The organism is Luteibacter sp. UNCMF366Tsu5.1, assembly GCF_900119235.1.
GTDB lineage: Bacteria > Pseudomonadota > Gammaproteobacteria > Xanthomonadales > Rhodanobacteraceae > Luteibacter > Luteibacter flocculans.
Genome location: NZ_FPIS01000001.1, coordinates 57,672 through 115,342, shown reverse-complemented (window position 1 = coordinate 115,342; position 57,671 = coordinate 57,672). Strand labels below are relative to the sequence as shown.

Genomic DNA, 57,671 nt, shown 5'->3' with positions numbered 1-57,671 from the left:
GTCGGGGCCCGGCGTCAGCGTATTGTTCGGGCCTTTGCGGAAGGCCTTGCCGATCGGGTGGATCGGCGGGAAGTACAGGACGTCGAAACCCATGTCCCGAATCGCCGGCAAACGCGCGATCGTGTTGCGGAACGTGCCGTGATGGTGCGGGTCGTCGGTCATGGAACGCGGGAACAACTCGTACCAGCTGGCGAAGACCGCCTCGCGACGATCCACTTCGACGAGGTAGCTGTCGGTCGTGGTCGCGCGGTCGCGCGGATCGGTCGCCGTCATGAGGGCGAGCGTGGCGTCGTCGAGCAGTATCTCCACACGCGCCTCGCCGTCGACCTTGCCCACGGCAGTGGCGAGTTGGCGCAAGGCTTTTGCGCGGGGGCCGGCGGCGGCAGCGGCGCGTTTCTCCACCAACAGGCGCCCCTCCTCCAGCTCCAGCGCGATCGGCACGTTCGCTTCGTGCTTCAGTTCGAGTTCGTGCCGGTAGGTGGCGAAAGGATCGCGCCACGCTTCCACCTGGAATTCGTACCGCCCGATACGGGTAGGCGTGAAGCTGGCGGTGTGGATGTCGTTGTTCACCAGTTCCATCGGTGTTTCGCGCCAACCCTTCTCGTCCACGGCGCGATAGCGCAGGCGTGCGGCAAGCACATCGTGGCCGTCCATGAAGATGTCGGCGGTGACGACGATAGCCTCGCCGACGACGCGCTTGGCGGGAAACTGGCCGCCATCGACGATCGGCTGCACCGCTTCGATCACCACACGCGGCGCACGTGAGGCCGCCTGCAACATCTCCTTCTGCACCGACGCGCCCTGCTTGCGCTTGACTGGCACAGACGGGGTTCCGGTCAGCGTCAGCACCTCGCCGGGTGCCAGGCAGATACCCTCGCCCTGGTCGAATACCTTTCTGCCGTCCGGCGTCGTCCACGGCGAGAAGTGCCCTGCCGCGCCCATCAAGGCGTACGCGGCTGCGAACGGCGCATCGCGATCCAATGAAGCGTTCACCAACGTCAACCTCGCCAGCGGCGCGGTGCGCGGATCGTTACCTTCCACGGTGAGAAACACTGCCACGCCCTGCTGGATCGACAGATGCGGGGGCGCCAGCACGCGATTCGGCACAACGGCATTTGCCTTTTTCACCGCCTCGGTGAGGTCCAGCAGCGCACCCTTGCCCAGTTCTGCGGGGGAAAGCGGATGGCCGCGGCGAGGGTCGAGCGCGTCGTGAAGCGCATATTCGAACCCCACCGGCATCATCCATCCCGCCGGCGCGGTAGCACTGAAGGCGATCGCGCGACGGTATGCGTGATCGCGCTGATTCTCCTCCCCGAGCGCATCGCCCAGCCGGGCCCCGAAGGGTTCTTCGGTACAAGCCAGCGAGGGGGCGATCGCCGCCAGCCGCTCGACTTCCTCGGCGTACCAGGGAGCCCGGAAGTCCCACCAGTTGGCCGACGAGACCACAGCGTCGAACCGTGCGCCGCGCAGCGCGACCAGTTCGTCGGGTGTGGTGCCGGGCGTCCAGGCGAGGAACGCCACCGAGGCGTCCTCGCGGACGGCGTCGATCAAGGGGTTCCATACCGACGCGCGCAGCCGCTGCGGATGGATCACGCGGTAACCCGAGACTCCTGCCTTCGTCCAGGCGCGCAACCGATCGATCCACCAGTCCGTGGCCTCGTCGACCACGTCGGGATCGTTGAGTCGCCACCGAGCACTGTCGCTCTCGCTCGGCGTCCAGCGCGGATCGGGCGTGCCATGTTGCTGATCGGCGACTGCACGGAACCACGCCGGATGCTCATGGCGAACCGGCGCATCGGCGGCCAGTTCGTCGAGCGGAAGGTCCAGCCAGAGTTCCAGGTCGTGCGCGCGGCACGCCTTGGCAATCTGGGCCAGCCGTATCGTGGCATCGCCGTCGCCGACGATAGCCGGATTCATGCGATCGAAGTCGCGAGTGACGAAAACGTCGCCACAGGGCGATGTGTCGAAGGGTGGCGCCACCAGCAGTTGGCGGAAGCCCAGGCTTGCAGCGTGTTCGATCCACGCGGTCCAGGCCGTCAATGGCCCCGCAAGCAGCGGATGCAGGTAATAGATTCGGAAAGGCGCACTCGGGCTGGCCGGCATGTGACTCGCGTTCCTGGCAGAAGGACACAAGCATGCCGGGCCGGATGTGTGCATCGCGCCAATGACCCGGGCACGCGAAGGTCATGACAGTGACGCATCCGGGCGTTGCGGCAATGTGAATGCCGCAACGCGTGTTTTCTTACGCAGGCAGCGCGGGCGCGCGCTTATTGGCCGAACTTGATTTCCTCGGCCTCGTGGCCGCGGTCCCATCCGCGTAATTCGTCGCGAATGTGCGCGATGCGCTGGCGTCCGAGGGCATTGCGCTCCTCATCGAGTACCAGGCCGTCGAGCAGCTCAGCCAGACGCTGCGCGGTGGGCAGCATCGCATCCCACGCATCGAGCGCAGGCACCGGGCCAGGCAAGGCCATGAAGAAGGACAGGCCCGGCGTCTGCAGCGTAGCGATGCGCGCCATGTCGAAATTGCCGGGCTTGACGAGGTTCGCCACGCTGAAGATCGGCCCCTGCTCCGGATGACCATCGACCAGGCGGTGGTAGATGCCCATGTCTCCGAATTCGAGACCGGCCTTCTCGGCGGCGACGACCAGGTCGGCGCCCTGGAACTTGATGCCTTCGCGCGCCACGACGTAAAGGCTGACGATGCGCTCCACCGGCGCGTGCGGCGGCCGGCGGCCGAGATCGGAGCGCGGCGGCGCCTTCGGCGGCGCGGGGGGCGGAACGGGTGCGGGGGCCGGAGCCGGCACCGGAGCGGCAACAGGGCTCACCGGCTCGTCGATATCGAACGGCAGATCCAGCCGAGGGTCCACGCGAGGCGGGCGAGGCGCGGCCTCTTCGGGCAGGACCGGTGCGGCTGACGCGGTACGTTCGCCAGCCAGCGACGCCCCCAGGCGCTCCAGTTCGGCGCGCAGGTCCACGTCGAGCTCGCCCTGCGCGGGCCGTGGGGTGAACAAGGGGTCGTCGGCGTCGTCGCGAGCGGCAAAGGACGCCTCGGCCGCCACATCCTCGTCGGCTTCGTCGCCGAACACCGGCTCGCGCCGCTCGCGTGCGCGCTCCGGCTGTTCCACCGGCTTGCGCCGGCCCTGCTCCTTGCGCGGCTGCCCGAACAGCCAGAGCAGAACGAGCACGACGATGCCAACGAAGAGCATCGGAATGCCGACGGCAGGGTTCCAGGCGAGGCCGATGGCGGGATTCATGAATTCGATTCCTTGCAGAAAAACGCTCTGATGCTTAGGCGACGCCGGCCAGCTTGGACGCCTCGGCCAGATCGACCTGGACGAGACGCGACACGCCCGGCTCGCGCATGGTAACGCCGCAGAGCTGATGCGCGGCCTCCATCGTGGCTTTGTTGTGGCTCACGAAGATGAATTGCACCTTCTCGCTCATCTCGCGAACCATGGCGGAGAAGCGCCCGACGTTGGCTTCGTCGAGCGGCGCGTCCACCTCGTCGAGCAGGCAGAACGGCGCCGGGTTCAGCCCGAAGATCGCGAACACGAGCGACACGGCCGTGAGCGCTTTCTCACCACCGGACAACAGCGTGATGTTGGAGACCCGCTTGCCCGGCGGGCGCGCCATGATGGCAACGCCAGTGTCGAGGAGGTCCTCGCCGGTGAGTTCCAGGTACGCATGGCCACCACCGAACAGGCGCGGGAACAGTTCCTGCACGCCAGCGTTCACGCGGTCGAAGGTCTCCTTGAAGCGCTGCCGCGTCTCACGGTCGATCTTCTTGATCGCGCCTTCGAGGGTTTCGAGGGCGCTGCCGAGGTCGGCCAACTGCGCGTCGAGGTATTCCTTGCGCTGCGACTGCTCGGCGTGCTCCTGAATCGCCGCCAGGTTCACCGGCTCGAGGCGCGCGATCTTCTGCGAGAGGTCGGCGAGCTGCCGCTGCCAGTGCTCCGGCTCGGCATCTTCGGCCAGTTCCGTGAGCAACGCGTCGAGCTCCAGGCCGGAGGCAACGATGGCCTGGGCCAGTTGTTCGGCACGAAGCTGCAAGGCCTGGGCTGCGAGTCGCTTCTCCGAGACGCTTTCGCGAACCTGGTTGAGCACATGCTCGATGCGCTGACGTTCCTGCTCCAGACGACGGAACTCTGCGTCGCAGTCTTCCAGCGCACGGCGGGCGTCCACCAGCTGGCGATCCACCAGCAGGCGTTGATCGAGATAGGTCTGCCGCTCGGCTTCCAGCTCCGCGATGGGGTCGGAGCCCGCGGCAAGCTGCTGGTCGATCTCGTCGCGGCGCGCCACGACCTGGCGCATCTGCGCATCCAGGCGACCCAGCGCCTGTTCGAGCGAGGCAAGTGCGGCGCGCTTGGATTCCATGCTCAAAGCAAGCTGATGCGCCTGGTCGGCGGCTTCGCGTGCATTGATGCGCGCCTCTTCGCGCGCTTCGAGCAGTTCGCGTCGCTCGTTTTCCAGGCCGCGGCGTTCGTCTTCGCGGTCGCCCATGTGGCCGACGGCCTCATCGAGACGTGCGCGGGCTTCGCGGGTCTGGCCTTCCAGTTCGTCGAGCTGGTCGATGATGGCGGAAATTTCGCCACCGACCTTTTCAGCACGCGCGCGTGCCGTTTCCATCTTGCCGCGCTGGCTCTGCAACTGCCCCGCCAGCTCCGAAAGACGGCGATGGGCGGCATACAGGTCGCGTTGCGCGTCGTCGCGCTGACGCTCGGTTTCGACCTTGCGCGCGCGCAGGTCTTCGAGTTGTTCGGTGCGCTCCTCGATGGAGGCCTCAAGCGTTTCGATCTGCTCGGCGAGCTGACGGATGTCGCGTTCGCGCGCGAGCACACCCACCTGATTGCCCTGCGCACGCAGCACACGCGCCCAGCCCGGCCCCATCCAGGCGCCGTCGCGGGTGATCACCGATTGATGCGCGGCCAGTGTCGGCACGCGCGCCGCCGCATCTTCCACGGAATCGGCGACCCACACCTGGCTCAGCAGGTTCACTGCGGCCAACGGACCACGCACGTGCGCCGCGAGCGTACCGGCCGTGCCGGGACCACCGGCAGCCTTTGCGAACAGAGCCACATCGGCCTGACCCAGGGCCGAGAACTCGGAGGTCAAGGCTTCCGGAGCATCGACGAGCACGCCGTCGAGCACGCCGGCGAGCACCGTTTCCACGGCGGATTCATAGCCCGCATCGACCTGGAGGGATTCGCCGAGACGCCGCGAACGATCCAGGCCGAGCTTTGCCAGCCAGCCGCTGGCGGCCGATTCTTCCTGACCCAGTGCCGCGCTCTGCAATGCTTCGAGCGACGCCTGCCGGCCGCGCGCCGTCTGCAACTGCTGGCGGGCATCGTTGAGCGCCGACTGCACCTGGCGTTCTTCGTCCAGCACCCGCTCGTAGGAGACCTTGTGCTGGTCGAGCACGCCACCGAGCTGTTCCACTCGCTCGCGCTGCGTGTCGTGTTCCGTTTCCAGTTGTTCCGCCGCGGCATCGAGCGCGGCGACGTCGGTGGCGCGCTGCTCGGCTTCGAGCGCTTCGCGGCGCTTGGACAGATCGACCGCCTGGCGGTCGAGATAGGCCAGCTTCGTGCGCTCCACTTCCGCCGCGCGGCTGGATTCGGAGGCGCCGCGCGTATGCGCGTCCCAGCGTTGCTGCCAGTCGGCCAGCCGGGCTTCAGTGGCGCGTTGGACCTCGCCGGTTTCGTCCTGGATCTGTTGCAGCGCCTCCAGCTTCGGTTCGCCCTCGGCCAGCGCCATGCGCAGGGTTTCCACCTGCTCGCGATCGGTCTCGATGTGACCGCGGAGTTCTTCGTATTCGCGCTCGGCGTCGGCACGCGAACGGGTCAACCGCTCGTTGAGGTCACGGTTGTGCCGGACCTGCTGCTCCACGCGGGCGATCTCGGCGCCGACCTTGTACACCTCGGCCTGCACTTGATTAAGGTGCTCGCTGGCGCCCTGATGGCGCTCGCGCACGCTTTCCAGCTGCGCCTCGACCTGGCGCTGCCCGGCGAGATGCTTCTCGATTTCGAGTTCCGCCTCGCGCAGGCCGGAGCCCTCACCCTCGTGCTGGCGATGCAGCGTGCGGTATTCCAGTGCGCGAAGCTCGGCCTCGCGGCGGGTATGTTCTTCCTTGAAGGCCTTCCAGCGTTCGGCCGCGCGAGCCTGGCGATTGAGGTGGTCGAGCTGTTTTTCCACCTCGTCGCGCACGTCGCGTACGCGATCGAGGTTCTCGCGGGTGGACTTGATGCGGCTCTCGGTTTCCTTGCGCCGCTCCTTGTACTTCGAGATGCCGGCGGCTTCCTCGAGGTGGGTGCGGAGTTCTTCCGGCGCCGCTTCGATGATCTGGCTGATCATGCCCTGCTCGATGATCGAGTAGGAACGCGGTCCCAGGCCGGTGCCGAGGAACAGGTCGGTGATGTCACGGCGGCGACAGCGCGCGCCATTGAGGAAATAGGCGGATTGACCGTCGCGACTCACGACGCGCTTGACCGAGATCTCGGCAAAGCTGGCGTATTCGCCCTGGATCGTGGCGTCGCTGTTGTCGAAGATGAGTTCCACGGCCGCCTGGCCGACGGGCTTGCGTGCGCTGGAACCGGAGAAGATGACGTCTGTGAGCGAATCGCCACGCAAGCGGCTGGCGGCCGACTCGCCCATGACCCAGCGGATGGCGTCGATGATGTTCGACTTGCCGCAGCCATTGGGGCCGACGACGCCGGTCATATTGGTGGGCAGGTGCAGCGTGGTGGGGTCGACGAAGGACTTGAATCCCGCCAGCTTGATCGTGGTCAGACGCATTATGGTTTCCGTTGGGACGCGGCCGTGGACTCCGTTCGGGAGCCTCCCCCTGGCTGGTCGACCACTTTGCCAAAGGGGGACGGGGTGCGCAATACGCGAGATTACCCGAAGAAACGTTGGCAACCTGTTGTTCTACTTGGCGTCAGTTACCCGCTCGCCCGTAGGAGCCGCTGCAGCGACGAGGGAAATCTTGCGAGAGCGCGGCCAGGTTTTCCTCGCCGCCATGGCGGCTCCTACGCGCCAGGCGATCATTCCCCCGGCGCGCGAGCTTCGATGGATAACGCGTGGATGCCGTCCGGCATCATGTCCCCCAGTGCCTCGTAGACCATGCGGTGACGCTGGATCGGGTTCTTGCCCGCGAAGGCCGGACTGACGATGCGAGCGAAGAAATGCCCCTTGCCTTGCCCCGAATGACCCACGTGCTTGTGGCCCTCGTCGATCACATCCAGCTCGACCGGGGCCAGGGCCTCGGTCAGCAACTGACGGATGCGTTCGACCTTTTCGACGGTCACGGCAGCACGGCCTTGAACGGGCGGACGGTCACCTCACGATAGACGCCGGCTGCCACGTAGGGATCGGCGTCGGCCCAGGCCTTGGCGGTGGGCAGATCGACGAATTCGGCAACGATCATGCTGCCGCTGAAACCCGCCGCGCCCGGGTCCTCCGAGTCGATCGCAGGAAACGGACCGGCCAGCTTCAGCCGCCCTTCGTCCTTGAGCGCATTCAGACGCGCCAGATGCGCCGGCCGCGCAGCCAGTCGGTTTTCCAGCGAATTCGGGTGATCGAGAGCGACGATGGCATACAGCATGGGGATAGCTCCGGGTGCGAGGCTCAGGCCTCGGGACGCATGGTCGGGAACAGCAGCACGTCGCGGATGGACGACGAACCGGTGAGCAGCATGACGAGGCGGTCGATACCGACGCCGAGGCCGCCGGTGGGCGGCAGGCCGACTTCGAGCGCGCGGATGTAATCGGCGTCGAAATGCATGGCCTCGTCGTCACCGGCGTCCTTCGCGTCCACCTGGGCCTGGAAACGCGCCGCCTGGTCTTCGGAATCGTTGAGTTCCGAGAAGCCGTTGGCAATCTCCTTGCCGTTGATGAACAGCTCGAAGCGATCGGTGATGCCCTTGTCGGTGTCGCTCTCGCGCGCCAACGGCGAGACCTCCACCGGGTGATCGGTGATGAAGGTGGGCTGGATCAGCGTGTGCTCCACCGTCGTCTCGAAGATTTCCAGCAGCAGCTTGCCCCAGCCGTATGTCGGCTTCACGTGGATACCGAGGCGCACCGCATGCGCCGCCATGGCCTCGCGATCGCGCAACTCGCCGGGCTTGATCTCCGGGTTGAGTTCCAGCACCGCGTCTTCCATGCGCCAGCGGCGGAACGCGGGACCGAGGTCCACGGTGGCGCCGTCCCATTCGATGGCGGTGTGACCCACCACCTCGACGGCGGCGGAGCGGATCATGCCCTCGGTCAGGTCCATCACCTCGTGGTACGTGGCATAGGCCTGGTACAGCTCGAGCATCGTGAACTCGGGGTTGTGCCGCGTGGACACGCCCTCGTTGCGGAAATTGCGGTTGATCTCGTACACGCGATCGAAACCGCCGACCACCAGGCGCTTGAGGTAAAGCTCCGGCGCCACGCGCAGGAACAAGGGGATATCGAGCGCGTTGTGATGGGTGGTGAACGGCCGTGCCGTGGCCCCGCCGGGGATCACGTGCATCATCGGCGTTTCCACTTCCATAAAGCGACGCGGCTCCGCTTCGAGCCAGCGGCGTACGTGGCTGATGATCTTCGAGCGAAGCGCAAAGGTGCGCCGGGATTCCTCGGTGACGATGAGGTCCACGTAGCGCTGGCGGTAGCGCTGCTCCACGTCGGCCAGGCCGTGGTGCTTGTCCGGCAGGCCGCGCAGCGACTTGGTCAGCAGGCGGATCGCATCGACCTTGATCGACAGCTCGCCCGTCTTGGTGCGCATCACGGTACCGGTGGCGCCGACGATATCGCCCAGGTCCCAGCGCTTGAACGCGTCATAGGCTTCCTCGCCCAGCGTGCCCTGATGGACGAAAAGCTGGATCCGGCCGGTGCCGTCCTGCATCTGCACGAAGCTGACCTTGCCCTGCCCGCGCATGAGGATGATGCGACCGGCCACCGCCACGCGACGCGGCGAAGCTTCGATCGCCTCGGCGGTCCAGGTGTCCTTGTCGGCGAACTCGGCTTGAAGGTCGCCGGCAAAGCTGTCTACCTTGAAGTCGTTCGGATAGGCAATGCCCTGCGCGCGCAGCGCTTTCAGTTTCTCGCGGCGCTCGGCGATGAGGCGGTTCTCGTCGGCAGCGATGGCGGAGGCTTCGGCGTTGGCGTTTTCGGTCATGGCTTGGTTGGCAACTTCTCGGGGTGGGAAGCGGGGCGCGGACGCGCCCCGCGCGGATCAGGCATCGACGCGCTTGGAACCGGCTTCGAGACCGGCCTTGAGGCTGGCTTCGACGAATTCGTCCAGGTCGCCGTCGAGCACCTTCTGCGTGTCGGAGCGTTCGATGCCGGTGCGGAGATCCTTGATGCGCGACTGGTCGAGCACGTAGTTGCGGATCTGGCTGCCCCAGCCGATGTCGGACTTGGTGGCTTCCAGCGCGTCCTTCTCGGCGTTGCGCTTCTGCACTTCCAGCTCGTACAACTTCGCCTTGAGCATCTTCATGGCGCGGTCGCGGTTGGCGTGCTGGCTGCGCTCGGTCTGGCAGGCTACGACGGTGTTCGTCGGGACGTGCGTGATGCGCACCGCCGATTCCGTCTTGTTCACGTGCTGACCGCCTGCGCCGGACGAACGGTAGACGTCGGTCCTCAGGTCGGCCGGATTGATGTCGATCTCGATGTCGTCGTCGACTTCCGGCGAAACGAACACGGAGGTGAAGCTGGTGTGGCGACGGTTGTCCGAGTCGAACGGGCTCTTGCGCACGAGGCGATGCACGCCGATCTCGGTCTTGAGCCAGCCATAGGCGTAGTCGCCTTCCACACGGAACGTGGCGGACTTGATGCCCGCGACTTCTCCGCCGGAGACTTCCATGAGCTCGGCCTTCCAGCCGCGCGACTCTGCCCAGCGCAGGTACATGCGCAGGAGCATTTCCGCCCAGTCCTGCGCCTCGGTGCCACCGGCGCCCGCCTGGATGTCGACGAACGCCGGGGCGGCGTCGAGCTTGCCGGAGAACATGCGCTGGAATTCGAGCTTGCTCACGCGCGCGTCGACCTTGTTCAGGTCATCGACGATGGACTGCACCGTGGCCTCGTCGCCATCGGCGGCGGCCATGTCGAGCAGTTCCTTCGCGTCGTCCAGCGAAGCGGTCATCTCATCGATGCCGGTGACGATGGTATCGAGCTGGGCGCGCTCGCGGCCCAGCTCCTGCGCGCGCTTCGGATCGTCCCAGACGTTGGGGCTCTCCAGCTCGCGATTGACTTCTTCTAGCCGTTCTTTCTTGACGGCGTAGTCAAAGATACCCCCTAAGCGACTCGACGCGGCCCTTGAGGTCCGCAATCTGCGCAAGGATCGGATTGATCTCGATCATGGTGTGGCTGGCCTGGTATGCGGGCGTGGGAGGGCCCGGCTAAAGCGGCCAATCCTAACAAATTCACGCCGTCGCCGCAGCGCAGCAGCCACCGCTCAGCCAGGCAGCGCCTCCCGATGCACGCCACGCACGGCCCGGCCCGACGGGTCGGCGGCGGCAGCGAAGGACGGGTCCCAGGCCAGGGCGGCCGGCGAAGAGCACGCAATCGACTTGCCGCCCGGCACCGTCGCCGCGCAGGCCTCGCCAGGAAAATGCGTTTCAAAGAGGCTGCGGTAGAAATAGGCCTCCTTGGTGGCCGGAGTGTTGAACGGGAAGCGCGCCGCAGCGGCGGCGAACTCGCGGTCCGTCACCATCGCCTCCGCATGCGCCTTCAAGCCGTCGATCCAGCCGTAACCGACGCCATCGCTGAATTGCTCCTTCTGCCGCCACAGAATCGACGGCGGCAAGGCGCCCTCGAAGGCTTCGCGGAGAATGCCCTTCTCGATCCCCTTCCGCGCCACCATCTTGGCCTCGGCATCGAAGGCCATCGCCGTCTGCAGGAACTCGGTGTCGAGGAACGGCACTCGCGCTTCCACGCCCCAGGCAGACATCGATTTGTTCGCACGCAGGCAGTCGTAATAATGCAACGCGTCCAGCTTGCGCACGGTTTCCTCATGGAACGCGCGCGCCGAGGGCGCCTTGTGGAAGTACAGATAGCCGCCGAACACTTCGTCCGAGCCTTCGCCGGAGAGCACCATCTTCACGCCCATGGCCTTGATCCGCCGCGCCAGCAGGAACATCGGCGTCGAGGCGCGAATCGTGGTGACATCGTAGGTCTCGATATGGCGGATGACCTCGGGCAGCGCGTCCAACCCTTCTTCGAACGTGTAGCGGAATCCGTGATGCACCGTACCCAGGGCCTCCGCCGCGACCTCGGCTGCCGCCAGGTCGGGCGATCCTTCGAGACCGATCGCAAAGGAATGCAGGCGCGGCCACCACGCTTCGCCGCGGTCGTCTTCCTCGATACGACGGCGGGCGAAGCCTGCGGCAACGGCGGCAACAAGCGAGGAATCGAGACCGCCGGAGAGAAGCACGCCGTAGGGCACGTCGGTCATCATCTGCCGATGCACGGCCGCTTCGAACGCCGCACGCAAGGCCGCCGGCTCGATCATCTTGCCGCGGGTCGCGTCGTAGTCGCGCCAGGCGGGCGTCCAATACGGCTGCGCCGCGCCCCGCTCGCTGTCGTAGACGTGCCCAGGCGGGAACGGCGCTACGTCGGCGCACACACCCACCAGCGATTTCATCTCCGAGGCCACGCACAGGCGCCCTTCCTTGTCGTGTCCCCAATAGAGCGGACAGACGCCCATCGGATCGCGCGCGATCAACACCCGCCGCCGCCCGGCGTCCCACAAGGCAAAGGCGAAGATGCCGTTGAGCTTGTCCAGAAAATCGCCGCCGTGCTCGCGATACAACGCGTTGATCACTTCGCAATCCGAGCCGGTGGTGAAGGCGTAGTCGCTGGCCGCGCGCAGTTCGCGATGGTTGTAGATCTCGCCGTTCACGGCCAACGCGAGATCACCCTCCGGGGAACGCAGCGGCTGTGCGCCACTGGCCGGATCGACGATCGCCAGCCGCTCGTGCACGAGGATGGCGCCATCGTCCACGTACACGCCGCTCCAATCCGGCCCGCGATGACGCTGCCGCTGCGAAAGCGCCATCGCCTGCGCCCGCAACGCGACCAGATCGTCGCCAGCCGCGAGCCCGAACATCCCGAAGATTGAACACATGGTCTTGCTCTCCTGCTTAGACATTGCACAAAGAAAAAGGCCCGCCTGGTGAGGGCGGGCCTTTCGTGTATTCCGGTGGTTTCACTTGCAACCGCCTACACGCCGACCCTCCCGAGGTTCCGGGCATTATTGGTATTGGCGTTATTGGCGGCGATGCGAAGCATGGGCCGACTAGAACACGATCCGGGGAGCGAGGCAAGTGTCGATTTCGGCGCGGGGTGAGCAAAGGTGGAAATGACGATCTGCGGTCGCTCCGGTCGCGAACGCCACCCTCCGAAGCTGCTCAGGTCAACCAAGCGATCACGCCCCCGCACGCGGATCTGGCACGCACGCGCTAACACGGCCTGCCGCCTCGTCCACGAGGCGCAGCATGTCGGCATCGCTTACGGAGAATGGAGAACTCATGCCGACGGGAGAAATCACTGCAATGTCGAACGTCGGCGCAACGCCACAAGTGCGAGAAAGCACCACAACGATACCGTGGTCGGCCGCATGAGCGAACTCGCGGAGGCCGGCAGCTACACGGTGGACATCGTCCTCAGTTGCCTGATGAAAATCGTCCAGACCTAGACCTTCGAAGGCATTCAACATGCCCGGCATTAACGACGGCATGTTTCGTCGCTCGACGATATTCCAGTCCTTGTCGTAGCGCAGCACAAAGGTGAAGCGATTGGCTTCGCGTTGACCGTCGAACTTCACGACCCATGACCATGCCGCCGGGTGCGCGACAGCCAACGAGAGAACCCGTTCGGCCATGGCGATCCATAGGGCATCCGTGTCGGCCGGGTCTACCACGGGGTGCTCCAGTCCGTGATGGCGCGTGTCCCAGGCTCGCTTGTAGGAGCCGCCACGGCGGCGAGGAATAGTTCGCGATGAGGCCAGGTTTTCTCGCCGCCATGGCGGCTCCTGCAAGCGAAGCACAGTTTGGCATCGAGCCATTGCCCACCCTTCCTCGCCATGTCCTCCGAGGCCAGGACGACACGATGAAACCAGAGCATGTTCCGTACCACAAGGTATATCCCGGGCGCAGCACCCAGGAAGAAGACCCATTCACTCGCTTGCATGCGTCGCCCCTCGTGGCGTCCCCTCCAAGCATTATTCACTGAAGACAACGGGCAAAAGAAAGGTTCTTCACGGAATTCCGGGGTAGGTGCCGGTTTTTTTCTCGCTGTTTCTGTTGATGGCTCGCATCGGCGCCTGTGCCGCTTCGGGAAGCCACCCCCCGTCCCCCTCGCCGCCGACACGCGACCTCAGTCATCGCAGGAGTCTTCGGTGTCTCCCCTCGAGGCGAGTTCCGCACAAGAGAGCGGCCGAAGGCCATTAGGTACATGGGCCGCGCCAGCGGCCGTCCTTTTCGAACGCGGAGGACCTGTCTGAAGCAGCAAGGGGGGACACCGAAGGCTCTAGCCTCGCCGCACGAGCTAGCGGTAGCTCCAGCCGCTGGACCATGCCGTCACGCCGCGGCGAACGAGCCGACGTATCCAGACAACGCCGCGGAATTCCGCGAAGAATCAAAACAGGGCCTCGTTGCAACACCCCACCGTCCATGGCGTTACCATCAGCACATGCACGCTTTGATCGCCTTCGCCCTGCTCTCCTCCGCTCAACCCGCCCCGGCCTGGCTTGCCGGCGATTGGGAGCCCTATAGCAACGCTTTCATGGGGCTGCGCATGCTCAGCGTCGGCAAGGAGACGCTGAGTTGGAAAGGTTGCACGGATGCGCACTTCGAGGTGGTCGATGCAGGCGCGAACACGGTCACACTGCGGCTTGCCAAGGGCAGCACCTGTTCGCTCGACGACGCCCCTGCCACGCGCATGGACACCGTCCGCTTTTCATTGCGCGAGAACGGATGCGATCTCGGTGTTTCGATCTATGCCTCGCCTGAGGCCGCCACGCGTCAGGAACCCGCGGCCGAAGGTCTCTACGGCAAATCGAAGTGTCCGTCGGGGCCGGTCGGTCAGGCAGCGGCCAATCTCTCCACGACGCCGCGGTAGGCTTTCGCAACGGCGTCTTCCGCCGCGTGCGTGAAGTCGCGGACGCGCCATTGACCGCCGACCATCACGTCGCGCACGAGCGGCGTGTTCCCCGCGAAAAGAAAACTGTCGATCACTTCCGCTTCGCCACGCGCTGCGAGCAGCGCCGAGGTGTCATCGAGTACGAGCAGGTCCGCGCGGGCGCCCTTTGCCAGTCGGCCCACGTCCGCGCCCGCAGCCTTTGCGCCACCATTCAACGCACGCTGCCACAGTGCCGTGCCCACGCTTTCCTCGGCCGATCGCGCGGCGACGTTGCGATGCCGCGTCACGAGGCGTTGGCCGTATTCCAGCCAGCGCAGTTCCTCCACCGGCGACACGGAGATATGCGAGTCCGAGCCGATGCCGAACGCGCCGCCTGCATCGATGAACGCCGCGAGCGGAAACAGGCCGTCGCCCAGGTTGGCTTCCGTGGTGGGGCACAGTCCCGCCACGGCGCCACTGATGGCGATGCGATGCGTCTCCTGAGCCGTGAGGTGGGTCGCGTGGATCAGGGTCCAGCGCGGATCGACATCGGCGTGATCCAGCAGCCACTCCACCGGACGCGCGCCGCGCACCGCGAGGCAATCCTGCACCTCGCCGAGCTGTTCTGCGATATGGATGTGGATGGGTAGCGCACGCGCGATGCCGGTCGCCAGCAGCGAGCGCATGGCGTCTTCGGGCACCGCGCGCAACGAATGCAGCGCGATGCCGAGAGTGAACATGTCGTCCTGCAACGGTGCCAGTCGTTCGAGCAGACTGACGAAGCTGCCGACGTCATGGCGAAAGCGTTGCTGACGTTCGGTGAGAGGCCGCCCGTCGAAGCCGCCGGTCATGTACAGCACCGGCAACAGCGTGAGGCCGATGCCCGCTTCCTTCGCCGCCTCGATGAGCGCCAGCGACATCGCCGCGGGATCGGCATAAGGCACGCCGCGCGGGCCGTGGTGCAGATAGTGGAACTCGCAGACCTGCGTGTAACCGGCTTTCAGCATCTCCACGTAGAGCTGCGTGGCGATGGCCTTCATATCGTCCGGATCGATCGCCTCGGCAAACGCATACATGGTTTCGCGCCAGGTCCAGAAGCTGTCCTCGCCCGGACCGCGCCGCTCGGCCAGGCCGGCCATGGCCCGCTGGAAAGCATGCGAATGCAGGTTGGGCATGCCCGGTAGCACGAAGCGCCCGACCCGTTCTGCCGCGCCCGTCCCCGCGCCAAAGCGTCGGCCCGAGATGCCCAGGGCCTCGCCCGCACCCCACGCTCCCGCCTGCCATAGGTAGTCGGCGCTGACGGAAAGGGAAGACATGGCGGCGTCCTGTGAGTGGGGTACGCCATGGTAACCGGGCCCGCCTTTCGCGACGACGTGAGGCCGACGCGCTCGGCGCGCATAATAGACCGATGACCGAGACCCACGCCGCCCATCCCCCGAAGCTGCTGCTTCGCCTGGCGCGTCCCAGCGACGTCCCCGAGCTGGTAGCCCTTACCGCCCGTGTCTACACGCCCGAGTGGGGACATTCCGCGGAAATGCTGCAAGGCCAGCAGACCCACTTTCCCGAAGGCCAGTTCGTGGTCGAGTACGAAGGCCGAATCGTGGGATTTTGCGCCACGTTCCGCATCAACGAGGCCGTCGCGCTCGCCCCTCATACCTGGATGCAGATCACCGGCGGTGGTTTCGCGTCACGGCACGATCCCAACGGCGACTGGCTCTACGGCATGGAAGTGGTGGTGCATCCCGATTACCGCGGCATGCGAATCGGCCAGCGCCTCTACATGGCGCGCAAGCGGCTCTGCACGGACTTGAAGCTGCGCGGCATCGTGTTCGGCGGGCGCATGCCGGGGCTCGCGCGGGCCATCGGCCGGTACGGCAGCGCGGAGGCCTACGTCCAGGCGGTGGTCGATGGCAGTCGGCGCGATCCCACATTGAGCTTCCAGTTGCGCAATGGGTTCGAGGTGATCGGGCTGCTGCGCGAGTACGTGCCGTCGGATCACGAATCGCTTGGCTACGCTGCGCTGCTGGTATGGCGCAATCCGCAGCGCCACGACCAGCCCGACGTGCCGCGGGTATCGCAGAGCCATCGCCTGCCGGACTCCGTGCGCGTGGCATCGGTGCAGTACCAGCAGCGGCGGATCGGCTCCTTCGCCGAGTTCGCCACGCAGGTCGAATACTTCGTGGACATCGCCGCGGACTACGACGCCGACTTCGTCGCATTCCCTGAGCTGCTGACGCTGCAATTGCTCTCCATCGAAAATGCGGAGCTGTCACCGGTGGATTCGATCCGCCGTCTCTCCGAGTACACCGACGAGGTCAAGGCGCTGTTCCAGCGTCTGGCCGTGCACTACAACATCAATATCATTGGCGGCTCGCATCCCACGCGGCAGCCCAACGGCGATATTCACAACGTCTGCTACGTCTGCCTCCGCGACGGCTCCATCCATGAGCGCGAGAAACTGCATCCGACGCCCAGCGAGCGCAACGTCTGGAACATCACCGGTGGCGATTCCGCCGCGACGATCCAGACCGACTGCGGCCCGATCGGCGTGATGATCTGCTACGACTCGGAATTCCCGGAAGTCGCCCGCCATCTCACCGACCAGGGCGCGTTGATTCTTTTCGTACCGTTCTGCACCGACGTGCGCGAAGGATATCTGCGTGTTCGCTACTGCTCGCAAGCGCGCGCCATCGAGAACCAGTGCTACGTCGTGCTTTCCGGCAACGTGGGCAATCTTCCGGGCGTGAACAACTTCGACATCCAGTACGGCCAAAGCTGCATCTTGACTCCCAGTGACTTCCCTTTCGCCCGCGACGGCATCGCGGCAGACTCCACTCCCAACATCGAGACGGTGCTGTTCGCCGACCTCCGCTTGGAGAACCTCGCTCGTGCGCGTAACTCCGGCGCCGTGCAGAACCTCAAGGACCGTCGTTTCGATCTCTATCAGGTGCGCTGGGCGCGCAGCACGGAGGGCAAATGAGCGGCGCGCCGGACGCGGAAGCCGCGTCGACGCAGACATCGCGACTGGAACGCCTGCGCCGCCACGAATGGCTCTCGCCTACGCAGTGGCGGCGACGCATTCTGTTCTGGACGGGCGCTATCCTCGTCGGTCTTTCCGCGGTGTTCTTTGCGAAGGCGGCGGATTTCGCCTTCGAGCTGTTCCACCGCGTGGCGGTACATGGATGGTGGGTACCGCTGATCGTCACGCCCACGATATTCGCCCTGCTCTGCTGGCTGACCCAGGGAGCGATGAAGGCTACGCGGGGCTCAGGCATCCCACAGGCCATCGCAGCGCTGAAAGTGGAGGACGAGGCGTTCCGCAACCGGCTGCTTTCGCTGAAGATCGCCGTGGGCAAGATGGCGCTCACCCTCGCCGCGCTGCTCGGTGGCGCATCGGTCGGTCGCGAAGGTCCTACGGTCCACGTCGGCGCCGGGTTGCTCTATTCACTCGGACGTCGCTTCGGTTTTGACGACCCCACGGCCGCGGGCCGATTCATCCTCGCCGGATCCGCCGCCGGCCTCGCCGCCGCATTCAATACGCCACTGGCCGGCGTGGTGTTCGCCATCGAGGAAATGTCCGGCACGTTCGAGCACCGCATGAGCGGCACGCTGCTCACCGCCGTGATCGTGGCCGGCGTGGTGTCGCTCGGCATCGTCGGCAACTACGCTTATTTCGGTGACGTCAGCGCCACGCTGCCGCTGGGCAAGGCGTGGATCGCGGTGCTGCTGACCGGCATCGTAGGCGGCCTCGCAGGTGGATTGTTCGCGCGGTTGATCCTGCCGTCGGCGAAGGGCTTTCGCGGCTTCGTCGGCCGGCTACGCGCCCGCGGCCCCGTCACGTTCGCGGCGATCTGCGGCCTCGCCCTCGTCCTGCTCAGCCTGCTGAGCGCCAATGGTCTCTACGGCACGGGCTACGCGCAGGCGCGCGACATCCTCCAGGGCCACGGCGACACCGGGCCCCTGTTCGGCGTGCTGAAGTTTCTCGGCAACATCGCGTCGTCGTGGGCAGGCATTCCTGGCGGCATCTTCTCCCCTGCGCTCGCGGTAGGTGCCGGTCTCGGCGACAACATCGCGCATCTGCTGCCCGGCGCGGACGTGTCGGCAGTGGTGCTGCTGGGCATGGCGTCCTATCTTGCGGGCGTGACCCAGGCGCCGCTCACCGCTGCGGTCATTTCGCTCGAACTCACCGCGAATCACCAGATGGCTCTGCCGATCATGGCCGCCTGCCTGCTCGCGCGCGCCGTCTCGGCACTGGTCTGCAGGGTGCCGGTATACAAGGCGCTGGCCGACCACCTCGTCGCCCAATACGACGAAGAACGTGCGCGCCGCGAGGCGCATGCCGGAGCACCGCAGGCATGATCGACGACCCGCGCTGGGACCATCTCATCCTCGACGTCGGACTCGCCACACTGCTCGACAACGGTGCGCCTTATGGCGCCATCGAACAAGGCGCCATCGGTTGGCGCGATGGCCGGATCGCGTTTGCCGGCGCGCAGTCCGCACTGCCCGGAGAGCCGCACGCATTGGCGCGGCATGTGATGTCGCTGCCCGGCACCTGGGTCACGCCAGGCTTCGTCGATTGCCATACGCATCTCGTCTTCGGTGGCGACCGGGCCCGCGAGTTCGAGCAACGCCTGGAGGGCGCCAGCTACGAGGAGATCGCCCGTGCCGGTGGTGGCATCGTGTCCAGCGTACGTGCCACACGAGCCGCCGGCGAAGACGACCTGCTGCATCAGTCCTTGCCGCGGGCCCGAGCCTTGCTCGCAGATGGCGTGACCACGCTGGAGATCAAGTCGGGTTACGGGCTCGAGCCGGATGCCGAGCGACGCATGCTGCGCGTGGCGCGGCGCATCGGCGAAGCGCTCGGGATCGACGTACGCACAACCTTCCTCGGCCTGCACGCCCTTCCCCCCGAATACACCGGCCGACGCGACGACTACGTGGCGCTGGTCTGCGACACGATGCTGCCCTCGCTCGCCGACGAAGGGCTCGTCGATGCGGTGGATGCGTTCTGCGAAGGTATCGGCTTCACCCCCGCCGAGACGCAGCGCCTGTTCGACAAGGCCACGACGCTCGGCCTGCCGGTGAAACTGCATGCAGAGCAATTGTCGGATCTCGGCGGCGCCGCGCTGGTCGCGCGTTACGGCGGTCTGTCCGCGGATCATCTGGAATGGACCAGCGGCGAGGGCGTCCGGGCCATGGCAAAGGCAGGCACGGTGGCCGTACTTCTGCCCGGCGCCTACTACGCGCTGCGCGACACGCGCCCGCCGCCGATCGCCGCGTTCCGCGAGCACGGTGTGGCGATGGCGGTCGCCACCGATCTGAATCCCGGCACCTCCCCCCTGCTGTCGTTGCGCATGGCCATGGGCATGGCGTGCACCCTTTTCCGTCTCACCCCGGAGGAAGCCCTGCGCGGAGCCACGGTGCATGCGGCGCGCGCCCTTGGTCTCGACGACCGCGGCGTACTCGCCGTGGGGCGGCGCGCCGATCTCGCGATGTGGAACGTGGGTCATCCGTCCGAGCTGTGCTACTGGATCGGCGGACACCTGCTACGTGAGAGCTGGGTCGCGGGCGAACGCGTCATCGTCGACCACGGCTGAGCCGCCACTTCGTCCGTTTTTTCCGAAAACTTCCATCGATCTATCCGCCGACGCGACTTACCATCGTCGGCACTTTCGCCTGTGCGGCGTCAGTGAACACGGAGCGTCTAGTCAGGCTTCGCCCGACACGCAAGGGATAATCGTTGAAGGTTTCTTCGTTGCTCCCCCGATGGGGGGAGGCCACCGTCGCACGCCTAGCCGCCTGGTTGGCGCTTGCCTGCGCACTCGCTGCTGCGCGGGGCGTGACGAACAGGACGAACGCGAACGTCGGGCGCGCCAGATGCGCGATGTCGCGCGCATGCTCGATGCCATGGAGGCCAGCCAGTCGAGCGACGCATCGGCGCAGGCGCCACATGTCGCATCCGCTTATCCCAACGCGCGCAGTAGCGCAGCGTCCTTGCCAGATGCCCGCTCCCAACGGCGATCGACAGGGTCGTCGTACGCACGCTGGGGCGCCGTTGCCGCGGGCTTATTGTCGGCACTTGCCCTGTTCACGACGGTGCTGTGGCGGCGGCGCAGGAAGAAGCCGTCCACGTCCGCTGAACCGCCGTCGATCGTCGCATGCTTCGCCCCGCGTGAAGCGCCGCCTTCCATCGAGCGCAATGCCTCGCCCACCTGGGTCTACCGCACGTCGCCGTTCGAGGCGCCACCCTGGCAGATCGTGAACGATCCCGTCGATCTGTCGTTGCCCCCAGCACGAAAGAACACCGCGGCAGCAGCAGTACCCGACGAAACGCATGCCGCGCCATCGCCTTCTTCGCTCGACCGTCTTCGCGCGTTACCCCGTCGCGACGCCGAGCCCTTGTTCGACGACATGGAGCGCGAGACACGAGGCGCGCTAGGCATGCAAAACGGTGGCGAACGCGCGCGCAGCCTTGCACAACTCATTCGGATACGACTGGCGCGAATCGAACGATTGTCCGGCGCCACCCGGCTGTTCGCCATACGCGATCTCGCGACGGAGCACGATGACGACCCGAATCGCGACGCCCCCTCGGTCATCGATAGCCTGATCGACGTGCAACTGGCATGGGCGTCGTGGGTTCGCGGCACCGTAGCCTCGGCACGACTGGATGAAGCCGATCGACTGTGCGACCAACTCATGATCGGCAACGACAATGCGATCGCTCGCGGTCTTCATCGTCGCGGCGAGGTATGGCTGCGCCGCGCGACGTTGCGCAGGTCCTCCGAATCCCTCCCCGAGTTGCAGGAGGCGCAGCGCTGCCTCGACGAGGCGCATACGCGTCGACCGGAACCGGAGACCGCCTTGCTCGTTGCGCAGACGGCGCAGCGACGTGCCGGCCTGTTACCGCCGTACGAAGCGGCCGAGGCTTGCTCGCATGCGCTGGTGCATGCCTTTCTCGCCGAACAACACGCCGAGTGCCGGGTCGAAGCACTCGCGTGTCGGTTGCAGACGCAGATGACGTACGAAGCATTACCTCAGCACGCAGCCAACCACGACATCAGCGCTTCGCTCGGTCGCAGCCTCGCCGCGGCCGGCCTGCTTTCGCCGGGAGCCCGCCTGGCCGTCGCCCGTGCACGTCTGCTCACGCGCGACGCCGAAGGTGCGGCGGCGGCATGCGAAGCCCTCTGGCGCGACGGTGAAGCCGATCGCCTTGCCCTCGATCTGTGGCGCGAGGCCTGCGCGTGTTGGGCCACGCTCGACGCTCACGATGCACAGGCCTTATCCGCATCGCTGCGCCACCTCGCCGTCGCCCGCTCCACTCTTTGATCCCCACCCGAGCATCCCCACGCATGAACGCCTCATCCAACGCTTCCGTCGCTCCTTTCTGGCCCACCCGTTACGGCATCGCCGCCGCCGTCGCTACCGAAGACGCTGTCGCACGATCCCTGCAGCTTTATGGCGAATGGGCGGAACACGAAACGATCCTGCTCAGCGGTCTGCTGGAGGAAGGGCAGACGGTCCTGGAATTCGGCAGCGACTTCGCGGCGCATGCGCTCTGGATGGCCCAGGCCGTAGGCAGGCATGGCGAGGTGCACGTCGCGGAGCCACGGCGCATTCGCTTTCAGCAAGCCTGCGCCAACGTGGCGATCAACCGGCTCGACAACGTCTTCACCCATCCGGTGTGGCTGGGCCGTGGCAAAGGCGCTTCGTCGCTCGGCACGCTGCTTCCGGGTAGCCGCGGTCAAGACGAGAAGGTCCGTATCGCCACGGTCGACAGCCTGCGCCTGCCCGCCTTGCATCTGCTCAAGGTGAACCAGCCGCATGCGCTGGTGGACGTGCTCGCGGGCGCGGGCGATACGCTCCGCGCGCACCGACCGCTCATCTATGCGCGCCTCTCCGGCATGGAGGATGCCCAGGCAGAAGTGGACGCCATCAAGGCCCTCGGCTATCGCGCGTGGTCGCACGTGCCGTATCTCTTCAACAGCGACAACCACGCAGGCGTGGATGCGAACATCTTTCCCGGCATGGTCCAGCAGAACGTGATCGCAGCGCCCGCAGACAGCCGTTTCGAGTTCGCCGAACGCCTGGAACTCTGAATGGCGAATCGTGTGGGAGCCGCCATGGCGGCGAAGGGGATGCCGGTGGGAGGGGGCTTGCGGGTGTGAGAGGGGGCTTGCCGGTATGGGCGGGGGCTTGCCGGTGGGAGCCAGCCTGCTGGTGATGGGAGTTGCCTCACGGCTACACCGCTTCGTTGGCTTCTCGCCGCTATAGCGGCTCCCACAAGATCGCTTCGTTGGCTTTTCGCCACCAGGGTGGCTCCTACCTTTGCTCCGTAGGCATCTCCACACGCGGCCAAAAAAAACGCCCCTCCAAAGAGGGGCGCTTTTCAGGCCGCCGCGGCTTGCTCGACGCAAGCCATCGAGGCGGCGCGTTGTCTCACGTGTCCGAAGACTCAGGCCTTCTTGCGCGGCGCAGCCTTCTTGGCAGCCGGCTTGGCGGCGGCCGGCTTCGCAACGGCAGCGCCGGTCACGACGTCGATATGCGGACGGGCATTGCCATAGCTGGAACGGTAGATCTTGCCGCGACGGGTGCGGCGGTCGCCCTTGCCCATGGGAAACTCCTTGATTCGTAATGATTGAAGGGAACGGCCGGCCATCGTAGCAGCGGTGGCGCAAAGCGCAAGGGTGGCCGGTCAGTGAACGTGGGAACCGCCCTTGCCACATCGTCCGGTTTCATCCGGGCACGGGCCAGGATCGAATTGCACGGTGGCATGGTTCACACCCCAGCGTTCGCTGAGCATCCGCTTGATCGCGTCGAGCACGCGCGCCTGATCGGCGCGTTCGGCGCCGGCAGCCAACTCGGCATGCAGGGTCGCCATGCGCGAGCCCGCCGTGACCTGCCAGATGTGGACATGGTGGATGCTGACGATGCCCTCGTCCGCCCCGTGCAGTTCGCGTTCCACGTCGGCAAGGTGAACACCTTCCGGGGTGCCCTCCAGAAGAATGTGCCCCGAGCGACGCACCAGCGACCACGCACTGCGCAGAATGAGCAGCGACACGAGGATGGATAGCACCGGATCGGCCCAGTTCCACTCCAGCCAGCGCACGGCCAACGCCGCCAGCACGGCCGCGACGGAACCCAGCAGGTCGCCGAGCACGTGCAGGCTCGCACCCGCCACGTTGACGTCGTCCGGGTCGTGCCCGTGCAGCGTGCGCAGCACGACGACGTTGATGACCAGACCGAACACCGCCACGACCAGCATGACGCCCGAAAGGATGGGCTTCGGTTCGAGCAGGCGCTGCACCGCCTCGTAGACGATGAAGGCAACCAGGACGAACTGGGTCAACGCATTCACGAAGCCCGCAAGCACTTCGATGCGCCCGTAACCATAGGTGCGCCGTGCGTCTGCGGGACGCGCCGCGACGGATGCGCCGATGAACGCCAGCAGCAGGGCCAGCGCGTCCACCAGCATATGGCCCGCGTCGGCCAGCAGCGCAAGCGAGCCGGAAACCAGGCCGCCCGCTGCCTCCGCGACCATCATCAGTGTGGTGAGGACGAACGCAAACAACAGTTTGCGCGCACTGCCTCCGGCTACGTGGGCGTGGTCGTGCGCGTGGTCGTGCGAATGGGTGTGTCCGTGGGAAGAGGTGTGATCGTGTGCCATGTCGCGCAGGCTAGGGAAGGATGCGGCGGTTACACAATCACGGGTGTGCGCAGGACGGGCCATGGATATGCCCCGCATGCCCGCTGCGATCGACCCGCAGGTTGACGAAATGCGCGGACGCAACGAACAAGCCACCGCAAGTCACAAGGATGCTGTGGGTGAGCAGCGAGCCGTTGTGCAGGAAGGTCACGCCCAGCACCAGCAGCACGAGCCCTGGCAGAGCCAATACCAGCGGCAACCGCCGACGATGGCGGCGAAAGCCCGACACCAGGGCTGCCGTGGCAAGCATGCAGGCGAAGGCCACGAAGACTTCTTCGAACCGATGGTCGGCGAGGAAACCTAGTCCGATCACCGGCAACAGCGCGATCACGAACGGCAAGGCAGCACAGTGGATGGCGCAAAGAAACGACGCAGTGGCCCCCAGCCTGTCGGCGGCGTGCCACCAGCGGCGAGGCGTCTCGGAATCGGCGGACGAATCGGTCATGTAGGCCATAGCGTGACTATTTACACGGGTCGAGGCAACTGATGATACTTTATAACATTGCGAAACCCAAGACGGAGCGTTACCCGATGCGTAGATCCCTCATCGCCCTGGCCCTCGCCGCGACGGTCGGCGGCTCCTTGCCGGCCCTGGCCGACGACGCCGACCAGGACACGACGCCCCCTACCGTGGGGACCAAGGACAGCGAGGGCAAGGGACGCAAGCAGGCCGCCAAGCTCGATGCCATCGTCGTGAACGCGGTGCCGCTGGGCCAGAGCGCCGACCAGATCGTGGCGCCGGTCGCTGTGTTGGCCGGCTCCGCGCTCGACGATGCCAAGGGTGTGTCGCTGGGTGAGACGGTCTCATCGATCCCGGGCGTACAGAGCACGGCACTGGGCACGGCCGTAGGTCGCCCGGTGATCCGTGGTCTCGACGGCCCACGCGTGGCAGTCCTCGAAAACGGCTTGTCGTCGCAGGACGTGTCGAACGTGAGCCAGGACCACGCGGTCACGCTCGAACCGTTCCTGGCCGACCAGATCGAGGTACTGAAGGGCCCGGCCACCCTGCTCTACGGCTCGGGCGCCATCGGCGGTGTCGTGAACGTGGTGGACGGCCGCGTGCCGGAGAAGGCACCGGACAACGGTTTCGCAGGGCGTGCCGAGTTGCGCCACGACTCGGTCTCCGACGGCCAGACCGGGCTGCTCCGCCTCGACGCCGGCAACGACCGCTTCGCCATCCACGTCGACGGCATGCACCGCGACAACGAGGATTACGACATCCCCGGCGGCACCCTCGCGAACAGCGCGGTCAAGACGACCTCCGGCTCGGTCGGCGCATCGTTGCTGGGCTCGTGGGGTTACCTGGGTCTCTCGGTGTCGCGTTTCATGGATCTCTACGGCAGCCCCGCGGAGCCCGGCGACGCGGCCGAGGGCGAAGACCCGGTCCATATCAAGATGGCGCAGACCAACTACACCCTGAAGGGCGGGCTGGTGAAGCCATTCGAAGGCATCGAGAAGATCGAGTTCAGCCTTGGTCATGGCAACTATCAGCACGTGGAATACGAAGGCGACGTGCCCGGCACCACTTTCTCCACTCGGAGCAACCAGGGTCGCCTCGTCGTCAGTCACGAACCGCTCGCAGGATGGGAAGGCGCGTTCGGCGTGCAAACCCAGCACCGCCAGTTTGCTGCGGTCGGCGAGGAAACCTTCGTGCCCGCCACAGTCACTCGCGGCGTCGGTGTGTTCCTCACGGAGCAGCGCGAATTCGGCCCGGTGAAGCTGGAACTCGGTGCGCGCCACGACGTGCAGAGCGTCGACCCGGACAACGGTCCGAAGCGCGACTTCAACCCGAACAGTTTTTCCTCCGGCATCGCGTGGCGCTTCGCGGAGCAGTGGCATGTTTCGTTGAATCTCGATCACGCCGAGCGCGCGCCCTCCGAAGAAGAACTCTTCGCCAACGGCCCGCATGAGGCCTCCAACACGTTCGAGATCGGCAGCGACCTGCAAAAGGAAAAGTCGAATCAGGCGGAATTGGGCCTGCATTTCCACGGTGACATGGTCGAGGGCAAGGTCGCGGTCTACTACAACAAGTACAAGAACTTCATCTACCTCGCCGACACGGGCGAGGTCGAAGACGATCTTCCCGTGCGCGTCTGGTCGCAGAACGACGCAACGTTCCGCGGTGCGGAAGCGGAAGCCACCTTCCACCTCGCCAAGGGCACGTCAGGAAACTGGGATCTGCGCGTCTTCGGTGACACCGTACGCGCCACCTTGTCGGACGGCGGCGGCAACGTGCCGCGCATTCCGGCCGGCCGTCTCGGCGCCACGCTCAGTTGGACGGCGGACAACCTGCGCGCCAACGTCGGCGCGGTGCGCTACATGAAACAGGACAAGATCGCCGCCTTCGAAACCGACACCGCAGGCTACACCCTGGTCAATGCGCATCTCGCCTGGACCTTCGTCAACGACGAACGCAGCCAATGGGAAGCCTTCGTAGACGGCAACAACCTCACCAACCAGACAGCACGACCCGCCACATCGCTGTTCAAGGACGTCGCGCCGATGCCCGGTCGCAACATTTCCGTAGGCGTGCGCGCTTACTTCTGAGTTCCCGGCCGCCTTGCCCCTCCTCCCTCCCCGGGGTGGCTGGAACGGAATGGGGCGCCCCTTAGGGCGCCCCATTTTTTCAGGCAAGCATGTGTGTCAGACGCTCAACGGCAGTTCTTGCAGATGCCGTGCACTTCCAGGGTCTGCGCCTGCGGGCGAAAACCGAACGCCTTGGCCTGTGCCTCAATCAGCTCCGCCACGCGTTCGTCGCAGACTTCCTGCGCGCACTGGCATTTGTCGCAGATGAGGAACGGCACCTGATGCGCTTCCGCCGGATGGTGACAGGACACGTACGCGTTGATGGATTCCAGCTTGTGGATGAAGCCGTTTTCCAGCAGGAAATCGAGCGCGCGATATACCGTGGGCGGTGCGGCGTTGCCGTGCTTCTCGCGCAGGCGATCCAGCAGGTCGTACGCTTTCACCGGCTTGCCGGCGCCAGCCACGAGTTCCAGCACTTCGCGACGCAGCGGCGTGAGACGCAAACCACGCTCGTGGGACGCATGCTCCACTGCCGCGACGAAGCCGCGGGCGTCGTCGTGGTGCTCGTGCGCATGTCGGTGGGTGGAGTGACTGGTCACAGCGGATGTCCTGGGGGCGCGTCATCCTAACATGAGGCCCGCTCAGCGTTTTTTCGAGTCCGGCAGGGGCGGAAGCGCGGTACCGGGCGATCTTGCGCGTGACGGCAGGGGCGGCGGCTCGCGCCGGGGCAGGAAGGGCACGATCCAGCCCAGGGGCCCCAACACCAGTGAGGCGATGACACCCGCTTTCAGGCGACCGCGCCACCAGCCCAGCAAGGCGCCCACGAGGATGAAGACGATCTGCCACACGATGAGCGAACCCCACGGCACCAGCGCCATGAGGTTCGTGAACATGTGAAGAAAGGCGCCGGGCTCCTCGGGGTCGACGCCTTGCATGGCCTTGGCAAGCAGTTCGTCCACGGACGTCTACTGTCAGGCCGCGCCGACCGCGACAGCGGTCGACATCACGATACCGATACGGCGATCAGCCACCGGCACGGGCCAACGCATCGTCGATGCGCGCCAGCGCACCCTCACGACCCGCCAAGTAAATGGTGTGCTCGATGGACGGCGAGACCTGCGTGCCGGTCATTGCCACGCGCAGCGGCGCGGCGACCTTGCCCATGCCAAGTTCGAGCGACGCGGCAACACGTTCCACCGCGCCATGCACCGCCTCGGGCGTCCATTCCGGCAGCGCGGCCAGTTCCGCCTTCGCCGCATTGAGTGCCTTCGGCGCGGTCTCGTTGCGCAGGTGCTTTTCGATGGCCTTGTCGTCCCACGACACGATCGGGCCGTACCAGATCATGGCGCGCTCGGCCATTTCCTTGAACGTCTGCACGCGATCGCGCAGTGCGACGACTACGTCGGCAGGTGCCGGACCCTTGGCGGGATCGACGCCCATGCGCTGCAGATGCCACGCGAGTTCCTCACCCAATGCGGCGGGGTCGTCGGTCTTCAGGTAATGCTGGTTGAGCCAGGACAGCTTGTTCACATCGAAACGCGAGGCCGCCTTGTTGACGTCCGCCACGTCGAACAGGTTCGTCATCTCCTCGACCGAGAAGATCTCCTGGTCGCCGTGGGACCAGCCCAGGCGTACCAGGTAATTGAGCAGCGCGTGCGGCAGGAAACCGTCGTCGCGATACTGCATGACACTGACCGCGCCGTGCCGCTTCGACAGCTTCTGGCCATCCGGGCCCAGGATCATCGGCAGGTGCGCGAACTCGGGCACCGCGGCGCCCAGCGCCTTGTAGATGTTGATCTGGCGGGGCGTGTTGTTCACATGGTCGTCGCCGCGGATGACCTCGGTGATACCCATGTCGATATCGTCGACCACCACGGCGAAGTTGTAGGTCGGGAAACCATCGGAGCGGAAGATGACGAGGTCGTCGAGTTCCTCGTTCGACCACTCGATGCGTCCCTTGACCTTGTCCTCGAAGACCACGCTGCCGGTCGTCGGGTTCTTGAAGCGGATCACGCGGTTCGGATCGTCGCGGTACGGCTCGTTGCGGTCGCGGTAATAGCCGTTGTAACGCGGCTTGACCCCAGCGGCCATGGCCGCGTTGCGCATGGCCTCGATCTCTTCCTTGGTCTCGTAGGCGTAGTAGGCCTTGCCTTCGCGCAGCAACTGGTCGGCCACTTCGCGGTAACGATCCATGCGCAGCGTCTGGTAGTACGGACCCTCGTCATGCACCAACCCGAGCCATGCCATGCCATCAAGGATGGCCTGCACGGCTTCCTGGGTGGAACGCTCCCGATCGGTGTCCTCGATGCGCAGCACGAATTCGCCGCCGCGGCGGCGCGCTTCCAGCCAGCAGTACAACGCGGTGCGCGCGCCGCCGATGTGGAGGTAGCCGGTGGGGCTGGGGGCGAAACGGGTACGGACGGTCATCGTGGGGGTCATCGCTGGGACAAGCGGCCGATTTTAACCGATCCGGCTCGCACCGGCTCCGTCATCCCCCTGTCATGCGCCGATCACGGCGGCGACATGCCCACCATCGACGATGAGCCAACCCGGCCATAGGGGCATCACCATGCGAGTGGGCATCGTTACCGAGACCTACGCACCCGACGTCAACGGCGTCGCGCTCACCGTCCAGTCCCTTGCGCGCGGCATGCTCCGCCGCGGCCACTCCGTCGATCTCATCCGGCCGATCCACCCCGATACGCCGCACGCGGCCGATGCAGGCATGGACGTGCTCGCCGTCGAAGGCGCGGCGGTGCCGCGCTACAGCGGCCTGCGTTTCGGCATGCCGTCGCGCTTCCGCATTGAGCGCCGCTGGCGCTCTGACCGGCCGGATGCCATCTATGTCGCCACCGAGGGCCCGCTCGGCTGGAGCGCCGTCAGCGCCGCTCGCCGCCTTGGCATCCCGGTCGCCACCGGCTTCCACACTCGTTTCGATTTCTACGTGGGCCATTACGGCTTCGGCGCCTTGACCCCGCTGGTGCGCCACTACCTCACGCGTTTCCATCGCCGTGCGCAGACCACCCTGGTCCCGACCGGACAGCTCGCAGGCGAACTCAACGAACTGGGTGTGCACGACGTGCGCGTGCTGCGCCGCGCGGTGGACACGATGCGCTTCCACCCGCAGCGTCGGGACGAAAGTCTGCGCGCGTCGTGGGGTGTGTCGGCCGATACACCGGTGGTGCTGAGCGTGGGACGCGTGGCGCCCGAGAAAAACCTGCACGTGGTGATCGACGCCTACCGCGCCCTCGCCCGCCGCGTGCCCGAGGCACGTTGCGTGATCGTGGGCGACGGCCCGGGTCGCGCAGCACTGGAAGCCGCGCATCCCGACGTCATCTTCGCCGGCACCCGCCGCGGCGACGAACTGGCCGCCTACTACGCCAGCGCGGATATGTTCATCTTCCCCAGCCTGACCGAAACCTTCGGCAACGTTGTGCTCGAAGCCATGGCCTCGGGGCTTCCGGTCGTGGCCTATGCGGAAGCGGCCGCTCGCGAGTTCATTCACAACGGACAGAACGGCATCCGTGTCGCGCCGGGTAACGAAGGCGGGCTGGTCGAACGGGCCGCGGCCTTGGGCGCCGACGCGATCGTCCGCGCCACCATGGGCGCTGCGGCCCGCGCTTCGGTCGCCGGTCTTTCGCCGGACTCCGTCATCGCCGCCTTCGAATCGATCATGCAATCGCTCAGCGAGGAGCACGTCCATGAGCGCAGCACCGCCGTCGCCGCGTAGAGCGAACCTCGACCGACGCATGTGCGTCGCCGCCAACCGGTGGGGCGCGCGTCGCGCCATCGGCGTTTTCTTCGGCATCATCAGCCGCCTTGGCGACGGGGTGTTCTGGTACGCGTTGATGAGCGTCATCGCGCTGGTCGGTGGCTGGCACGGCGTGGCTGTCGCCGTGCAGATGGCGATCACCGGGCTCACCGCCCTTACGATGTACCGCGTGCTCAAGCGCTGGACGCGACGCCCTCGCCCGTTCCGCACGTGCCCAGGTGTGATTGCCCACGTGCCGCCGCTCGACGAATTCAGCTTTCCGTCCGGACACACGCTTCAGGCCGTGTCGTTCACGGTCGTGGCCGTGGCGCACTACCCGGTGCTGGCACCGTTTCTCGTGGGTTTTGCCGCCCTGGTCGGCGCATCGCGCGTGGTGCTGGGGCTGCATTATCCAAGTGACGTGCTTGCCGCCACTGCGATTGGCGGCGGCCTGGGTGCGCTCTCGCTCTGGGCGGAGCGCATCCTGCTCTGATCCGACGGTGCCGGCGACGCCGGCACCGTTGCAGGGCTTACGCCGCGGCGCGCGGCGCCTTCTGCAGAATGCCGAGCACGGAGCCCAGCTTCTCGCGCATCTCGCGACGATCGACGATCACGTCCACCGCGCCGTGGTCCACGAGGAACTCCGAACGCTGGAAGCCTTCCGGCAGCGTTTCGCGCACGGTCTGTTCGATGACGCGCGGGCCAGCGAAGCCAATCAGCGCCTTCGGTTCGGCCACGTTGAGATCGCCCAGCATGCCCAGGCTCGCCGACACGCCACCGGTCGTGGGATGGGTGAGCACGGAGATGTACGGCACGCCGGCATCGCGCATGCGCGCCAGTGCGGCCGAGGTCTTCGCCATCTGCATCAGCGAGAACAGGCCTTCCTGCATGCGTGCGCCGCCGGTAGCGGAGAAGCACACCAGCGCGCTCTTCTCGGCCAGGGCTTTTTCGGCGGCACGGGCGAACTTCTCGCCAACCACCGAACCCATCGAGCCGCCCATGAAAGAGAACTCGAAGGCGACCGAAACCAACGGGCGATCGAGCAGGCGACCGGACATCGCGATCAGCGCGTCCTTCTCGCCGGTATTCTTCTGCGCAGCGGCGACGCGGTCCTTGTACTTCTTCTGATCCTTGAACTTCAGCGCATCGACCGCTTCCATCTTCGGCCACAGCTCGGTAGTGCTCCCTTCGTCGAAGAAAGCCGCCAAGCGCGCACGAGCCGAAATGGCGTGGTGATGGCCGCACTTGGGGCAGACCATCAGCGACTTCTCAAGCTCCGGCTTATAGAGAACGGTGCCGCAACCGGCACACTTCTCCCACACGCCCTCGGGCACCTTGCCCTTGCCGCCGGCCGCGGCAGGAGCGCGGGTCTTCGGCGTCATGATTTTCTGCAGCCAGTTCATCGTGTCTCTCCGAGTATCTGTACGACCGCGAGGTCCGCTCAGCGCGCGTCGAGCGCAGCGCGGATCGGCGCGAGGAATTCGCGGGCCCTGCCGACGGCCTCTTCGGCGGAGCCGGCACCGGCAAGGCGATCGACCAACGCACTGCCAATCACCACGGCATCGGCGAACTCGCCAATGGCACGGGCGCTTGCCGCGTCGCGAACCCCAAAGCCCACCGCTACCGGCGCCTTGGCACGGGAACGAATATCCGCGACGCGCTCGGCGATGTTCGCGGTACTCAACTGAGCCGCCCCCGTGATGCCGGCGAACGAGACATAGTACAGGAAGCCCGAAGCGGCCTCGCAAAGCCGCGCCAGGCGGCTCTCGGCGGTCGTCGGCGAGGCGAGCAGGATCTGGTCGAGCCCCGCCTTGCGAAGCGCGTCCAGCACGTGTGACTCCTCGAGCGGGCAATCCACCATCAGGATGCCATCGACTCCGGCTTCGATGGCATCTTCGGCGAACGCCGCGTAACCGTACATTTCCACCGGATTGAGATACCCCATCAGGACGATGGGGGTCTCGGCGTCGGTCTCACGGAAGGCAGCGACCCAGGCCAGCACGTTGGACAGGCCCACACCGTGGGCAAGAGCGCGTTCGCTCGCGTGCTGGATCACCGGGCCGTCGGCCATCGGATCAGAGAACGGCACGCCCAGCTCGATCAGGTCGGCGCCGGCAGCAACGAGACCGTGCAGCAGCGGCACGACGTGGTCGGGCGACGGATCGCCCGCTGTCACGAAGGGAATCAAGCCGGTGCGCCCGGCGGCCTTCAGCGTCGCGAAGCGACGTTCGATGCGGTTCATCAGAGTTCGATTCCTTCACGCGCAGCGATGGTATGCACGTCCTTGTCCCCGCGTCCGGAGAGGTTGACGAGAACCAGACCGTCCTTCGGCAGTTCACGGGCCAGCTTGATCGCCTGGGCGATGGCGTGGCTCGATTCCAGCGCGGCGAGGATGCCCTCGGTGCGCGCCAGGAGATGGAAGGCTTCCAGGGCTTCGTCGTCGGTGATACCGACGTATTCGGCGCGGCCGGCGTCCTTCAGGAACGCATGCTCCGGTCCGACGCCCGGATAGTCCAGACCGGCCGAGACGGAATGCGTTTCCACGATCTGCCCGTTGGCATCCGACAGCACATAGGTGCGATTGCCATGGAGCACGCCCGGCTTGCCGGCGGCGAGGGACGCGGCGTGACGGCCGGTCTCGATGCCATCACCCGCGGCCTCGGCACCGACGATGCGGACCTCGCGATCGTTGAGGAATGCATGGAACAGGCCGATGGCGTTCGAACCGCCGCCGACGCACGCCGTGATGACGTCGGGAAGACGGCCGAACTGCTCGAGCGTCTGCGCGCGCGCCTCGCGGCCGACGATGGCGTTGAAGTCGCGCACCATCTGCGGATACGGATGCGGGCCGGCTACGGTGCCGATGATGTAGAACGTGTCGGCGACGTTGGTGACCCAGTCGCGCATGGCCTCGTTGAGAGCATCCTTCAAGGTCTTCGATCCGGAGGTGACTGGCACGACCTCGGCGCCCAGCAGGCGCATGCGATAGACGTTGATCTTCTGCCGCTCGATGTCCACCGCGCCCATGTAGACCACGCATTTCAGCCCGAGCCGTGCCGCAACGGTGGCACTGGCCACGCCGTGCTGGCCCGCACCGGTCTCGGCGATGATTCGGGTCTTGCCCATGTGCCGCGCAACGAGCGCCTGCCCCACGGTGTTGTTGATCTTGTGCGCGCCGGTATGGTTCAGATCTTCGCGCTTCAGCACGATACGCGCGCCGCCGACGTGTTTCGACAGTCGCTCGGCGTGATAGACCGGGCTGGGCCGGCCCACGTAGTACTTGAGGTCGCGATCGAGTTCGGCGATGAACGCCGGATCCTTGCGCAGCGACTCATAGGCCGCGGTCAGTTCCGCAAGGGGCTCCATGAGCGTTTCGGCCACATAGATGCCGCCGAAGTCACCGAAGCGCCCATGGGCGTCGGGCCAGGCGTGAAAATCCGCGATCTCGGTCATGTGTGTCTCGTACCTGCTGAAAGCTGCGTTACACGCTGGGGACGGCGCGTACGGCGGAAATGAAGCGTTCCATCTTATCCCGATCCTTGATGCCCGGCGACGACTCGATACCGCTGGAGACGTCCACCGCCCAGGGCCGGGCGACCCGGATGGCCTCGGCGACGTTGGCAGGCGTAAGCCCGCCTGCGAGCACCAGCGGTTGCGCAAGATCCTGCGGCATCAGCGACCAGTCGAAGCGCTGGCCGCTGCCGCCCTGCTCGCCCAGCCCGTGCCCGTCGAGCAGGAGCCCGGCCGCACCGGGGTAGTCGTGAAGCCTGGCAAGGGCGCGTTCACCCTCGCCCATGGCAATCGCCTTCAACCAGCGCACGCCGTATGCCGCGCATTCGGCCGCGGTTTCCACACCATGGAACTGCAGCATGTCCGGGCGCAGCACACGAACAACTTCCGCCACGTAGGCGGGTTCATCGTCCATCACCAGCGCCACCACGCTCACGAAGGGCGGCACGGCATCGCGCAGGCGGGCGGCGGCTTCGGGATCGACGAAGCGCTTGCTCTTGCGGGTCAGGACAAAACCCACTGCGTCGGCACCGAGTCGCGCAGCAAGCTGCATGTCGTCCACGCGCGTGAGCCCACAGCACTTGATCCGGGTCATAGCGTCACTTCCTTCGGCAGACCCCAGTGCGCTTCGTAAAGCGGACCGATGAAGGTCAAGCCTTCGGCTGGCGCGGTGGCGCCGGCGACCTCGCGGTCACGCCCCGCCAGCAACTCGGCCATCCAGCCGACCGGCTTCTCGCCCCGGCCTATGGGCAACAGCGATCCGACGATGTTGCGCACCATATGGTGGAGGAAGGCGTTGGCCTCGATCTCGACGACGACATGGATGTCATCGCGGAATACGCGAATCGAGCGCACGTTGCGTCGCGCGTGTGCGGCCTGGCAAGAAATGGCACGGAACGCAGAGAAATCGTGTTCGCCGACGATCGCCTGCGCTGCCTCGTGCATGGCATCGACGTCGAGCGCGCGACGTTCCCACGCGACGAAGCGGGCATCGAGCGCGGGGCGCACGAAACGCGGCAGGATGCGATAGCGATAGCGCCTTGCACGCGCGGAAAAGCGTGCGTGAAAGTCGTCGGCCACCGGTTGCGCCCAGGTCACCGCCACACTGTGCGGTAGGTTGGAGCAGGCACCGAGAATCCAACCGCGCATGTCGCGCACCACGTCGGTGTCGAAATGCACCACTTGGCAGCGTCCGTGAACCCCGGCATCCGTACGCCCGGAGGCCGTGACTTCGACCGGGCCGTGCGCGACAAAGCCGAGCGCTTTTTCGAGCGCGCCCTGCACGGTTGTCGCGTGGCTCAGCCGCTGCCAGCCGAGGAAATCGGTGCCGTCGTATTCGACGCCTAGGGCGATGCGCATGAAGGTTCAGGATGGTGCGGAAACCGGAAAGGGTACCACCCGTACGTCAGCACGGGCCTTTTGGATGCATCCAGGGGGGGCAGAAACAAAAAACCCGGCGAGGGACATCGGTCCCACCGCCGGGTCTGTCTTGCGCGCCGCAATCTTAGAGCGGCGCTGGATCAGGCGATGCCGTCGAGAATGCGCTTCGCCGTGTCCTTCTGCATCTGCGAGCCTTCGGCCAGCACTTCGTCCAGCATCAGGCGCGCGCCTTCTTCGTCGCCCATGTCGAGATAGGCGCGTGCAAGGTCGAGCTTCGTATCCACGGGATCGTCGCTGAAACTCTCCGGACCATGATCCGTGAGCGGCTCCTCGTCGGGGAAGGTCGGTTCGTCGAAGTGCGGCACCGACGCCACGGCATCCAGTTGCGGCTGCGGCGGCACGCGTTCGTGCTCTTCGTCGAACGACCAGGTCGGGCGTTCTTCCGCCTTTTCTTCCGCCAGGATCTCGCCGAAGGCCGGCGTGGCGTGCGGCGCGGCATACGGCGACTCGGGAGCGTCCACGTCGAATACGTCCGGGGCATTCGGGCGGTGTTCCGCCTCGGTGCGCTGAACCGGCGTCAGGTCGAAGTTGAAGTGATATTCGCTGTGCTTCTGCGGGACCGGTGCGGCCGGACGCGCGTCTTCGGGCTCGGTGACGTAGTTGCCGAGGTCGAACTCCTCAAGCGCTGCCACCTCGTCCGGATCGTGCGAGCGGGCCGCGGTATAGCCTTCTTCCTCGTACGGCTCGTCGATCTCGTCCACCGGTACGCCACCGAACAGCGGGTGGCTTGGCGCGAGATCCTCGCCCATCATCACCACCTCGCGCCATTCCGGCTGCTCGGGATCGGCGATGTGAGCGAACATCGCTTCCGCCGCGGCTTCGAAATGCTCGACGTCGCGACGGCCGTAGTAAAGGCTCACCAGTTCCAGGTGCAGGCCCACGTCGTCCGGATGTTCGGCCAGCGCGTCGAGGATCTCGCGCTGGTCCTGATCCATCGTATCGGTGTGCTCGAATTCGCCGAACGTGTGCTCCTGGCCGAAGCGGTCCGCGAGCGAGCTGCTCGCGACGGCCGGCGCGGCCTTCGGCTTCCGCCGACCGAACACAGCGGCGACGAGCAACAGCAGGATGACGATCGCACCGCCGCCCCAGGCCCACGGCTGCATGTACCACGGGTCTTCTTCCACCACCGGCGCGGGCGTGGGTGCCACGGGCTTCGGAGCCACGGCAGCAGGAGGCGGAGTCGCGGTGGCGGCTGGCGTTGCCGCAGGCTCCTTGAGAGGCGAAATGGCCACCGTGGCGCCCGGCGCGGGAGCGCTGGTCGCTGCGGCGGCCTGTCCGGCCGTGCTGGCGGCAGCCGGTGCAGGCGTCGCGACCGGTGCGGGTGCCGCCGCAGCCGGCTGCGTCGCGGAAGCCACCGTAGCGGCAGCGGCTGGTGCGGCGGCGGGTTTGCTGCCCTGCTTCTGCGCGTCGGCCAGCTTGCGCTGAAGCTCGGCGATTTCGGAATCCTTGAGGCTCAGCAGACGCTGGTTCTTCGCATTCAGGTCTTCAAGCTCGCCGATACGCGACTTCAGCTCTGCGCCTTCCTGCTTGAGGGACGCAACGCTCTCCTTCGACGTGGCCAGTTCCTGGCGCAGACCGGCGATCTGCGCGTCGCCCGTGCCGCCCTTGGTGCCGGCGCGCGTGGACGCAGCGTCACCGCCCTCCTTGGCCGGCACGATGGCGAGGCGGTCGCTCTTGGGCGCGGGGGCCTTCGCATCGTTCTGCGCGGCTCCGGTGGATGCGCCGTCGGCGACGACCGAAGGCGCACGCGCCGTGCCCGCACGCCAGCTCTCGTTCTGCCGGCGCACTTCGGCCAGCGCGGCGGCGCCGCTTTGCGCCTGGATCTCGTCGGACGACGGGATACGCAGGATGGCACCGGTCTTCAAGGCATTCATGTTGTCGCGGTAGAAGGCATCGGGGTTGGCCTTCTGCAGCGCGACGAGCATCTGGTTCATGTCCGCGCCGCCGGCGTGCTGGCGAGCGATGGTGGACAGGGTCTGGCCGCGCTGCACGGGGCCATAGGTACCGCCTTGTGTCGCCGCGGCGCGCGGTGCGGGCTCCGCGTGCGGGACCGCTTCGGCACGCGACGCAGGCTCGGCACGTGCCGGCTTCGACGCTTCGGCAGTCGGCACGCGCGCAGGCACCTCGGAGGTGCGCGATGGACGTGCGGCAGGCGCTGCCGGTGCAGATGCCGCCGCGGCGCCCACCGGGGTGCCCGGCGGGTCGAGCAACATGGTCACTTCGCGCACGACCTTGTTGCTTCCGGAGGAGACTTCCACCAGGAAATCGAGATAGGTGTCGCGCACCGGCGCGGCGGAGGTCACGCGGACCACCGGCTGGCCTGCCGCATTCTTGGCGACCGCAAAGCTCAGCGGCACCGGAAGGGCGGAACGGTTCAGGCCCGCGCGGGCGAAGGCTTCTTCCGAGGCCAGCGCCACATGGACGTTGTCGAGATTGCCCGACACGCCGGTCAGCGGAATGTCCGCCATCAGCGGTTGGTCCATGGTCGAGCGCATCTGGACCGGACCCAGATTCTGGGCCAGGACCTGGCTGCCCCATGTCGCCAGCGCCAGCATGATCGAAAGCTTCAACGTACGGTTCATTACTGCTTTCCCCCGAACTAAATCCATGCCGGCGGCGCGCCTCTATCGGGCGGTCGGCCGCGAAGGCGCCACTGTAGTGCACCCCAGCAACAACTAACAATAGCGACTACGGATAGTTACGCGACAACGTTAAGTCGTTCGCGAGGCCCGTACACGCCCCCCTTACATGTCGGTCCACCCCTAGTGGCCCTGCCCTGCCTCCAACTGTCGACGCAGCTCGGCGATCTTCCGATCGCGTTCTTCCAGCTCGCGCTGGGCGGCCTGCGACGCGGTCTCCAGCGTCGCAACCTTCGACTTCAGTTGGGTGACCTCGGTGTCCTGCCGCTTCACTTGGCCGCGCAACGCCTGCAACTGGGCCTGCGTGGCGGCCGGGTCCACGGGTGCCGCGGCGGCTTGCTGCGGCGGTGTCGCCGCCGACGCCAGGGGCGCCGACAACGCGAGCAGGCCGGCAAGCACGACGCGTACGGTCATTACAGGTAGTCCTCGATCAGGATCTCGGCGATCTGCACGGCATTCAGCGCCGCACCCTTGCGGATGTTGTCCGCAACGATCCACAGATCGAGGCCACGTTCGTGCGAGATGTCGTCACGGATGCGACCGACGAAGACCGGGTCCTTGCCCGCCGCGTCGCCCACCGGCGTGGGATACCCGCCCGCCTTGCGCTCGTCCTGCACGACGATGCCCGGCGCCTGCTCGAGCAGTTCGCGCGCGCGCTCGGCACTGATCTTGTCGCGCGTCTCGATGTGCACGGCTTCGGCATGCCCGTAGAACACGGGGACGCGAACGGCCGTCGGGTTCACCTGGATGGAAGGGTCTTCGAGGATCTTCCGGGTCTCCCAGACCATCTTCATTTCTTCCTTGGTGTAGCCGTTGGCCTGGAATTCGTCGATATGCGGGATCACGTTGAACGCGATCTGCTTCGGGAACTTGACCGTTTCCACTTCCTGGAAATTGAGCATCTGGGCGGTCTGCTTGCCCAGTTCCTCCATGCCGCTGCGACCCGCGCCGGACACGGACTGATAGGTGGCAACGTTGATGCGCTCGATGCCCGCCTCACGATGGATCGGCGCCAGTGCCACCAGCATCTGCATCGTGGAGCAGTTCGGGTTCGCGATGATGCCGCGCACGGTGTAGTCGGCAATGGCGTGCGGGTTGACCTCGGACACCACCAGCGGAATGTCGTCCTGGTAGCGAAACTCCGAGGTGTTGTCGATCACGACGGCACCCGCAGCGGCCGCACGCGGCGCGTGCTCCCGGCTGACCGAGCCGCCTGCGGAAAAGAAGGCGATGTCCACGCCGTCGAAGTCGTATTTGGCAAGATCCTGGACGACGACCGGTTTTCCGTTGAAGTCGATCGTACCTCCCGCCGAGCGCTCGCTCGCCAGGGGCACCAGTTCGCTCACGGGGAAGTCCCGCTCGGCGAGGATCGACAGGAGGGTTTCACCGACCGCGCCGGTCGCACCCACCATGGCTACCTTGTAACTCGTCTTCTTGCTCATGCTTCGCTTTTGTCAGGCGTGGGAAAACAGGTCAGCTGGCGTCGGCCAGCACACCCGGATTGAGGATCGTGGGCGGCCGGCCGGCGTGGGGACCATGCCCGAACGCCGCCAGCACATTGTCCACAGCCAGCGCCGCCATATCGCGACGTGTGTCGCGGCTCGCGCTCGCGATGTGCGGACTGAGCACGATATTGTCCAAAGCGAGCAGGCTCGGATGCAGCGCGGGCTCGCCTTCGAACACGTCGAGCGCCGCCGCGGCGATCGTCCCTCGCGCCAGCGCCCGGGCCAAGGCAATATCGTCGACGACGCCGCCACGGGCCACGTTCACCAGCGTCGCGGAGCGCTTCATCGCCTGCAGTTCGGCCTCGCCGATCGCGTGGTGGCTCTCCGGCGTATAGGGAACGACCAGGATGAGGTGATCCGCCCCCGCCAGGAGCTGCGCCTTGTCCACATAGGTGGCGGCGCAGGCCTGCTCGACCGCCGCGGGAAGGCGCGAGCGATTGTGATAGATCACCCTGGCGCGAAATCCCACCGCGCGACGCGCGATGGCCTGGCCGATACGGCCCATGCCCAGGATGCCGATGGTCTTGCCGTGCACGTCGGTACCCAGCCAGCCTTCGAAACGGGAGCCATGCCACTGCCCCGCCCGTAGCCAGCGCTCAGCCTCGCCCACACGGCGCGCTGCCGCGAGCATCAACGCCCAGGCGTAGTCGGCCACGGTTTCGTTGAGGACATCGGGCGTATTCGACGCGCCGATCCCGGCCGCGGAGAGCGCCTCGATGTCCAGGTTGTTGTAGCCCACGCCGAGATTCGCCACGAAGCGCAGCCGCTTGGCCTGGCGGATCGCCGCGGCGTCGATGCGCTCGGCGAGCCCCACGATGGCGGCGTCGGCATCGGCCAGCCGTGACGCGAGGTCGGCCGACGAGAAGCGCTGTTCTTCGCTCTCTGCGTCCACCTCGAAGAAGGGCCGCAAGCGATCGACGATGTCCGGAAAGAAAGGCCGGGATACCCAGACGCGGGGCTTGCTCATGACTCGCTCCGGACCGTGCCGGGAATATGCGGGGGCACGGCGCCGACGTCGCCGCACTGCGCGCGGTGGCGCAGGGCCTGATCCATCAGCACGAGCGCGAGCATGGCCTCGGCGATCGGCACCGCACGAATACCGACGCAGGGATCGTGGCGCCCCTTGGTCACCACCTCGGTGGGCTGGCCGGCCCGATCGACGCTGCGTCCGGGCACGAGGATGCTGGAAGTGGGCTTGAACGCCATCGACACCACGACTGGCTGGCCTGAGGCGATGCCACCGAGAATGCCGCCCGCGTGGTTGGAGAGAAACCCGTCGGCGGTCATCTCGTCGCGGTGCTGCGTACCACGCTGCGCCACCGCGGCAAAACCGTCACCGATCTCGACGCCCTTTACCGCGTTGATGGACATCATGGCCGCGGCGAGTTCGCCGTCGAGCTTGCCGTAGATCGGCTCACCCCACCCGGCCGGCACGCCATCGGCGATCACCGTGACCTTCGCGCCGACCGAATCGCCCGACTTGCGCAAGGCGTCCATGTACGACTCCAGCTCCGGCACCTGCGCCGCGTCCGGCCAGAAGAACGGATTGCCCTCGATGGCATCGGCATCGAAGCCGCGCGGCACGAGTTCGCCGATCTGGGCCACGTGGCCGCGCACGGACACGCCATGGTGCTGCGCGAGCCATTTCTTGGCGATGACGCCGGCCGCTACGCGCATTGTGGTTTCGCGCGCCGAGGAACGTCCGCCGCCGCGTGGATCGCGAATACCGTACTTCTGCGCGTACGTGTAATCGGCGTGGCCGGGGCGGAAGGTATCGAGGATGTTGCCGTAGTCCTTGGAGCGCGCGTCCGTGTTACGGATCAGCAAGGCAATGGGCGTACCCGTAGTCACGCCCTCGTACACGCCGGAGAGGATCTCGATCTCGTCGGCCTCCCTGCGCTGCGAGGTATGCCGCGAGCGACCGGTAGCACGGCGTTCCAGATCGGCGCGGAATTCTGCCGCGTCGAGCGCCAGCCCGGGCGGGCAACCGTCCACCACGCACCCGATCGCCGGGCCGTGGCTTTCGCCGAAGGTAGTGACGGAGAGGAGCTTGCCGAACGTATTGGAGGACACGGTGCTTCCGATGGGTCAGTTTCGTGCGGCGCGAAGGGCGGCGATGTCCGCGGCGTGTTCGACGAGATCGCGCCGTTCCAGCGCGAAGATGCCCATCGGGCCTACCTTGAACTCGAGCCACACGAAGGGCACGCGGGGCAGCAGCTCCACCAGCGCACGTTCACTGTCGCCCACTTCCACGATCAGCAGGCCATCCTCGCTGAGGTGATTGGCGGCCTCGTCGAGGATGCGCAAGGTGATGTCCAGTCCATCATCCCCGGAGGTCAGACCGAGGACCGGTTCATGGCTGTATTCGGCCGGCATGGCGGCATATTCGGCATGCGTCACATAAGGCGGGTTCGAGACGATGAGGTCGTAGACCTCGCCCTGCACGCCGGCAAAGAGATCGGACTTGACCGCCCGCACGCGATCTTCGACATGTTGGAAGACGATGTTCTCGTTGGCGAGCGACAGCGCGTCGTCACTGACGTCGACCAGATCGACCTGCCAGTCCGGGTTGTACTCGGCCATGGCGATACCGATGCAACCCGAGCCCGTGCAAAGGTCCAGCGCGCGTTCCACGTGGCGGTCGTCCAGCCAGGGCGTAAAGCCGCTCTCGATCAGTTCCGCGATGGGCGAGCGCGGCACCAGGGCGCGGCGATCGCTCTTGAACTTCAGGCCGGCGAACCAGGTCTCGCCGACCAGGTACGCCACCGGCACGCGCTCCTCGATCCGCTTTTCGATCAGGGCAAGGATGGCCTCGCGCTCTTCGGCCACGAGCTTGCCGGCGCCGTAGGCAGGCGGCAGGTCCGGCGGCAGATGCAGGGCCGCCAGGACCAGGTGCGTGGCCTCGTCGATCGGATTGTCGTGGCTGTGCCCGAAGGTCAGGCCGGCGGCCGAGAAGCGGCTGGCGCCGTAGCGGATGAAATCGATGATGGAGGACAGTTCGCTGGTCACGGAGGGGTATGTCGATGAGGCTGGCCCCTGAGTATAGCCGTCCGGGCACCCACCTTCGGCATGGCCCGCGCCGCGGGGCGCTGTCGTCCGGTGTACCGCTCGTGGATCGGGCAAGGGGCATCGGCCGTCCTGCCGATGGGCACCCGCGCCTGTCAGGCGTACATTCCGACCTTTCCGCGGGCCTGCGTCGCCCACACCACGGAGTCAGGCATGACAGGTTTCCTGCGCGCTCTCGCCATCTCGCTGCTGATGGCATCCGCCGCCCATGCCCAGGAGATGCACGACCACGGCATCCCCGAAAAGCTGGGCGACGTCTCCTTCCCGATCTCGTGCAGCCCCTCCGTGCAGAAGCCGTTCGACCGCGGCATCGCCCTCCTCCACTCCTTTGCTTATGGCCCCGCCCAGAAGGCGTTCGAGGACATCGTGGCGAAGGATCCGTCGTGCGCCATGGCCCATTGGGGCCTGGCGATGGTCTTCTTCCATCCGGTGTGGGCGCCTTCGCTGCCGCCCGACACCTTCGCCCGCGGCCGGGCGGAGGCCCAGGCGGCCGCACGACTGCCGACCTCGTCTCCTCGGGAGCGGGCGTATATCCACGCCCTGGGCCAGCTCTACCAGGACGGTAACGTGAAGCCCGGCCAGCGCACGCTCGCCTACGAAACGGCCATGGCGGCCGTGGCTCGTGACAATCCGAACGATGTCGAGGCACAGGTGTTCTACGCGGTCGCACTGCTGTCGAACGCCTCGATGGCCGACAAGACGCACGCGAAGCAGAAACAGGCGATCGCGATCCTCGATCCTCTGTTCCGCGCCCACCCCGACCATCCGGGTATCGCCCATTACCTCATTCACGCCTGCGACAGCGCCGAGCTGGCTCAGCTGGGCCTCCCCGCCGCGCGCAAATATGCGGACATCGCGCCGTCAGCACCGCATGCCCTGCACATGCCCTCGCACATTTTCACGCGACTCGGACTCTGGGACGATTCGATCCGCTCCAACCTCGCCTCCGAAAAAGCCGCCCGCGATCACGGCGACACCATGGGACAGCTGCACGCCATGGACTACCTCGTCTATGCGTACATGCAGACCGGCCGCGACGCCGACGCCAAGGCCGTCATCGCCGACCTGAAGCGCATGCACAACCTGGACATGGACGATTTCGCCATCGCCTACGCCGCCACCGCGATGCCCATCCGCGAAATCGTCGAACAAGGGCATTGGACCGACGCCGCATCGATCGCGCCGCCAGCCGGCGCGCCACCCTCGGTGGTCGCCATCGCGGAATGGGCCAAGGGTCTCGGTCTCGCGCGCAGTGGTCACCCTGACGAAGCACGTGCACAAGCAAAGCGCCTCGATCAGATCGAAGCCGAACTCAAGGCCTCCGGCGACGACTACTGGTCCGCGCAGACGGGTGTCCTCGCGTCCGAAGTGAAGGCCTGGGCCGCCCAGGCCAGCGGCGATGCTTCGGGCGCCGTCGCGCTGATGACCGATGCCGCCGAGCGTGAGGATCGTGTCGAAAAACGTCCCGTGACGCCAGGCCCGATCGTCCCGGCGCGAGAGCAACTGGGCGAACTCCTGCTCGCACAGAAGCAACCCGGACCCGCGCTCGCAGCATTCCAGAACGCGCTGAAGCAGGCACCGGGTCGTGCGGGCGCATTGCACGGCGAGAAGGCGGCAGAGGCGATGCACTAGCGCGTCGCCACGTCAGGCAGAAACCCGCGACTCAGGCGCTACGCGGACCGGGATCGCTCGTTGCCGGCTTGCCGTCCTCATGGTGGCCGGCAAAGCGGCGCAGATAACGTGGCGCACTGGGCGTGGTGATGGCGATGTCGTACCAGCCCGCACTGCGGGACAGGTCGAGCGGCACTGTCTGTGTTTGTCCTGCGGAGAAATCGACATCGCGAGCCGCCATGTTGCCGTACGCATCCACGATGCGCGCCGTCACACGTATCGCGCTTCGATTGGTGAGACGCACTTCAACGCTGCGCTTGCCGGAATTCCCTACCACGATCGCTTCCAGTCCATCGTCTGCAAACCCGCGCAGGTGGGCGTAGTAACCATTCGGACCGTGGATGCGACGGTCGTAGCCATCGCCTGCTTTCGCCAGCGGCCAGCGGTCTTCGATGCGCTTGCCGGCGCTCACGGCGTAACGACGTGGCGGCGCGTCGCGACGGAGTCCATCGTAGACGAGAAATGCTGCGCCGAGTTGGCCGTGATTGATGAAGGCAATGCGACTGCTGTCGGCATCCAGGCGATGCTCCAGCGTCCACGCGTAAGCGAGCGCTCGCGATGGGCGCGTGCCCTTCTCCTGCACAGGCAGGGTCTGCGGCTGTGGCACCGTAATCGCCGCCTTGCGCGTCGATCCGGCTGGCACCCCGAGCGTCGGCATGCGCGAGTCTGTCGTGCCGGCAAAATCGAACGCGCTGGTGAGGTCGCCGCAGATCGAGCGACGCCACGTGCCGATGTTCGGTTCCTCGACGCCGAAGCGCTTTTCCAGAAAGCGCAGCACCGACGTGTGGTCGAAGGTCTCCGAGCAGACCCAGCCGCCACGCGTCCACGGGGAAACCACGATCATCGGCACACGATTACCGAGGCCGACCGGCTGTTCGCCAAGCGGATCGCTGCCCGGCACGAGCGGCGATGAAATCCGCGGATGCGCGTCGAGGTCCATGATCTCGTCGTCCAGCCCCGCCAGGAGGTCATCGGACACCATGCCTTCCGCGTCTTCCCCACTTTCCCGCGGCGGCGCGGGCGGCACGACGTGATCGAAGAAGCCATCGTTCTCGTCATAGTTCAAGAACAGGACAGTGCGACTCCAGACCTTCGGGTTCGCCGTCAATGCCTCGATCACGCGGCGGATGTAGAACGCGCCATCGGCGGGCGATGAGGTGGGATGCTCGCTGTACTTGTACGGTGCGACGATCCAGGTCACCTGTGGAAGGCGATCGTGCAGCACATCGTCGCGCAGCTCACGTAGCGTGTGGTTCGACACGCCGTTACGCACGAGCGGTCCGTGTGGATCGGCGCCTTCCTTGACCTGATACTTCGCGAAGAACTCGAGCGAATTGTCGGTGTAGTTGTCGGTCGGCGAACCGGGATCGCCCGTGCCGCCCTGATAGACGCGCCACGTGACGCCGGCTTTTTCCAGGCGTTCCGGATACGTGGTCCAGGTGTAGCCATTGGCGTCGGGGCGCTCTTCGGTCCCGGGACCGTTATCCCGCGAGCCCAACCGCCCGGAGGGATCGGCGGTGCCGCTCCAGAGGTAGATGCGGTTGATGGCGGTGTCGGCCAGTGCGGAGGCGTGATACGCATCGCAGACGGTAAAGGCATCGGCCAGCGCGTAATGGAAGGCGGCATCTTCTCGACGCAGGTACGCCATCGTCAGCGCATCCTGCTTCTGTTCGATCCAGCGATCGTTGCGACCGAGGTTCCACGCGCCATGGCCGCTGCTCCAGCCGTGGTCGGTGCCCTCGTGGTGATCGCCGCAGGCGTGCGTATCGAGATGGAACGGATACACCCAGCCCACGTCGTCGCCGATGCCGCGGGCTTTCCAGACCTTGCTGCGCGCCGCCGTCACCGGTTGCTGCCATACCGGATCGCCGTTGCCCAGTTCCAGCACGCGCGGATCGGCAAAGCCGCGCACGCCGCGCAGTGTGCCGAAATAGTGATCGAACGAACGGTTCTCCTGCATGAGGATCACCACATGACCGACATCTGCGATGGTGCCCGTGCGCCGGTCGGGCCCGGTGGCGAGCGCGCGTGCTATCGCCGCCGGGAAACCTTGCGCAATCAGCGAGGCGGCGACGGTCGCGCCTGCAGCGTGGAGAAATCGGCGACGGTCGCGGGAAAACATGCGGATCAGCCCCTGGCGAGCGATTCGATGATGGCGGCGTGCAGCGCAGGTGTTGCAGCGGCGACGACGCGACCGCCACTGTCCAGACCGAGCGCGCGACCCTCCCAGTCGGTCATCACGCCACCGGCCGCTTCCACGACCGGTGCGATGGCGAGGTAATCGTAAGGCATGAGGTTGGCCTCGATCACGGCGTCGATGTGCCCGGCGGCCAGCATGCCGTAACCGTAGCAGTCGCCACCGAAACGGCGTGCATAGGCGGCACGACTCGTGCGGTCGAAACGCGCCCACTCGTCGGGCGTGAACATGTCCGGCGTGGTCGTGTAGAGCGTGGCGGTCGCCAGCGTCTCGCACGAACGAGTACGGCAAGGCACGCCGTTCATCGTCGTGCCGCGACCGGCATGCCCGATCCAGCGTTCGTCGAGCACGGGCATGTCCAGCACGCCCAGCACGGGCTGACCATGCCGCAGCAAGGCCAGCAGCGTGCCCCACAGCGGCCAGCCCGAAATGAAGCTGCGCGTCCCGTCGATCGGGTCGATCGACCAGACGTATTCGGCGTCCACGCGCGTTGCGCCGTACTCCTCGCCAAGCAGGCCGTGGGTGGGCCAGGCCAGTTCGATGCGCTCGCGCAGCATCGATTCCACACCCCGGTCCACGGCTGTCACGGGGCTCATGTCACCCTTTAGCGTCACGTCCACAGGACGACGGAACCGCGGTAGCGACAATGCACGCGCATTGTTGGCAATGGCCACGGCGAAGTCCTCGAATTCCTTCCGCTCGGCAGCGGACAACGGTTCCATCAACGACACTCCTGAGCGGGGGAGGCACGCGCGACTAGCGTCGGTACGTGTCGAAAGCATGACAAAAACGAAAATTCTCTGGTGGACGCATACGCCACAGGTTTGCAAATATACCCAAAACGCCACACAGGTGGGTGACACATGATCCTTCCGCGTAGCGCCTTCGACGACCGCGTCACAGGGTGAACCCGGCCATGCATCCATACCGCCACATCGGAAGCGTCATCGCGCTGCTTGCCGCCTGTGGCGTGGCTCGTGCCGGTACCGTCACCGTCTATTCCGCGCTGGAAAGCGATGAGATCGCCATCTATCTCGACGCGGCAAAGAAAGCCCTGCCCGATCTGGACATCCGCGTGCTGCGCCTGTCGAGCGGCGACCTCGCCGCACGCTTGCTCGCCGAGTCGGCGGAGCCGCGTAACGATGCGATCTGGGGCATGGCCGTGACCGACATGCTCGAACCGCATATTGCGGGGCTGCTTGCGCCGGTGCGCGGCCCGAACATCGATCGCATGCCGGCCGCGTTCCGCGCCACCGACGATCTCTGGTTCGCGCCCACGGGCTATCTCGCCGCACTGTGCGTGAACCGTGAGGCATTGGCCGAGCGCCATCTGCCCATGCCGCGCAGTTGGCGCGATCTCGCCTCGCCGCAGTACAAAGGTCAGGTAGCCATGCCGGACCCGGCATCGTCGGGTACGGGATACATGTTGATTTCGTCGCTGTCGGACGCCGGTCGCGATGCCGGCGGTATGGACTTGCTGCGCGACATCACGCGCAACGTGGGCCAGGTCACCTTGTCCGGATCGGCGCCGTGCAAGCTCGCGCGCATCGGTGAGTTTCCGATCGGTATCTCGTTCGCATTCTCGGCCATGCAATCCATCCGCCAGGGCTATCCGGTGACGATGGTGATTCCGGAAGGACGCAAGGGCTACGAACTGGAAGCGTCCGCGCTGATGAAGGGCGCAGCGCATGCAGACGATGCCCGACGCTTTCTCGATTGGACGGCATCGCCCGAGGCCGCTGCGTTGTACCGCGGCTTCAAGGAGATCGTTGCCGCACCCGGCAGCACGCCGAGCGCAGAACAACAACGGCAGGGCCTGCCTGCCGATCTCGTCGCGACGCTGCCCGCGCGCGATTTCGCCACCGCGGCGCGCGAACGTGCGGCGCTCATTGCCAGATACAAACGGCTGACGCGCTAGCGCGCGGCCTTGGGGGAGTTTGGGGACATGCACCTGCGGATCGACGATATCGCCAAGGCGTGGAGCGGACATACCGTGCTCGACGGCGTGTCATTCCATGCCCGCGAGAACGAATTCGTCTGTCTGCTCGGCCCAAGCGGCTGCGGCAAGACCACCTTGCTGCGCATCGTCGCCGGGCTGACCGCGGCGGACGCGGGGCGAGTGATCCTCGGCGATCGCGACATCACCGCGCTGCCCGCTCGCGAGCGCCGCATGGGCCTGGTCTTTCAGGCGTATTCGTTGTTTCCCGACATGACCGCCGCAGCCAACGTCGGCTACGCGATGCGTCTGCGTCGCGATCCTCCCGCGCGCATCGCGGCACGTTGCAGCGAACTGCTCGAACGGGTCGGGCTCGGTGGTCTCGGCGCACGCTTTCCGGACGAGCTCTCCGGCGGCCAGCAGCAGCGCGTGGCGCTGGCCCGCGCCCTTGCCACCGAACCGGCGATGCTGCTCCTCGACGAGCCGCTCTCCGCTCTCGACCCCGCCATTCGCGGACAGTTGCGCACCGAGATACGCCAACTCCAGCGCGCGCTCGGCATTCCGACGATCATGGTGACGCACGACCAGGAGGAAGCACTTGCGATGGCGGACACCATCGTCTGCATGAATCACGGCAGGATCGAACAGACGGGCAGCCCGCGCGATCTGTACGAACGCCCGCGATCCCGCTTCGTGGCCGAGTTCGTGGGCCGCGCCAACCTCCTGCCGACGGCCTTCGTGCGCGACGCGTTGCCCGGCTTTCTGGAACGTCGCCCACCCGGCAGCGAGAGCACGTACGAACTCTGCCTGCGCCCCGAGGATGTCGCGATCGAGAGCGATCCGCGCGGCGAGGCCGTGGTGGAAGACAGCGTGTTTCTCGGCAATCTCGCGCGCATCACGATCGCCTGGCGCGGCCGCAAGCTGCTGGTGGAACAATCCGGCCGCAGCGTCTTGAACCGCGGCGAATCCGTCGCGGTCGATGCCCTGCGCGGCGTATGGGTGTGCGCGTGAAACGTGCCAGCGTCGTGGGCATTCTCCTGCTGGCAGTGCCGCTGCTCTGCCTGCTCGTGTTCTTCCTGCACCCGCTGGCAACCGTGCTCCTGCGCAGCGTCACGGATGCGCAGGGTGCGTTCACGGTGACGAATTATCTTCGCCTGTTCGACGATCCCGGCTTGCCACGGGCGGCATGGCACAGTCTCGTTATCGGACTCGCGACCACGCTCTGCACAGTGTCGTTGGGGCTTTGTCTGGCGATGGCTCTCCATCGCTCCCGTCTCCCCGGCAAAGCACTCATCCACGGCGCGCTACTCCTGCCGATGCTGGCACCCTCGCTCGTCTTGGCACTCGGCCTCGTCTGCCTGCTCGGACGCAATGGGCTGGTGCATCGGCTGACCGGCCTGCCGACCGACATCTATGGCTTCTGGGGGCTACTCCTCGCGAACACGCTGTACGGGCTACCGCAAGCGGTCATCATCGTGTCTGCCGCGCTCGCACGCACCCCAGCTCGCCATTACGACGCCGCCGCCTCCATGGGCGCCACGCCGTGGCGGCAGTTCATCGACGTAACCATCCCCCGCGTGCGCTTCGCCCTGCTTGCGGCGGCTTTCCTCGTCTTCACCGAAACGCTCACCGACTTCGGCAGCGCGGTCGTGATCGGTGGCAGTTATCGCGTCTTGGCCGTGGAGATCTACGGCGAAGTGGTCGGCCAGCAGGATTTCGCGATGGGAGCGACGCTCGGTGTGGTGCTGCTGGCACCTGCACTGCTCTCGGTGTGGCTGGCACGGCTGGCGAAACGGCGACAGGACACGGGCGATGCGAGTCCGGGCCGTACGTTGGTGCCCGCCTCACACCCATGGCGGGATGTGGCGCTGGGCGGTGTCGCCCTGGCGACACTCCTGCCCATGGTGGGCGTCGTCGCCACGGTGGCGTACGTCAGTGTCGTCAAGCTATGGCCATACGACCGCACACTCACCCTTGCCAATTACACGGGCGGTATGCCCGATGGCTATGGCCCGGTAGCCACGTCGATCGGCATGGCGACGATAGCCGCTTGCGCCGGCGTGGTGCTGGTGTTCGCCCTGTCTGCAGGGCTCCGTCACGCGCCGTCGTTCATTGCAAAGCCCGTGCAGTTCATCGCGTCGCTGCCTTCCGCCGTGCCGGGCCTCGTACTCGGCCTGGGCTACGTACTGACCTTCAATCATGGGCCGTTGTCAGGCTGGCTCTACGGCAGCGTGGCGATCGTGGCGGCATGCAGCCTGTACCACTATCACGCGCAGGCCTTCCTCACGATGCAGACCGGCATGCGCCAGGTACCGCAGTCACTCGATGACGCGGTGGCGACATCCGGCGGGACGGCCTTCCGTGTGCTGCGTGATGCGGTCTGGCCGTTCGCCGCACCGGCCGCGATCTCCGCGTTCTTCTATCTGTTCATGCGCGCCATGGTGACGCTGTCGGGTGTGATCTTCCTGGTCACGCCCGAACTCGGGCTCGCGTCGGTCACGGTGATGCGCCTGGACGAAAACGGCTTTCTCGCGCAAGCGGCCGCGTATGCGATGTGCGTCGTGCTTGCCGGCGCACTCGCGCTCGGCGCCATGCGCCTCCTCCTCCACGTACTCAAGGACCGACGCCATGTGGCATGAAGAAAGGCATTCCCGTATCCGCGATCTGCTGCGCACCAGCGGCCAGGTGTCCGTGGAACGCATTGTCACGGAGCTGGGCGTATCGCGCGAAACGATTCGCCGCGACCTCGTCGAACTGGCCGAACGCGGTGAAATCCGTCGCGTGCATGGCGGAGCGGTGCTTACGGGCGACGAGCCGCCGATCGACGTGCGCCATGCCACGCGGGTGCGCGAGAAGCGCGCGATCGCGAAGAAGGTCGCCAGCCTCGTCGAAAGCGGGCAGACCGTTTTCATGGACGCCGGCAGCACCATGAACCTCGTCGCCGAAGCGCTCGCCACACGCAATGGCCTCACCATCGTTACCAATGCCGTGGACGTAGCCACCCGCTTCGCCGCGCGAAGCGGCAACGACGTGCATCTGCTCGGCGGTCGCTTCAATGCGCAGACGGGCTGCACGCAGGGCGCCGCCACGGTCGCCGAGATTGCGCGTTACCAACCGCACCTCGCGATCCTTTCGCCGGTCGGCATCGACGCCAAGGCTGGCGCGAGCAGCTTCGAGATGGAGGAAGCCGAAGTCGCACGGGCAATGTGTGCCAATGCGCGCCGCATCGTGATCGCGGCCGACCATTCGAAGATCGGCGTTCGCAGTCGCGTCGCCTGGTGCCCTGCCGACCGCATCGACGTGCTCGTTACCGACCGCCGCGCGGAGAAATCCCGCGCCATCGCCGCCATTCGTAAGGCCGTCGGCGACATCGCCTACGCCTGAAACAACACCGCGCCAGGAAGGCCGCATTACGCAATTGATTTGGATCGATTCAAAACCTTTCTATCACGCAAGCGCCTTTCCCCGGAGCATCCCATGAAACCCCGCCCCACCCTCCGACATACCGTCTTATGCGCCGCGGTCGCGGCGTCACTGTCCGGCGTTGCCTTCGGCCAGGCCACCACAGGCCGTATCGCCGGCCAGGCGCCAATTGCCGCCAATGAAACCGTGTTGATCGAAGGCAGCAACGGCCTCGTTCGCGAAGTACCTGTGGACGCACGCGGCCACTACGTCGCCGATTCGCTGCCGCTGGCAACGTACAAGGTTTCGCTGAAGTCCAGCGGCAACGTCGTCGATACACGCGACAACATCACCCTACGCGTGGGTGCCGCCACCGACGTGTCGTTCGACACGGCGGCCGGCAATGCGCAGCAGCTCGAAGGCGTGACCGTGTCGGCCACCCAGGTGCCGAAGATCGACGTCGCTACCGTTGCTTCCAGCACGGTCATCACTGCGGCCGACATGGCGCGTCTGCCGTTGCAGCGCTCGGCCGAGGCCGTGGCCCTGCTCGCACCGGGCGCCTCGCCGGGCTATACCGGCTTCAAGAATGCCTTCGGCGGCAGCCTGGTGAGCTTTGCCGGTTCGGCCGTCTCGGAGAACGCGTACTACATCAACGGCATGAACACGACCGATCCGCTCAGCGGCTTCGGTGGCGTAACCCTGCCCTACGGCGCCGTAGATCAGCAGGAAGTGCTGAGCGGCGGTTACTCCGCGATGTACGGCCGCTCGGACGGCGGCGTCATCAGCCAGGTCGGCAAGCGCGGCACCAACGAGTGGCATTTCGGTGCGCAGGTACTGTGGGAGCCGGACTTCGCGCGCGCCAGTGCGCGCAACATCACCTATGGTCACGACAATCCGGCACCGCCGGGCTCGATCAACCAGCGCAACGACCGCAACCACGAATGGAGCACGACGGTCAGCGCCTATGCCGGCGGCCCATTGATCAAGGACAAGCTCTACGCATTTGCTGCCGTGGAAATGGAGCGCAGCAAGGGCAACAGCATCGGCGACGTGAACCACGCGTACGACACCAAGTACACGTACAAGGATCCGAAGTGGTATGGCAAGCTCGACTGGAACATCAACGACAGCAACATCCTTGAGCTGACCGGCGTCAACCAGACCCACCGGTCCAACGGCAACAAGTACACCTACGACTACGACACGAATACGGTCGGCGATTTCGCCAGCACCGATTCCACCTATAAGACCAAGGCCATGGTCTATGTCGCCAAGTTCACCAGCTACATCACCGACGACCTGACGCTCACCGCGCTCTACGGCAAGTCGAAGCTCACCTACTACAACGAGCCGCCAGCCACGGGCGTCACCGGCCCGTTCATCGGCAACGTCAGCCAGCAGAACCCCGCGCTCAACGGCGGCACGCCGATCACCAACGGCCAGACGCTGGATACGATCGACAACCCCGATCATGAGTCCACCAACCGCAACCTGCGCGTCGATCTGAACTATAAGATCGGCAGCCACTCGATCACCGCAGGTATCGACAACCAGGACTCGCACGACATCGACGACGGCACGACCATCGGCGGCGATGGTTACGAGCTGTGGTACGCCAAGGGCGACAAGAACCTCAACATCAGCGACAGCCCGTTCGTGGACAAGCCGGCCAATTATCCCGGCGGCGAAACCGGCTACTACGGCTACTACCGCCACTACAACACGCTCGCCTCGGTGCGCGTGAAGCAGCGCGCGCAATACATCATGGACGACTGGCAGGTCACCGATCGACTGCTGCTCTCCCTTGGCCTGCGCAACGACCAGTTCACCAACTACAACCCGGCAGGCCAGCCGTACCTGAAGCTGACCAAGCCGCAGTGGGCGCCGCGCCTCGGTTTCAGCTGGGACGTCAACGGCGATTCCAGCATGAAGGTCTACGGCAACGCGGGACGTTATTTCCTCGCCATGCCGGCATCCGTTGCCCTGCGCACGTCAGCCGGCTCACTCGCGACCAATCAGTACTTTACCTACACCGGCATCGATGCCTCGGGCCTGCCGACCGGCGTGACCTTCATTCGGTCGGCCACCGGTGGTGCCGTGTCTCCCAACGGTGAGTACGGCCAGCCGCCCGATCCCAAGACGGTCAGCGCCAAGAACATCAAGTCGGAATACCAGGACGAGTTCATCCTGGGCCTGGACAAGCAGATCGATGCCGACTGGGTAGCCGGTGCGAAGGCCACGGTGCGCAAACTGCGCAACGCGCTGGACGACGTCTGCGACAACGGCGCGATCACCCGTGCCGCCGTCGCCCAGGGCGCCGACATCGACGCGGTGACGGTCGGCAGTTGCTACCTGTCCAACCCGGGTCGCGCGAACGTCTACCAGCTCGCCAACGCCAACGGCGGCTACACCAACGTCACGGTGACGAATGCGGACTTCGGCTTCAGCCACCTGAAGCGTAATTACTACGGCTTGGATCTGTACCTCTCGCATCCGTTCGATGGCACGTGGTCGGGCAAGGTCGATTACCTGTACTCGCGCAGCTATGGCAACACGGAAGGCCAGGTGCGTTCGGACGTGGGCCAGGGTTCCGTCGCGGCGTCGCGTGACTGGGATTACGCCACGCTCATGAACTACGCCAACGGTTACCTCGCCAACGACCGCAAGCACCAGTTGAAGCTATACGGTTCATACCAGATCGCGCCCGAGTGGCTGGTCTCGGCCAACCTGCTCATCCAGTCCGGCCTGCCAAAGTCCTGTTTGGGCCGTTATGGCGAAACCGAGAGCGATCCGTCCGGCTACGGCAGCTACTATCACTTCTGCTTCGGCCAGCCGTCGGCGTATGGTGCGAAGGGACGCGAGCCGTGGGAAGAACTCGTGGACGTGAACCTCGAGTACCGTCCGCTGTGGGCCGATCGCAAGCTGGCTTTCACCGCCTCGGTGTTCAACCTGCTCAACCAGCAGCGTTCGCAGCGTACGAACCCCGTGTCGGGCAGCAAGAACTCGGTGAACGACGGCTACCAGCAGGTCATCAGCTATACGCAGCCGCGTTACGCCCGCTTCGGTGTGACCTACGACTTCTAACGGGGAACCCATGCATCCACTACTGCGACTGGGTATCGTCGCGCTTGCCGCCGGGGTCCTCGCGACCCCGGCGCTCGGCGGCGAGACCAACTACAAAGACCTGCCGACGGAAATCCCGGCCCAGTTCGCGCCGACGAATCCCGGCTTCGATTACAAACGTCGCACCGTCGAGATTCCCATGCGCGACGGTGTGAGGCTGCACACGGTGATCGTGTTGCCCAAGGGTGCGACGCACGCCGGCATCCTGCTCACGCGCACGCCTTACGGCGCCGATGGCATGGGGCATCGAAGCGACAGCCCACATCTCGGCACCATGCTGCGCGGCTACGACAATCCCGCGGACATCATCGTGCAGGACGGCTACATCCGCGTGATCCAGGACATTCGCGGCAAACACGGTTCCGAAGGCGACTTCGTCATGAATCGCCCGCCGATCGGGCCGGGCAACCCGACGCCTGTCGACGAGTCCACCGACATCTACGACACGGTGGACTGGCTGGTGAAGCACGTGCCCGAGTCCAACGGCAAGGTAGGCATCATCGGCATCTCCTATGACGGCTTCGAAGCAATGGTCGCGACGATCCATCCGCACCCCGCGCTCAAGGTGGCCGTGCCCATCAATCCGATGATCGACGGCTGGATGGGTGACGACTGGTTTCATCGCGGTGCTTTTCGCCAGCAGATGATTCCCTACATCTACGGCATGGTGAACTCGCGCGGCAGCGACATCGGCTGGACCACGGGTTACCGCGACGATTACGACCTGTATCTACGCGGTGGTTCCGCGGGCGACATCGGTCGCGCCTATGGCATGGAAGCGCTGGGCTTCTGGCAGAAGCTGCTGGCCCACCCCGCCTACGACAGCTTCTGGTCCGACCAGGCCATCGACAAGGTCGCGGCGAAAGAGCCGATGACCGTACCGACCATGCTGGTGCACAGCTTGTGGGACCAGGAAGACAACTACGGCGACATGGCCGTGTACCGCGCACTCGCACTGCGCGATCCCGGGCACACGAAACTATGGCTGGTATTGGGCCCGTGGCGCCACGCCAAGACCTGGGAAAAAGGCGACACGATCGGTGCGATCGACCTCGGTAGCGATACGGGGACCACGTTTCGGCAGACGATCCTCCGGCCGTTCCTGGCCCAGTACCTGAAAGACGATGCGCCGAAGGCGAGCATCGCCCCGGTCAATGCGTTCGTCACCGGCGAGAACACCTGGCGCCAGCTCGACACCTGGCCATCGGGCTGCCGCAAAGGCTGCACGCCTACCATGCAACGCTGGTTCGTGGAGGCCGATGGAGCATTCGGCACGACGGCGCCCGCGAAGGGCGAAGACGATTACGTCTCCGATCCCGCGAAGCCGGTGCCGTACCGCGTTCGACCGATCCAGTCGTGGTCGCATGGCGTCGCGGATCGCGAGGACTCCTGGCCGGAATGGCTCGTGGACGACCAGCGCCAGTTCGCCACGCGGACCGATGTGCTGACCTACGTCTCGCCCGTGCTCGACAAACCCATGGGCGTGTCGGGCGAACCGCTGGTACACCTGCTCGCCTCCACCAGCGGCACGGACAGCGACTGGGTCGTGAAACTGATCGATGTCTATCCCGACGAAGTCGAAGAGAAGCCGTCGATGGGCGGTTATCAGTTGCCCATCGCGATGGAGATCTTCCGCGGCCGTTACCGCGAGGGCTACGACAAACCGACGGCGCTGGTAGCGAACAAGCCGCTGGCTTATCGCTTTCCGCTGCCCACGGTGAACCATGTGTTCCAGCCGGGCCATCGGGTGATGGTGCAGATCCAGTCGAGCTGGTTCCCGCTCTACGACCGCAATCCACAGACGTTCGTGCCGAACATCTTCAATGCGAAGCCCGGCGATTACCGCAAGGCTACGCAGACCATCGTCAGGGACGGCGAGCACGGCACGTATATCGAACTACCGGTAGTGCTGGCGCCCTGATCGACCTATGACGAGGCCCTCCCCGCAGGGAGGGCCTCAGTGGATCAACCGAGCTTCGCGATCGCCTCGGCCACACCCTTTCCATAGTCGGGATGGCAGGCGGTGCAATTGGCGATGTGCCGCTGAACGACCTGCTCCGATGCGCCCTTGATGGCGCGCGCCGTATTGCCGAACAACGCCTCGCGCTGTGCCGGATTCATCATCTCGAACAGTTTGCGCGGCTGCGAGAAGTAGTCGGTGTCTTCGCGATGGTTCCAACGCTTGGCGACGGCATCGCCCAGATCCAGCGGCGGCTCGGAGTAGTCTGGCTGAGCCTGCAGCGCGCCGTAGCTGTTCGGTTCGTACGGCGTGGAACCGCCGCCGTTGCCGTCCACGCGCATGGCGCCATCACGGTGATAGCTGTGCACCGGGCAGCGCGGCGCGTTGACCGGAATCTGCGCGTAGTTCACGCCAAGGCGGTAGCGCTGCGTGTCGCCGTACGAGAACAGGCGGCCCTGCAGCATCTTGTCCGGCGAGAAACCGATGCCCGGTACGATCACCGCCGGGGCAAACGCGGCCTGCTCGATGTCCTGGAAGAAGTTCTCGGGGTTGCGGTTGAGTTCCATCACGCCGACCTCGATCAACGGGTAGTCGCCATGCGGCCACACCTTGGTCAGATCGAACGGGTTGTATGGGGTCTTGGCCGCATCGGCCTCGGGCATGATCTGCACGTACAGCGTCCAACGCGGGAACTCACCGCGCTCGATGGCCTCGTAGAGATCGCGATGATTGCTTTCGCGATCGTGCGCGACCACCGCTGCCGCTTCGTCATCGGTCAGGTTCTGAACGCCCTGCTGGGTCTTGAAGGTGAACTTCACCCAGAAGCGCTCGTTGTTGGCGTTGATGAAGCTATAGGTATGGCTACCGAAGCCATGCATGTGCCGATAGGAACGCGGCACACCGCGTTCGCTCATCACGATGGTGACCTGATGCAGCGCCTCGGGCAGCAGCGTCCAGTAGTCCCAGTTGTTATTCGCACTGCGCAGGCCCGTGCGCGGATCGCGCTTGATGGCGTGGTTGAGGTCGGGGAACTTCAGCGGATCGCGAATGAAGAACACCGGGGTGTTGTTGCCCACCAGATCCCAGTTGCCTTCCTCGGTATAGAACTTCAAGGCAAAGCCGCGGATGTCACGCTCCGCA

Annotated in this window: 46 protein-coding genes (2 of these 46 cut by a window edge); 16 read left to right on the top strand and 30 right to left on the bottom strand. The window is 65.9% G+C overall.

What is annotated here, in order from left to right; all coding sequences use genetic code 11:
- The 9 genes from BT115_RS00485 to BT115_RS00445 all read right to left on the bottom strand — a co-directional run.
- Positions 1-2,103, bottom strand: partial view of a maltotransferase domain-containing protein gene (locus tag BT115_RS00485; protein WP_072320613.1) — the 5' portion only. It extends 1,170 nt beyond the left edge of the window; only the first 2,103 of its 3,273 coding nucleotides appear in the window; its start codon is at positions 2,101-2,103; its stop codon lies off the left edge, out of view.
- Positions 2,104-2,267: 164 nt separating this feature from the next.
- A complete protein-coding gene (gene zipA / locus BT115_RS00480; RefSeq protein ID WP_072320612.1) occupies positions 2,268-3,254 on the bottom strand; it encodes a cell division protein ZipA in 987 nt (328 codons plus the stop codon).
- A gap of 34 nt (positions 3,255-3,288) precedes the next feature.
- Positions 3,289-6,789, bottom strand: coding sequence for a chromosome segregation protein SMC (smc, locus tag BT115_RS00475; protein ID WP_072320611.1), 3,501 nt, complete (start codon positions 6,787-6,789; stop codon positions 3,289-3,291).
- 248 nt (positions 6,790-7,037) lie between these two features.
- Positions 7,038-7,301 (bottom strand): BolA family protein, encoded by a 264-nt coding sequence (locus tag BT115_RS00470; protein ID WP_072320610.1) that lies wholly within the window; start codon positions 7,299-7,301, stop codon positions 7,038-7,040.
- Complete coding sequence (locus tag BT115_RS00465; RefSeq protein ID WP_072320609.1) at positions 7,298-7,597, bottom strand: YciI family protein; 300 nt, start codon at positions 7,595-7,597, stop codon at positions 7,298-7,300. The genes BT115_RS00470 and BT115_RS00465 overlap by 4 nt, the downstream gene beginning before the upstream one ends.
- A gap of 23 nt (positions 7,598-7,620) precedes the next feature.
- Complete coding sequence (lysS, locus tag BT115_RS00460) at positions 7,621-9,153, bottom strand: lysine--tRNA ligase (RefSeq protein ID WP_072320608.1); 1,533 nt, start codon at positions 9,151-9,153, stop codon at positions 7,621-7,623.
- Between the two features lie 57 nt (positions 9,154-9,210).
- Positions 9,211-10,336 (bottom strand): peptide chain release factor 2 gene (prfB, locus tag BT115_RS00455; RefSeq protein WP_143144421.1). Its coding sequence is split into 2 segments (ribosomal slippage): positions 9,211-10,260 and positions 10,262-10,336, totalling 1,125 coding nucleotides; the frame shifts between segments, so codons are not numbered across the junction.
- 95 nt (positions 10,337-10,431) lie between these two features.
- The gene (gene asnB / locus BT115_RS00450) at positions 10,432-12,102 is read right to left on the bottom strand and encodes an asparagine synthase B (protein ID WP_072320607.1); all 1,671 of its coding nucleotides are present in this window, start codon (positions 12,100-12,102) and stop codon (positions 10,432-10,434) included.
- A gap of 300 nt (positions 12,103-12,402) precedes the next feature.
- The gene (locus BT115_RS00445) at positions 12,403-12,858 is read right to left on the bottom strand and encodes a hypothetical protein (RefSeq protein ID WP_143144420.1); all 456 of its coding nucleotides are present in this window, start codon (positions 12,856-12,858) and stop codon (positions 12,403-12,405) included.
- Positions 12,859-13,667: 809 nt separating this feature from the next.
- Between BT115_RS00445 and BT115_RS00435 the strand changes: the two genes are divergently transcribed.
- Positions 13,668-14,096 carry a hypothetical protein gene (locus tag BT115_RS00435; RefSeq protein ID WP_072320604.1) on the top strand — a complete coding sequence of 143 codons (429 nt, stop codon included), beginning with the start codon at positions 13,668-13,670 and terminating at the stop codon, positions 14,094-14,096.
- Here BT115_RS00435 and BT115_RS00430 read toward each other — a convergent pair.
- The gene (locus tag BT115_RS00430) at positions 14,060-15,412 is read right to left on the bottom strand and encodes a formimidoylglutamate deiminase (RefSeq protein WP_072320603.1); all 1,353 of its coding nucleotides are present in this window, start codon (positions 15,410-15,412) and stop codon (positions 14,060-14,062) included. The genes BT115_RS00435 and BT115_RS00430 overlap by 37 nt on opposite strands.
- 92 nt (positions 15,413-15,504) lie before the next feature.
- Between BT115_RS00430 and BT115_RS00425 the strand changes: the two genes are divergently transcribed.
- From BT115_RS00425 to BT115_RS00405, 5 genes are all read left to right on the top strand, one after another.
- Positions 15,505-17,076 carry a GNAT family N-acetyltransferase gene (locus BT115_RS00425; protein ID WP_072320602.1) on the top strand — a complete coding sequence of 524 codons (1,572 nt, stop codon included), beginning with the start codon at positions 15,505-15,507 and terminating at the stop codon, positions 17,074-17,076.
- On the top strand, positions 17,073-18,455 hold the full coding sequence (locus tag BT115_RS00420; protein WP_083527208.1) for a chloride channel protein: 1,383 nt from the start codon (positions 17,073-17,075) through the stop codon (positions 18,453-18,455). The genes BT115_RS00425 and BT115_RS00420 overlap by 4 nt, the downstream gene beginning before the upstream one ends.
- Complete coding sequence (gene hutI, locus BT115_RS00415; protein ID WP_072320601.1) at positions 18,452-19,696, top strand: imidazolonepropionase; 1,245 nt, start codon at positions 18,452-18,454, stop codon at positions 19,694-19,696. The genes BT115_RS00420 and hutI overlap by 4 nt, the downstream gene beginning before the upstream one ends.
- Before the next feature lie 280 nt (positions 19,697-19,976).
- Complete coding sequence (locus tag BT115_RS00410) at positions 19,977-21,428, top strand: hypothetical protein (protein ID WP_072320600.1); 1,452 nt, start codon at positions 19,977-19,979, stop codon at positions 21,426-21,428.
- Between the two features lie 23 nt (positions 21,429-21,451).
- Positions 21,452-22,198, top strand: coding sequence for a hypothetical protein (locus tag BT115_RS00405; RefSeq protein WP_072320599.1), 747 nt, complete (start codon positions 21,452-21,454; stop codon positions 22,196-22,198).
- A gap of 356 nt (positions 22,199-22,554) precedes the next feature.
- On the opposite strand, the gene BT115_RS00400 is transcribed toward BT115_RS00405, so the two are convergent.
- The 3 genes from BT115_RS00400 to BT115_RS00390 form a co-directional block, all read right to left on the bottom strand.
- Positions 22,555-22,713, bottom strand: coding sequence for a 30S ribosomal protein THX (locus BT115_RS00400; protein ID WP_072320598.1), 159 nt, complete (start codon positions 22,711-22,713; stop codon positions 22,555-22,557).
- 81 nt (positions 22,714-22,794) lie between these two features.
- Positions 22,795-23,766, bottom strand: coding sequence for a cation diffusion facilitator family transporter (locus BT115_RS00395; protein WP_072320597.1), 972 nt, complete (start codon positions 23,764-23,766; stop codon positions 22,795-22,797).
- A gap of 37 nt (positions 23,767-23,803) precedes the next feature.
- Entirely contained in the window at positions 23,804-24,250 is a 447-nt protein-coding gene (locus BT115_RS00390; protein WP_072322156.1) for a MerC domain-containing protein, read from the bottom strand.
- Positions 24,251-24,336: 86 nt separating this feature from the next.
- Between BT115_RS00390 and BT115_RS00385 the strand changes: the two genes are divergently transcribed.
- Positions 24,337-26,352: a TonB-dependent receptor domain-containing protein gene (locus BT115_RS00385; protein ID WP_083527207.1), complete on the top strand. Its 2,016-nt coding sequence runs from the start codon at positions 24,337-24,339 to the stop codon at positions 26,350-26,352.
- A gap of 104 nt (positions 26,353-26,456) precedes the next feature.
- Here the strand turns inward: BT115_RS00385 and BT115_RS00380 are convergent, their stop codons facing one another.
- The 3 genes from BT115_RS00380 to gltX form a co-directional block, all read right to left on the bottom strand.
- Positions 26,457-26,930, bottom strand: a complete 474-nt coding sequence (locus tag BT115_RS00380; RefSeq protein WP_072320595.1) for a transcriptional repressor — start codon at positions 26,928-26,930, stop codon at positions 26,457-26,459.
- A 42-nt stretch (positions 26,931-26,972) separates the two neighbouring features.
- On the bottom strand, positions 26,973-27,290 hold the full coding sequence (locus BT115_RS00375) for a hypothetical protein (protein WP_072320594.1): 318 nt from the start codon (positions 27,288-27,290) through the stop codon (positions 26,973-26,975).
- A 64-nt stretch (positions 27,291-27,354) separates the two neighbouring features.
- Positions 27,355-28,758: a glutamate--tRNA ligase gene (gene gltX, locus BT115_RS00370; protein ID WP_072322155.1), complete on the bottom strand. Its 1,404-nt coding sequence runs from the start codon at positions 28,756-28,758 to the stop codon at positions 27,355-27,357.
- A gap of 142 nt (positions 28,759-28,900) precedes the next feature.
- Between gltX and BT115_RS00365 the strand changes: the two genes are divergently transcribed.
- A complete protein-coding gene (locus BT115_RS00365) occupies positions 28,901-30,061 on the top strand; it encodes a glycosyltransferase family 4 protein (protein ID WP_072320593.1) in 1,161 nt (386 codons plus the stop codon).
- Positions 30,033-30,575, top strand: coding sequence for a phosphatase PAP2 family protein (locus tag BT115_RS00360; RefSeq protein ID WP_072320592.1), 543 nt, complete (start codon positions 30,033-30,035; stop codon positions 30,573-30,575). The genes BT115_RS00365 and BT115_RS00360 overlap by 29 nt, the downstream gene beginning before the upstream one ends.
- 37 nt (positions 30,576-30,612) lie before the next feature.
- Here the strand turns inward: BT115_RS00360 and accD are convergent, their stop codons facing one another.
- The 11 genes from accD to prmB form a co-directional block, all read right to left on the bottom strand.
- Positions 30,613-31,485, bottom strand: a complete 873-nt coding sequence (gene accD / locus BT115_RS00355) for an acetyl-CoA carboxylase, carboxyltransferase subunit beta (protein ID WP_072320591.1) — start codon at positions 31,483-31,485, stop codon at positions 30,613-30,615.
- Positions 31,486-31,523: 38 nt separating this feature from the next.
- Positions 31,524-32,324, bottom strand: a complete 801-nt coding sequence (gene trpA, locus BT115_RS00350; protein ID WP_072320590.1) for a tryptophan synthase subunit alpha — start codon at positions 32,322-32,324, stop codon at positions 31,524-31,526.
- Positions 32,324-33,535, bottom strand: coding sequence for a tryptophan synthase subunit beta (trpB, locus tag BT115_RS00345; protein ID WP_072320589.1), 1,212 nt, complete (start codon positions 33,533-33,535; stop codon positions 32,324-32,326). Before trpB ends, trpA begins: the two co-directional genes overlap by 1 nt.
- A gap of 28 nt (positions 33,536-33,563) precedes the next feature.
- A complete protein-coding gene (locus BT115_RS00340) occupies positions 33,564-34,187 on the bottom strand; it encodes a phosphoribosylanthranilate isomerase (protein WP_072320588.1) in 624 nt (207 codons plus the stop codon).
- Positions 34,184-34,951, bottom strand: coding sequence for a tRNA pseudouridine(38-40) synthase TruA (gene truA, locus BT115_RS00335; RefSeq protein ID WP_072320587.1), 768 nt, complete (start codon positions 34,949-34,951; stop codon positions 34,184-34,186). The genes BT115_RS00340 and truA overlap by 4 nt, the downstream gene beginning before the upstream one ends.
- Positions 34,952-35,112: 161 nt before the next feature.
- Positions 35,113-37,614, bottom strand: coding sequence for a FimV/HubP family polar landmark protein (locus tag BT115_RS00330; RefSeq protein ID WP_072320586.1), 2,502 nt, complete (start codon positions 37,612-37,614; stop codon positions 35,113-35,115).
- Positions 37,615-37,794: 180 nt separating this feature from the next.
- Positions 37,795-38,085, bottom strand: a complete 291-nt coding sequence (locus BT115_RS00325) for a hypothetical protein (protein WP_072320585.1) — start codon at positions 38,083-38,085, stop codon at positions 37,795-37,797.
- Positions 38,085-39,113: an aspartate-semialdehyde dehydrogenase gene (locus tag BT115_RS00320; protein WP_072320584.1), complete on the bottom strand. Its 1,029-nt coding sequence runs from the start codon at positions 39,111-39,113 to the stop codon at positions 38,085-38,087. The genes BT115_RS00325 and BT115_RS00320 overlap by 1 nt, the downstream gene beginning before the upstream one ends.
- 31 nt (positions 39,114-39,144) lie before the next feature.
- Positions 39,145-40,143, bottom strand: a complete 999-nt coding sequence (locus BT115_RS00315; RefSeq protein ID WP_072320583.1) for a 2-hydroxyacid dehydrogenase — start codon at positions 40,141-40,143, stop codon at positions 39,145-39,147.
- The gene (aroC, locus tag BT115_RS00310; protein ID WP_072320582.1) at positions 40,140-41,249 is read right to left on the bottom strand and encodes a chorismate synthase; all 1,110 of its coding nucleotides are present in this window, start codon (positions 41,247-41,249) and stop codon (positions 40,140-40,142) included. The genes BT115_RS00315 and aroC overlap by 4 nt, the downstream gene beginning before the upstream one ends.
- Positions 41,250-41,264: 15 nt before the next feature.
- The gene (gene prmB / locus BT115_RS00305) at positions 41,265-42,185 is read right to left on the bottom strand and encodes a 50S ribosomal protein L3 N(5)-glutamine methyltransferase (RefSeq protein ID WP_072320581.1); all 921 of its coding nucleotides are present in this window, start codon (positions 42,183-42,185) and stop codon (positions 41,265-41,267) included.
- Between the two features lie 210 nt (positions 42,186-42,395).
- Here prmB and BT115_RS00300 point away from each other — a divergent pair, with 210 nt between their 5' ends.
- Positions 42,396-43,874 (top strand): hypothetical protein, encoded by a 1,479-nt coding sequence (locus BT115_RS00300; protein ID WP_072320580.1) that lies wholly within the window; start codon positions 42,396-42,398, stop codon positions 43,872-43,874.
- A 31-nt stretch (positions 43,875-43,905) separates the two neighbouring features.
- On the opposite strand, the gene BT115_RS00295 is transcribed toward BT115_RS00300, so the two are convergent.
- The gene (locus tag BT115_RS00295; RefSeq protein ID WP_072320579.1) at positions 43,906-46,035 is read right to left on the bottom strand and encodes a phosphocholine-specific phospholipase C; all 2,130 of its coding nucleotides are present in this window, start codon (positions 46,033-46,035) and stop codon (positions 43,906-43,908) included.
- A 5-nt stretch (positions 46,036-46,040) separates the two neighbouring features.
- Positions 46,041-46,832 carry a histidinol-phosphatase gene (gene hisN / locus BT115_RS00290; protein ID WP_072320578.1) on the bottom strand — a complete coding sequence of 264 codons (792 nt, stop codon included), beginning with the start codon at positions 46,830-46,832 and terminating at the stop codon, positions 46,041-46,043.
- A gap of 194 nt (positions 46,833-47,026) precedes the next feature.
- Between hisN and BT115_RS00285 the strand changes: the two genes are divergently transcribed.
- The 6 genes from BT115_RS00285 to BT115_RS00260 all read left to right on the top strand — a co-directional run bounded on the left by BT115_RS00285 (position 47,027) and on the right by BT115_RS00260 (position 56,492).
- Entirely contained in the window at positions 47,027-48,028 is a 1,002-nt protein-coding gene (locus BT115_RS00285; protein WP_072320577.1) for an ABC transporter substrate-binding protein, read from the top strand.
- Positions 48,029-48,055: 27 nt separating this feature from the next.
- Complete coding sequence (locus BT115_RS00280; protein ID WP_072320576.1) at positions 48,056-49,057, top strand: ABC transporter ATP-binding protein; 1,002 nt, start codon at positions 48,056-48,058, stop codon at positions 49,055-49,057.
- On the top strand, positions 49,054-50,685 hold the full coding sequence (locus BT115_RS00275; RefSeq protein WP_218184701.1) for an ABC transporter permease subunit: 1,632 nt from the start codon (positions 49,054-49,056) through the stop codon (positions 50,683-50,685). Before BT115_RS00280 ends, BT115_RS00275 begins: the two co-directional genes overlap by 4 nt.
- On the top strand, positions 50,675-51,430 hold the full coding sequence (locus BT115_RS00270) for a DeoR/GlpR family DNA-binding transcription regulator (protein ID WP_072320574.1): 756 nt from the start codon (positions 50,675-50,677) through the stop codon (positions 51,428-51,430). The genes BT115_RS00275 and BT115_RS00270 overlap by 11 nt, the downstream gene beginning before the upstream one ends.
- A gap of 93 nt (positions 51,431-51,523) precedes the next feature.
- Positions 51,524-54,532: a TonB-dependent receptor gene (locus BT115_RS00265; protein WP_072320573.1), complete on the top strand. Its 3,009-nt coding sequence runs from the start codon at positions 51,524-51,526 to the stop codon at positions 54,530-54,532.
- Positions 54,533-54,542: 10 nt separating this feature from the next.
- Positions 54,543-56,492 (top strand): CocE/NonD family hydrolase, encoded by a 1,950-nt coding sequence (locus tag BT115_RS00260; RefSeq protein WP_072320572.1) that lies wholly within the window; start codon positions 54,543-54,545, stop codon positions 56,490-56,492.
- 44 nt (positions 56,493-56,536) lie between these two features.
- On the opposite strand, the gene BT115_RS00255 is transcribed toward BT115_RS00260, so the two are convergent.
- Positions 56,537-57,671, bottom strand: the 3' portion of a protein-coding gene (locus BT115_RS00255) for a catalase (RefSeq protein WP_072320571.1). The gene runs 302 nt beyond the window's last position; the window shows 1,135 of its 1,437 coding nt (coding positions 303-1,437); the start codon falls outside the window, past its right edge — the gene reads right to left on this strand; it ends in the stop codon at positions 56,537-56,539.

Excerpts from the sequence above, each read along its gene's own strand:
- zipA (WP_072320612.1), bottom strand. The coding sequence starts at position 3,254 with ATGAATCCCGCCATCGGCCTCGCCTGGAACCCTGCCGTCGGCATTCCG.
- smc (WP_072320611.1), bottom strand. The coding sequence starts at position 6,789 with ATGCGTCTGACCACGATCAAGCTGGCGGGATTCAAGTCCTTCGTCGAC.
- BT115_RS00465 (WP_072320609.1), bottom strand. The coding sequence starts at position 7,597 with ATGCTGTATGCCATCGTCGCTCTCGATCACCCGAATTCGCTGGAAAAC.
- lysS (WP_072320608.1), bottom strand. The coding sequence starts at position 9,153 with ATGACCGAAAACGCCAACGCCGAAGCCTCCGCCATCGCTGCCGACGAG.
- asnB (WP_072320607.1), bottom strand. The coding sequence starts at position 12,102 with ATGTGTTCAATCTTCGGGATGTTCGGGCTCGCGGCTGGCGACGATCTG.
- BT115_RS00445 (WP_143144420.1), bottom strand. The coding sequence starts at position 12,858 with ATGGCCGAACGGGTTCTCTCGTTGGCTGTCGCGCACCCGGCGGCATGG.
- BT115_RS00435 (WP_072320604.1), top strand. The coding sequence starts at position 13,668 with ATGCACGCTTTGATCGCCTTCGCCCTGCTCTCCTCCGCTCAACCCGCC.
- BT115_RS00430 (WP_072320603.1), bottom strand. The coding sequence starts at position 15,412 with ATGTCTTCCCTTTCCGTCAGCGCCGACTACCTATGGCAGGCGGGAGCG.
- BT115_RS00425 (WP_072320602.1), top strand. The coding sequence starts at position 15,505 with ATGACCGAGACCCACGCCGCCCATCCCCCGAAGCTGCTGCTTCGCCTG.
- BT115_RS00420 (WP_083527208.1), top strand. The coding sequence starts at position 17,073 with ATGAGCGGCGCGCCGGACGCGGAAGCCGCGTCGACGCAGACATCGCGA.
- hutI (WP_072320601.1), top strand. The coding sequence starts at position 18,452 with ATGATCGACGACCCGCGCTGGGACCATCTCATCCTCGACGTCGGACTC.
- BT115_RS00410 (WP_072320600.1), top strand. The coding sequence starts at position 19,977 with ATGCGCGATGTCGCGCGCATGCTCGATGCCATGGAGGCCAGCCAGTCG.
- BT115_RS00405 (WP_072320599.1), top strand. The coding sequence starts at position 21,452 with ATGAACGCCTCATCCAACGCTTCCGTCGCTCCTTTCTGGCCCACCCGT.
- BT115_RS00400 (WP_072320598.1), bottom strand. The coding sequence starts at position 22,713 with ATGGGCAAGGGCGACCGCCGCACCCGTCGCGGCAAGATCTACCGTTCC.
- BT115_RS00395 (WP_072320597.1), bottom strand. The coding sequence starts at position 23,766 with ATGGCACACGATCACACCTCTTCCCACGGACACACCCATTCGCACGAC.
- BT115_RS00390 (WP_072322156.1), bottom strand. The coding sequence starts at position 24,250 with ATGACCGATTCGTCCGCCGATTCCGAGACGCCTCGCCGCTGGTGGCAC.
- BT115_RS00385 (WP_083527207.1), top strand. The coding sequence starts at position 24,337 with ATGCGTAGATCCCTCATCGCCCTGGCCCTCGCCGCGACGGTCGGCGGC.
- gltX (WP_072322155.1), bottom strand. The coding sequence starts at position 28,758 with ATGACCGTCCGTACCCGTTTCGCCCCCAGCCCCACCGGCTACCTCCAC.
- BT115_RS00365 (WP_072320593.1), top strand. The coding sequence starts at position 28,901 with ATGCGAGTGGGCATCGTTACCGAGACCTACGCACCCGACGTCAACGGC.
- BT115_RS00360 (WP_072320592.1), top strand. The coding sequence starts at position 30,033 with ATGAGCGCAGCACCGCCGTCGCCGCGTAGAGCGAACCTCGACCGACGC.
- accD (WP_072320591.1), bottom strand. The coding sequence starts at position 31,485 with ATGAACTGGCTGCAGAAAATCATGACGCCGAAGACCCGCGCTCCTGCC.
- trpA (WP_072320590.1), bottom strand. The coding sequence starts at position 32,324 with ATGAACCGCATCGAACGTCGCTTCGCGACGCTGAAGGCCGCCGGGCGC.
- trpB (WP_072320589.1), bottom strand. The coding sequence starts at position 33,535 with ATGACCGAGATCGCGGATTTTCACGCCTGGCCCGACGCCCATGGGCGC.
- BT115_RS00340 (WP_072320588.1), bottom strand. The coding sequence starts at position 34,187 with ATGACCCGGATCAAGTGCTGTGGGCTCACGCGCGTGGACGACATGCAG.
- truA (WP_072320587.1), bottom strand. The coding sequence starts at position 34,951 with ATGCGCATCGCCCTAGGCGTCGAATACGACGGCACCGATTTCCTCGGC.
- BT115_RS00330 (WP_072320586.1), bottom strand. The coding sequence starts at position 37,614 with ATGAACCGTACGTTGAAGCTTTCGATCATGCTGGCGCTGGCGACATGG.
- BT115_RS00325 (WP_072320585.1), bottom strand. The coding sequence starts at position 38,085 with ATGACCGTACGCGTCGTGCTTGCCGGCCTGCTCGCGTTGTCGGCGCCC.
- BT115_RS00320 (WP_072320584.1), bottom strand. The coding sequence starts at position 39,113 with ATGAGCAAGAAGACGAGTTACAAGGTAGCCATGGTGGGTGCGACCGGC.
- BT115_RS00315 (WP_072320583.1), bottom strand. The coding sequence starts at position 40,143 with ATGAGCAAGCCCCGCGTCTGGGTATCCCGGCCTTTCTTTCCGGACATC.
- BT115_RS00300 (WP_072320580.1), top strand. The coding sequence starts at position 42,396 with ATGACAGGTTTCCTGCGCGCTCTCGCCATCTCGCTGCTGATGGCATCC.
- BT115_RS00295 (WP_072320579.1), bottom strand. The coding sequence starts at position 46,035 with ATGTTTTCCCGCGACCGTCGCCGATTTCTCCACGCTGCAGGCGCGACC.
- hisN (WP_072320578.1), bottom strand. The coding sequence starts at position 46,832 with ATGGAACCGTTGTCCGCTGCCGAGCGGAAGGAATTCGAGGACTTCGCC.
- BT115_RS00285 (WP_072320577.1), top strand. The coding sequence starts at position 47,027 with ATGCATCCATACCGCCACATCGGAAGCGTCATCGCGCTGCTTGCCGCC.
- BT115_RS00280 (WP_072320576.1), top strand. The coding sequence starts at position 48,056 with ATGCACCTGCGGATCGACGATATCGCCAAGGCGTGGAGCGGACATACC.
- BT115_RS00270 (WP_072320574.1), top strand. The coding sequence starts at position 50,675 with ATGTGGCATGAAGAAAGGCATTCCCGTATCCGCGATCTGCTGCGCACC.
- BT115_RS00265 (WP_072320573.1), top strand. The coding sequence starts at position 51,524 with ATGAAACCCCGCCCCACCCTCCGACATACCGTCTTATGCGCCGCGGTC.
- BT115_RS00260 (WP_072320572.1), top strand. The coding sequence starts at position 54,543 with ATGCATCCACTACTGCGACTGGGTATCGTCGCGCTTGCCGCCGGGGTC.